Raw genomic sequence first — 54,226 nt, 5'->3', positions numbered from 1 at the left:
GTGGTCGAAGGCTATCTTGCTGATGGCGCGCCTGTCGGCTCGCGCACACTGACACGGGATTTTTCGGAAAAGGTGAGTGCGGCGACGATACGCAACGTCATGCAGGATCTGGAATATCTGGGACTTCTCGACAGCCCGCATATCAGTGCGGGGCGGATCCCTACACAGCAGGGTCTGCGTATGTTTGTCGACGGGTTGCTGGAAATCGGCGACCCGGATGACCACGACCGTGAGCAGATAGATGCAACGATGAGTTCCAACTCCGAGGACGTAAGCGGACTTCTGGACCGGGTGGGGTCCGCGCTTTCGGGGGTGACGCGGGGCGCATCGCTGGTGATGACGCCCAAACGCGAAGCGCCGATCAAACATATCGAATTTGTCTCTCTGTCGCCTGACCGGTCGCTGGTGGTGCTGGTCTTTGCCGACGGGCATGTGGAAAACCGGCTGTTTACCCCGCCTCCGGGTCAGACGCCCAGTTCCATGCGGGAGGCTGCGAATTTCCTCAATGCGCTGATCGAAGGTCGCACGCTGAGCGAGCTTCAGGGGGTGATCGCGGCACAGATTTCCACCCGCCGGCAGGAAATTGATTCGCTGGCGCGTGCGCTGGTGGAAAGCGGGCTGGCGGTCTGGGAAGGCGAGGGCGATCAGATCGAGCGTCTGATTGTGCGCGGGCGGGCCAATCTGCTCAGTGGCGGTGGCGAAGAAGAGGATCTGGCCCGGATCCGGCAGCTTTTCGACGACCTGGAACGCAAGCGTGATATCGCGGAATTTCTCGAACTGGCCGAGGAAGGCGAAGGCGTTCGCATTTTTATCGGCTCAGAAAACAAACTTTTTTCACTTTCGGGTTCCTCTCTGGTGGTTTCCCCATATATGAACTCGGATCGGAAGATCATTGGCGCCGTGGGTGTCATTGGTCCGACGAGACTGAATTACGGACGCATTGTGCCGATTGTGAACTACACGGCGCAACTGGTCGGAAAGCTGATTTCAGACCGAAAGTAGGGGTTGATGATGGCAGAGCCTGAGAAAGAAGAGTTTCTGGATGATATCGATGATGCAGAGGCCGAGGCCTTTGCAGAAGATATGGCCGAGATTGATAATGAAGCCGTGGAGCTGGAAGAGATCAAAGCCGAGCGTGATGAATACCGTGACCGGTTCATGCGCGCGCTCGCGGATGCCGAGAATGCGCGCAAGCGGTCGGACCGTGACCGCCGGGAGGCCGAAAACTACGGTGGCTCCAAACTGTCGCGGGATATTCTGCCTGTCTATGACAATATGAAGCGGGCGATTGAGACAATCACCGACGCGCAGAAGGAAGCCAATTCGGCGCTGATCGAGGGTATTGAGCTGACGATGCGCGAGCTGCTCAGCGTCTTCAAAAAACACGGTATCGAGGTGATTGCGCCCCAGGTCGGTGATCGTTTTGATCCCAGGCATCACCAGGCGATGTTTGAGGCACCGGTGCCGGATACCAAAGCAGGCGATATCATTCAGGTCGCCGCCGAGGGGTTCATGCTGCATGACCGGCTTCTGCGTCCTGCGCAGGTCGGAGTGTCTTCAACACCGGCGAAATAAGGCTGGCAACAGTTTCTGAGGTTTAACGGGAGGCGGTCAGGATCTGGCTGCCTCTTTCAGTTTATAGAGCAGATCGAGCGCCTCACGCGGGGTCAGTTCGTCAGGATGGATGTCTTCCAGCGTCTTCTCCAGCGCGGACGATTTCTGCGCTGCCGGGGGTGGCGGTGGTGTGGCAGCGAAAAGCGGCAGGTCGTCAATCAGCGTCTTCTGCGTGACACCACCTTCACGCTCTCCCTTTTCCAGCGCTTCGAGCACAACGCGCGCCCGGGCGATCACTGCAGGCGGCAGGCCTGCCAGCTGCGCGACCTGAACACCATATGACCGGTCGGCCGCGCCCTTGCGGACCTCATGCAGAAAAATCACTTCGCCTTCCCATTCCTTCACGGCGACGGTGGCATTTTCTACGCCGGCGAGTTTGCCTGCCAGCGCCGTCATTTCGTGATAGTGCGTGGCGAAAAGCGCGCGGCTTTTGTTGACGTCGTGCAGGTGTTCAAGCGTTGCCCAGGCGATGGAGAGCCCGTCATAGGTGGCCGTGCCGCGGCCGATTTCATCGAGGATCACGAGGGCGCGGTCGTCTGCCTGGTTCAGAATTGCGGCGGTTTCCACCATCTCGACCATAAAGGTCGATCTGCCGCGTGCGAGATCATCAGAAGCGCCGACGCGGCTGAAAAGCTGGCTGATCAGACCGATATGCGCCTCAGCCGCAGGCACAAAGCTACCCATCTGCGCCAGTATCGCAATAAGTGCGTTCTGGCGCAGAAAGGTCGATTTACCGGCCATATTGGGACCGGTCAGCAGCCAGATCCGTGCTTCGTCGCCGCCGGCGCTCAGAGCGCAGTCGTTGGCGATGAAGGGTTCGCCCGATTGCTGGCGCAGCGCGTGTTCGACAACCGGATGGCGTCCGCCGGTGATGTCAAAACTGCGGCTGTCGTCCACGCGCGGGCGGACCCAGTTTTCAGCGACGGCCAGTTCAGCGAGGGCCGCGGCAGCATCCGTTTCTGCAAGCGCCGCGGCAGTCCGGGCAACCGGTCCGGCACAGGAGAGAACTGTCTCTCGCAGTTCTTCAAACAGCCGCTTTTCGATCTCCAGCGCGCGGGAGCCCGCGCTGAGAATTTTCGTCTCCATCTCAGACAGTTCCACGGTTGTGAAACGCACCTGATTGGCCGTCGTCTGGCGGTGGATAAACGTTTCTGACAAAGGTGCAGAGAGCATTTTATCCGCATGGGTTGACGGGGTCTCGATGAAATACCCCAGAACGTTGTTATGTTTGATTTTCAGAGAAGAAACGCCTGTGTCAGAGACATATTGTTTCTGCATGCGGGCGATGACACTCCGGCCTTCGTCGCGCAGCTGGCGGGCCTCATCAAGGTCCTCGTCGATTCCGGTGGCGATAAAACCACCGTCCCGCGCAAGGAGGGGGGGCTCAGCGATAAGCGCCGTGTCGAGCCGGTCGATAAGCGCGTCATGACCGTCGAAATCTGCGATCGCTTTCTGCAGCAAAGACGGCAGGTCTTCGGTGTGCAGCTCCTGGCTGAGATGGTGCGCCTGTGTGAGACCGTTGCGCATGGCGGCAAGGTCACGCGGGCCACCCCGGTCAAGCGACAGACGCGAGAGCGCACGGTCGAGATCCGGCACGCGGCGCAGACGATCACGGGTCTTTTGCCGCAGAGCATTGTCGTCGGCAAAATATCCGGCTGCATCGAGGCGCATATGGATCGTTTCCAGATCCCGTGAGGGGCTGGATAGCCGTCGTTCAAGGAGCCGTGCGCCGCCTGCCGTTACTGTGCGGTCGAGCACCGACAGCAGCGATCCCGCACGGCCACCCGACAAAGCCTGGGTCAGCTCAAGATTGCGGCGGGTGGCGGCATCGATCTGAACGGTGCGGGCCTCAGCTTCTTTGCGCGGCGGGCGCAGCAGGGGCAGCCGCCCTTTTTGAGTGATGTCGAGGTATTGCAGAAGAGCACCCATGGCGGATACCTCAGCGCGCGAAAAGCTCCCCCAGGCATCCAGCGTGCTGACCCCGAAAAGCGCGCAGAGGCGCTGCTCACCGCCTGTGCTGTCAAATGCTGAGCGCGCAAGTGTGGTGAGCGCGATATCGAAATCCTCTGCGGTTTCGCGCAGGCCGGCCTCGCTGCTTTCCGAAACAATGAGTTCTGACGGTGCGAGCCGCGCCAGTTCCGGCCCGAGCCGCAGCGGGGTCAGCGGCATGACATGAAATGCGCCTGTCGAAATATCGACCCAGGCGAGCGCCTGTGCATCGCGCACTTCGGCAAAAGCGGCGAGAAAATTGTGCCGCCGCGCTTCAAGCAGGCTTTCTTCGGTCAGCGTACCGGGCGTTACGAGGCGCACCACATCGCGCTTTACCACCGACTTAGAGCCTCTTTTCTTCGCCTCTGCCGGGCTTTCCATCTGTTCACAAACGGCCACGCGGAAGCCTTTGCGGATCAGTGTCAGAAGATAGCCTTCGGCGGAATGCACCGGCACGCCGCACATGGGGATGTCTTCGCCGTCATGCTTTCCGCGCTTGGTCAGCGCAATATCCAACGCCTCGGAGGCGTTCACCGCATCCTCAAAAAACATCTCGTAAAAATCGCCCATCCGGTAGAACAGCAAAGCATCCCGGTACCCGGATTTGATCTCGAGAAATTGCGCCATCATCGGCGTGACGGTCATAGAGCCCCCCGGCGGTTTGCGCCGACCTTACAAATGCCGCAGGCGGACGGAAAGCCTCAAATGGTGCATGCTTGAGGCGTGCGCCTGGCCGGTGTAATGCTTGGCGTTCCGGAAGTTCACATAAGGCACCGCACCATGTCCAAATCCCGCGTCACGCCCGAAGAGGCGCTCGCCTTTCACCTTGAGCCGATGCCGGGCAAGTTCGAAATTCAGGCCACGGTGCCGATGACCACGCAACGTGATCTGAGCCTTGCGTACTCACCCGGCGTGGCGGTGCCCTGCGAGTCGATCGCGCAGAACCCGGAGACAGCCTATGATTACACCAACAAGGGCAACCTTGTGGCGGTAATCTCCAACGGAACGGCGGTGCTGGGTCTGGGTAATCTCGGCGCGCTGGCGTCAAAGCCGGTGATGGAAGGTAAGGCGGTCCTTTTCAAGCGGTTCGCGGATGTAAACAGCATCGATATCGAACTCGATACGGAAGATCCCGATGAGTTCTGCCGGGCGGTCCGGCTCATGGGGCCGACCTTCGGCGGGATAAATCTCGAAGACATCAAGGCGCCTGAGTGTTTCATCATCGAGCAACGCCTGAAAGAAGAGATGGACATCCCGGTCTTTCATGACGACCAGCATGGCACGGCGGTGATCTGTGCGGCCGGGCTGATCAATGCACTGCACCTGTCGGACAAAAAGATCGAAGACGTCCGCATCGTGCTGAATGGCGCAGGCGCGGCAGGAATCGCCTGTCTTGAACTGCTGAAATCCATGGGTGCGCAGCATCAGAACTGCATCATGTGCGATACCAAGGGAGTGATTTATCAGGGCCGGTCCGAAGGTATGAACCAATGGAAATCCGGGCACGCCGTGGCCACGGAACTGCGTACCCTCGAAGAAGCAATGAAGGGCGCGGATGTTTTCCTCGGCGTCTCTGTTAAAGGGGCAGTGACGCAGGCGATGGTCGAAAGCATGGCCGAGAACCCGGTCATTTTCGCCATGGCGAACCCTGATCCTGAGATCACACCGGAAGAAGCGCATGCTGTACGGCCTGATGCGATCGTTGCCACGGGGCGCAGCGATTATCCAAATCAGGTCAATAACGTGCTCGGCTTTCCCTATCTTTTTCGTGGGGCGCTCGACATTAACGCCCGGGCGATTAACGATGAGATGAAGATCGCCTGCGCCCATGCGCTGGCCAATCTCGCCCGCGAGGATGTGCCCGACGAGGTGGGCCTGGCTTATGGCAAAAACCTTACCTTCGGGCGTGACTATATTATTCCGACGCCGTTTGATCCGCGGCTGATCTGGCGGATTCCGCCGGCGGTCGCCCACGCAGGGATGAATACCGGAGCTGCCCGGCGACCAATCATCGATATGGACGCCTATGAGGTGTCGCTCAAAGCACGTACGGATCCGACCGCGAGCATTCTGCGCGGGATCAACGCACGGGCGCGGGCAAATCAGGCGCGGGTGATCTTTGCCGAAGGTGACGACCCGCGGGTGTTGCGCGCGGCGGTGATGTATCAGCGCTCGGGGCTTGGAAAAGCGGTCGTTGTCGGGCGCGATGACGATGTGCGCGAAAAGCTCGATAAGGCGGGCCTCGGCGATGCTGTACGCGAAATCGAAGTGGTGAATGCAGCTAAGACGCAACACCTCGATACCTATAAAAACTTTCTCTACGACAGGCTGAAACGCGGTGGTTTCGATACTCAGGACATTCACCGTCTCGCTGCGCGGGACCGGCATGTGTTTTCGGCGCTGATGCTTGCACACGGGCACGGCGACGCCCTGGTGACCGGTGCGACGCGCAAATCAGCCCATATCATGGATCGCATTAACCACGTTTTTGATGCGAACACTGAAAGCGGGGCGGCAGGGATAACGGCGCTGCTTCATAAAGGGCGGATCGTTTTTATTGCGGACACCCTGGTGCATGAATGGCCCGATGAGGAGGATCTCGCGAATATTGCGGAACGCGCCGCCACCGTCGCACAGAACATGGGGCTTGAGCCGCGGGTGGCTTTTGTGAGCTTTTCGACTTTCGGCTATCCGGTGTCCGAGCGGGCGGAGAAGATGGCTAAGGCGTCTGACGTGCTGGACCGGCGCGGCGTGAGTTTTGAATACGAAGGCGAGATGACGGTCGATGTGGCGCTGAACATGAAATCCCAGGCGGTGTATCCCTTCTCGCGGCTCACGGGGCCTGCGAATATCCTGGTGGTCCCGGCGCGGCATTCGGCGAGCATTTCAGTCAAACTGATGCAGGAAATGGCGGGGGCCACGGTGATCGGGCCGATCCTTGCGGGTGTGGACGGATCAATCCAGATCTGTTCGACGATTTCCACAGCCAGTGACATCCTGAACATGGCGGTTCTGGCCGCCTGCAAGGTCGGCTGATGACGATATACAACCTGGGCTCGATCAATGCAGATAACGTCTATACCGTGCCGCATCTGCCGGGTCCGGGAGAGACGCTGGCGGCGACCGGGCTGCGCCAGGGTCTGGGCGGTAAGGGTGCCAATATGTCGGTGGCCGCAGCCCGCGCGGCGGCGCGCGTTGTGCACATCGGTGCGGTCGGACCTGACGGGCGCTGGGCGGCGGAACGTCTGCTGGAATATGGCGTCGACACCCGCCATATCGTGCAGGTCGCAGAGGTGACCGGACACGCGAATATTTGTGTTGATACCGCCGGAGAGAATGTGATCATCCTCTGCGCCGGTGCCAATCACGCCGTTCCTCAGGCAGAGATCGCAAAAGCTCTCAGCAGCGCAAATGCCGGAGATTTTTTCGTGACCCAGAATGAGACCAACGCCCAGGCAGAGGCGGCCAGGATGGCGCATGATCTCGGGCTCCGGGTTGTCTATGCAGCAGCGCCTTTTTCAGCGGACGCCGTGAGGGCGGTGATGCCGGTGCTTGATCTGCTGGTGCTGAATGCCGTTGAGGCAGAGCAGCTTTGCGCAGAAACAGGCTCTGATACAGGCAATTTGCCGGTGCAGGATATCGTGGTGACCCGTGGTAGTGAGGGATGTATCTGGTATTCCGCCGGCGCTGCGCCGCAGGTTTTTCCGGCCATACCGGTGACGCCGGTCGATACAACCGGGGCTGGCGATACATTCACCGGGTATCTTATTGCGGGCCTTGATCGCGGCATGCCGATGGCTCAGGCGATCGGACTGGCGACCCGTGCCGGGGCACTGATGGTCATGCGTCACGGCACCGCCGACGTTATCCCCGATCTCAAAGAGATCGAGGAATTTGCGTTTCGCTGATCAACTGCCGGCAAAGGGCGCGTCCGCACCCCAGAGCTCCTTCACGCGCTCATCGCGCCCGCAGGCATTCCGGTACGCTTTATAGGCAGAGGACTGACGTTTGGGGCCAAAACGTGTGAGCACCAGCTTGTCACCTTTGTAATAATCCTGATGATAGTCCTCAGCCGGATAAAACGTTCCGGCAGGCAGGACCGGCGTGACGATGGTCTGGCCGAGGGCCTGCCCGGCGGCTGCAATCGCGCGTTCGGCGTCGCGTTCGGCCTCCGGTGTGTCAGCGAAGACAGCGGTCCGGTAGCTGTCGCCACGGTCGCAGAACTGCCCGCCGGCATCGGTTGGATCGACCGAGCGCAGGAAGAGATCGAGAAGTTTTTCGCGTGTGACCACGGCAGGGTCAAACCGGATCTCAACCGCTTCATAGTGGCCGGTGCCGCCACCTGTGACCTCTTTGTACGTCGGGTTTGCGGTCGTGCCGCCGGTGTATCCTGACACCACTTCGCTGACACCGGTGACGCGTTCGAAATCAGCCTCAACGCACCAGAAACAACCACCGGCAACCACCAGTGTCTCCTGTGTCTGCGCGTGTCCGGTTTTCGACTGAGCGAAAATCCCCAGAGCGATCATGCCGGCAAGAGCCACGGACTTTATCGTATAATGTCTGAGCATATCATGTCTCCTTTGGATCGAGACTGCCGTGCGGGGCTGTCTGTGACAACTCACGCCGGCGCGAGGTCACGGCGTGGTGAACGCAGGTGAACGGTAGCCTTGCGCCGACGTGTATTTCGGGGTCAGTCTGAAACAATCATGCCGGGGCAAACACCCTGCCGGACCGGTCACTGAAACAAAAGGAAGCTGAAATGCGCATCGCGATGTGGTCCGGCCCCCGCAATCTGAGCACGGCGATGATGTACAGTTTTGCCGCGCGCGGCGATTTCACCGTTATGGATGAGCCCTTTTACGCGCCCTACCTTGTGGCGTCAGGTGCGGATCATCCGATGCGCGACGAGATCCTGGCCGCGCACGAAAATGATCCGGAAAAAGTGGCGCAGATCTGTGCCGCCCCCGTAACGACCCCGCATCTCTATATGAAACACATGCCACATCATATGCTTACCGGATTTCCGCTGGACTGGGCGCGTGATTGTGTGAACGTGCATCTGATCCGCCATCCCGCACGCGTTATCGCAAGTTATGCGGCCAAACGCGAGCACCCGGACCTCGAAGACATCGGCTATCTTCAGCAAAAGGCGCTTTATGACCGTCTGGGCGGTGTGGTCATCGACGGTACAGATATCCGTGCGGATCCTGAGGGCATGCTGCGTGTACTTTGTGAGGCGATCGGTCTGCCTTTTGATCCGGGTATGCTGCACTGGCAGGCGGGGCCACAGGCGCAGGACGGTGTCTGGGCCAGGCACTGGTACGGGGCTGTGCACCGGAGCACCGGGTTTGCCGGTGCCGAAGCGCCGTTACCGGAACTGACCGGCGAAAACGCGGCGCTTTGTGAGGCGGCTTTGCCCGCTTATCTGGCGATGAAAACGCAGTCTGTAAAATAATCTGAAACTATCCCGGGACCGGTTTCGTGGTTGTTGCATCAACCTCAACAGGAGACCGAGATTATGAGAAATTCAGTTGCCACAATATTTGCCCTTTGCCTGACTGCCGGCGCCGCCGGCGCGGACGGCCATGCGGCCCCGATGGTCGATGCGATGAACCAGGATGTGTCCAACGGAATCGTCAGCGCGGAAAAGGTAATGGCGGGTGAAAACGGCTGGCTCGTCGTGCACCGCACAGATGCCGAAATGAAACCAGGCCCCGTTGTCGGGTATGCACCGCTGCGCGCGGGTGCGAACACAGATGTGGCCGCAATCCTTCAGGATAACGTGGCAAGCGGCGACATGCTGATGCTGATGGTACATTCAGAGGCAGGCGGGACTGCGACAGGCGTGTTTGAATACACGCTCGGCGCAAAAGAAGACGGGCCGATCAAGCCCGACGGCAAACTGGTCATGCAGGTCATCACGGCCGACTGATCGCGTCACAGACGCGGTCAACAGACCCGGGTCGCAGCGATGCGCCCGGGTCTTTCAGGTTCAGGATTTCAGCCGGCGCTCGCGTGCGGCCAGCAGCTTCAGGCGCAGCGCGTTGAGCTGAATAAAGCCTGCCGCGTCCTTCTGGTCATAGGCACCTGCGTCATCTTCAAAGGTAACATGCGCCTCTGAGTAAAGCGACCGGTCCGACCAGCGTCCGACGGTGCGCACGTGACCTTTATAGAGTTTCAGACGCACAGTTCCCTGCACATGGGTCTGACTGGCGTCGATGGCAGCCTGGAGCATTGTGCGCTCCGGGCTGAACCAGAAACCGTTGTAAATGAGTTCAGCATAGCGCGGCATCAGCTCGTCTTTGAGGTGCATAGCACCCCGGTCGAGCGTGATCGATTCAATTGCCCGGTGCGCTTCCAGCAGAAGCGTGCCGCCGGGCGTTTCGTAGATACCGCGTGATTTCATGCCCACAAAACGGCCCTCGACCAGGTCCAGCCGTCCGCAGCCGTGTTTGCCACCCAGTTCGTTGAGTTTTGTTAGGATCGTCGCGGGGCTCATGGCCTCGCCGTTAATGCTGACCGCGTCGCCTTTTTCAAAGCCGATCTCGACGTATTCGGGCGTATCCGGGGCGTCTTCGGGACTGACAGTGCGCTGATAGACGTAATCGGGCGCATCGACGGCAGGGTCTTCCAGCACTTTGCCCTCGGAAGAGGTGTGCAGCAGGTTGGCGTCGACCGAAAACGGTGCCTCGCCACGCTTGTCTTTTGCAATCGGGATCTGGTTTTTCTCTGCGAAATCAATAAGTTTTGTCCGGCTGGTCAGATCCCATTCCCGCCAGGGCGCGATCACTTTGATCTCGGGGTTCAGCGCATACGCGGCAAGCTCGAAACGCACCTGATCGTTGCCTTTACCGGTCGCGCCGTGGGCCACGGCATCCGCGCCGGTTTCGGCGGCAATCTCGACCAGGCGTTTGGAAATCAGCGGGCGGGCAATGGAGGTCCCCAGCAGATAGAGCCCCTCATAAACCGCATTGGCGCGGAACATCGGAAAGACGAAATCGCGTACGAATTCCTCGCGCAGGTCCTCAATGTAGATGGCGCTCGCGCCCATCATCTCAGCCTTGGCGCGGGCGGGTTCGAGTTCTTCGCCCTGACCGAGATCGGCGGTAAAAGTCACGACCTCGCAGCCATATTCCGTCTGGAGCCATTTGAGGATGATTGATGTATCAAGACCGCCGGAGTAGGCGAGCACAACTTTTTTGGGCGCAGACATGGAAATCTTCCTTTTCGGTGTGTGACGCCGCCTACCGGTTTTCGCGGGCAGGGGCAAGATTGAAGCCATCGTTGACCCGGGGCGGGGCAGCACTTATCGACGAGGATGAACAAGGGCGCATCCGGATTGTGAGGACCATATGACAGAGGCTTTTCGCGCGCGCGCGGATGCGGCAACCGAGGCGATGCGCGCGGTATTTCCGGCCACCCCGCTGATGCGCAACGATCTGCTGTCGGCAAAATATGATGCGGACATCTGGCTCAAGCGTGAAGACCTGAGCCCGGTGCGCTCATACAAACTGCGCGGCGCGTTCAATGCCATGCGCAAGGTCATTCCCGACCAGCAGATGTTCGTCTGTGCCAGTGCGGGAAACCACGCGCAGGGCGTTGCCTTCATGTGCCGTCATTTCGCGGTGCGCGGCGTGGTGTTTATGCCGGTGACGACACCAGAGCAAAAAATAATGAAGACGCGTATGTTTGGTGGTGAGTATGTCGAAGTGCGGCTGGTCGGTGATTATTTTGATCAGACCCTCGCCCAGGCCCAGGCATTCTGTACGCAGGAAAAAGCGCATTTTCTGTCGCCCTTTGACGATGAGGACGTGATTGAGGGACAGGCCTCCGTTGCCGCCGAAATCGAAGAACAGCTGGGCCGGTTGCCCGACCGGATCGTGCTGCCCGTGGGCGGTGGCGGTCTGTCAGCGGGCACGCGCAGCTATTTCGGGGACGCGGTGGCGTATACGTTCGTCGAACCGTCGGGCGCCAAAAGCCTTGCGTCCGCTCTCGCAGAAGGCACACCGGTGGATGTCTCGCCGATCAACAGTTTTGTCGACGGTGCGGCGGTTGCCAAACTCGGCGCGCGCACCTTTGAAAAGCTTAGCGATGTTTCAGCATCAGAGGTCATCCACCTGTCCGAAGACCGGATCTGTGGCACCATTGTCGAGATGCTCAATGTCGAGGGCATCGTGCTGGAGCCTGCCGGTGCGCTTGCGATTGAGGCGCTGGGCGAGATTGCTGAACTGATCCGGGGCAAAACCGTGGTTTGTGTGGCCTCGGGCGGTAACTTTGATTTTGAGCGGTTGCCCGAGGTCAAAGAACGGGCGCAGCGCTATGCCGGTCTGAAGAAATATTTTATCCTGCGTTTGCCACAGCGGCCCGGTGCGCTGAAAGATTTTCTGCAGACGCTTGGCCCGCACGACAACATTACCCGGTTTGAATATATGAAGAAATCGGCGCGGAATTTCGGGTCGGTGCTGATCGGTATCGAGACCGATCACTCACGGAATTTCGCCGAGATGTTCCGGCGCATCGAAGAGGCCGGGTTTACCTATACCGACATCACGAACGACGAAACCCTTGCGCAGTTTGTGATCTGACCGATGGAGCCGGGCGGTAAAATCGCGGTGATCACGGGCGGTGCCAGCGGCATTGGCGCGGCCCTTGCTGCGCAGATGATCGCCCGGGGGGCACGGGTGACGATCGCTGACCTGGATGAGAAGGCGGTGAAAGCGCGGGCGGCTGCGCTCGGCTGCGCGGGCCATGTCTGTGACGTGCGCTCTGAGGCGGATATTGTCGCGCTGATCGAGACGGTGCGTGAAGACCAGGGCGAGGTTGATATATTCGTCTCTAACGCGGGCCTTTTTGCGCCTCAGCCAGGACATGCTGCCTCGGCGCCTGATACCGTCTGGCATCAGAACTGGGCAGTTCATGTGATGGCGCATGTATACGCTGCCCGCGCGTTGCTGCCCGGAATGATTGAACGGGGATCGGGGTATTTCGTGAATGTCGCCTCTGCGGCCGGTCTTCTCAATCAGGTAGGAAACGCGGCCTATTCCGCAAGCAAACACGCCGCGGTCAGTTTTGCCGAATCGCTTGCCATAAGCCACGGGGATCAGGGCATCGGTGTTTCGGTGGTATGTCCGCAATATGTGGCGACGCCGCTCATCGGACTAAAAGATGCCGACGCCGGGGTGCATGCATCTCTTTTGACAGCCGCGGAAGTGGCGGAGGTTATTCTCGACGCTGTATCGGCGGAGCGGTTTATGGTGCTTCCCCATGGCGACGTGGCCGCGTTTTTTGCAAAGCGCGCGGCAGACCCTGAGAGATGGATCGCAGGTATGCGGCTTTTCAATGCCCGCGCACAGGCGCTTGAGGCCGACGGCGACCTACCGGCTTATTACAGTTTGCTCTGATCCGAGGTGCGTCCGGCGACTTCGTTCAGAAAATATGCGCGCGACTGCTGATAACAGGCAACAAGGCCTGGCACATCAACAGTGTCCGATGCGGCGACTTTAACCTCCCCGTCCCGGCACAGCTCAGAAAACTTCCGAAAGCCCAGATTGAGCGCGCTGCCTTTGAGAAAATGCAGGCGTTCGGCAAGAGTTTCGCGCGAACTGTCCGGAAGCCCGTCGATTTCGCCGTCGACTTCCTCAAGGAAGATCTCGATCACCTCATCAAAGTCTTCTGCGCCCACCTCGCTTTGCAGCGCGCAGACACGGTCCCAGTCAATCATTCCGCGCTCCTCGTCCGCCGGGGAAGTGTGACTCTAAAATCCTAAAAGAGAGTTAGCGACTGAGCTGCATCACGTTTCCGTAGACCTTCATCCATCCTTAAGGATCGGACGCGTATCAGGGAGGGGTTGCAAAAAACCGAATTGAAATGTCCCTTACGACGACCCGAAACAGCAAAAACTATACGCCGCCGGGCAGTTCAGATGCCCGGCTTGTGCTGGTTGTTGATGACAGCAAACTGCAGCGACGCATTCTGAGCAGTTCGCTGACCCGCTGGGGGTACGAGGTAATGGAAGCAGAAAGCGGGATGCGCGCACTGGAAATTTGTCGCGAAAGGCCGCCTGAGCTGGTACTTAGCGACTGGGTCATGCCTGGCATGACCGGCATCGAATTCTGCCAGAAGTTCCGCGAAATGACCGGAGAGAATTACGGATATTTCATTCTTCTTACGTCCAAGAGTGACAAAAACGAAGTGGCACAGGGACTGGACGCCGGAGCAGATGATTTCCTGACCAAGCCGGTGGATGGCAACGAGCTTCGCGCGCGCATGACCGCCGGAGAACGCATCCTCGAGATGCAACGGGAACTCACGGCGAAAAATCATGTGATCACCGAGACACTGGATGAGCTGCAACGCGTTTACGATTCGCTGGACCGTGACCTGATCGAGGCTAAAAAGCTTCAGCAGTCCCTGGTCAAAGAGAGGCAGAAAATTTTCCCCGGCGCCGAGCTTTCCCTGCTGCTGCGCTCAAGCGGTCATGTCGGCGGCGATCTGGTCGGCTATTATCCGGCAGCGCCGGGGCACCTTGGCCTGTTTGCGATCGATGTCTCGGGGCATGGCATCAGCTCCGCACTGATGACCGCCAGGCTGGCCGGATATCTGTCGGCAAGCGCGCCTGATCAGAATGTGGCCCTGCAAAAACAGAGCGACGGCTCCTACATCTCGCGTCCGCCAGCCGAGGCGATCGAAAAACTCAACGAACTGGTGCTCGATGAGATGGAGACCGAGCATTACTTCACGCTGCTGCTGGCGGATATCGATCTGGTCAGTGGTCATGTCGTGCTGGGCCAGGCCGGGCATCCGCACCCGGTGATACAGCGCGCGGACGGCACAATCTGGCAGGACGGGACCGGCGGATTTCCGGTCGGGCTGATGTCGGGCGTGACCTTTTCGCAGTTTGAGCTTGCGCTGGGCCCCGGCGACCGGTTGCTGATCCTGTCGGACGGGGTCACGGAATGTCCGGGCCGGGGCGACGAAATGCTGGGCGAATGCGGGCTTGCCCGGATACTGCAGGACATGCCGGACGTACGCGGTCCGGAGCTCTTCCGTGTTCTGATTGAAAAGCTGACGGCATTTGCCGGTCATTCAGAATTTCCCGATGATGTGTCCGGGATCCTGATTGAATTCAGCGGCCCGGACGGTAAAAATACCGGCTGACAAACAACCGGTCGCCATCATTGCCCAAAGCCGCAGTCGCCTCGCCGGACGACAGAACAAGCGACACGTGGTCGGGCTCGGAAGGTTCACGCACCTGGTAGACAGGCCGCGCAACATAAACATGGCATATTTTTTCCGCCCAGAGATCATATTCAGGCATATAGGCAAACCGCCGGAACGCACCCAGCCTGCGTGGCGCGGCAATCCGCCAGCCGGTCTCTTCCATTACCTCGCGGTGCAGCGCCTGCGCCGCGCTTTCGCCCGGATCGATCCCGCCGCCTGGAAGCTGAATGTCCGGCGTCTCACCCAGCTGGCAGGTCAGCAAAAGCCGCCCGCCCAGAGGTAAAACCGCATAGGCGCCTGGTCGCATGACATACTTCTGCTCTGCACCAGGCGCATGGCCGATCCGTCTGATCATACTGGCTGACCCTCTTTCCATTCGGCTTGTGACGCTTATATGGACGCGGTATGCCAACTGCCTGGCAATAAGGAAACCCCGATGACACACGGACAGCAGATCGCGTGGGACGACACGGTCCTGCCATTTCAACTTGATTCCAGTGATATCCGTGGCCGTGTTGCACGGCTGGACGGTGCGTTGAACGGTATCCTGAAACAGCATAATTACCCGCCTCAGGTCGAGGCGCTGGTTGCGGAGATGGCGTTGCTGACGGCGCTGATCGGGCAGACCATCAAGCTGCGCTGGAAGCTGCAGTTGCAGGTGCAGTCCAAGGGCGCTGTCCGGATGATCGCGACAGACTACTATGGTCCTGAAAAAGAGGGCAGCCCGGCCCGTATCAGAGCCTACGCAAGCTATGATGGCGATCGTCTGACCGATGCGGCCCCCTTTGATCAGGTGGGCGAGGGATACTTTGCAATCATGATTGATCAGGGCAAGGGCATGACCCCTTATCAGGGGATTACCCCGCTTGCCGGCGGGTCGCTGGCAGCCTGTGCGGAGGCCTATTTTGCGCAGTCTGAACAGCTGCCGACGCGGTTTTCGCTGAGCTACGGCCAATCCACAGAGCCGGGCGTTGCAGAACACTGGCGTGCCGGTGGTGTGATGCTGCAGCATATGCCCAAGGCCTCGCCCTTTGTTGCGCGCGGCGAAGGCAGCGGCGAGGTTCTGACAGCGGACGATATCGTGTACGGCGATGAGGCTGAAAACTGGGGCCGCGTGAACATTCTGCTCGATACCGTCGAAGAAATGGAACTGATCGGCCCGGCGCTGCCGCCAAACGATCTGCTGCTGCGCCTTTTTCATGAGGAACAGCCGCGGGTTTTCGACACGCAGACGGTGCGCTTCGGCTGCACGTGCTCTGAAGATCGCGTGCGTCAGAGTCTTTCGATCTACTCTGCGGCGGATATCGGAACGATGACCACCGACGCAGGGCGCGTAACGGCTGACTGTCAGTTCTGCGGCGCGCACTATGATCTCGATCCGGCCACCGTCGGATTTGACGCGGAAAAGAGCGGCGATGACACCTGAAACGGATGCGATCCGGGCGGCACTTGCCCGTCCGGGCCGCCCATCATCCGATTTTGATCTGAACCCCGGTACGGTGCTGCCAGCGGGCAGGAAACTGCGACCAGCGGGTGTTCTGGCGCCGGTGACGGTCGAAGACGGTCATCTGCGTCTTTTGCTTACCAAACGGTCCTCCGCACTGAAGCATCACCCGGGACAGATCGCCTTTCCCGGCGGTAGCCAGGATCCCGGCGATATCGACGTTACGGCCGCGGCGCTGCGCGAAGCACACGAAGAGATCGGGCTGCCACCGGATCATGTCGAGATTCTCGGTCATCTGCCTCCGCACGAGACGGTAACAGGGTTTCTGGTCACGCCGGTCATTGGAGTGGTGCGCAAAGCATTCGGGATCACGCCCGAACCCGGCGAAGTCGAGGAGGTATTCTCTGTCCCGCTGGCCCACGTGCTGGACGCCCGTAATTTCGTCATCGAAGGGCGCATCTGGCGCGGCACGCGACGGTCATATTATGCGGTACCCTACGGGCCCTATTACATCTGGGGTGCAACTGCGCGTATGTTGCGGGCATGGACCGAGCAGATGAAACCCTGATCCCTCCCGCGACCGCCTGGCTGCACGACCCGGCGACGCGCGCGGTGTGCGACGCCATCACGGCGGAGGGGGCCGCGATTTACTTTGTCGGGGGCGCTGTGCGTGATGCTCTGCTGGGCGTCCCGGGAGCTGATGTTGATCTGTCCACGGATGTGCTGCCGGAGGAGACGGAACGTCTGGCCAAGGCGGCCGGTCTCAGGACCGTACCGACAGGGATCGAGCACGGCACGGTGACCGTCATTTCGCAGGGCCGTGGCTTTGAAGTCACAACATTCCGGCGCGACGTGGAAACCGATGGCAGGCGCGCGGTGGTGTCTTTTTCGCGCGATATTCACGACGATGCAAGGCGACGGGATTTCACGCTGAATGCGCTCTATGCAACACCTGATGGCGGGCTCGTTGACCCGCTGGGCGGACTTGAAGACTGCCTTTCGCGGCGCATTCGTTTCATAGAGGACGCAGAAAAGCGCATTCGCGAGGATTACCTGCGCATCCTGCGATATTTCCGGTTTCACGCCTGGTATTCGGACCCTTCGGAGGGGTTTGACACTGACGCGATGGACGCAATTACGCGCAATATCGACGGATTAGAGACGCTTTCCGCTGAACGGACCGGAACGGAGATGCGACGCCTTCTGGCGGCACCCGATCCAGCACCGGCCATTGCCGCGATGCGTCAGACCGGTGCCTTGCTGCAGGTTCTTCCGGGCGCTGACGACCGGTTTCTGGCCCCGCTCGTGCATCTCGAATTGCTGACCGGCCAGGCGCCCGACGCAATCCGCAGGCTTGCGGCGCTGGAGGGTGAAGACCCTGCAGAGCGCCTGCGTCTCAGCCGGAAAGATACGCGCAAACTTGCGCAGATCAACCGGGCGCTTGCAGGGGGAACACCCCTGACCGAACTGGCCTGGCGAGAAGGCGTGCCGCTGGCCTTTTCGGTCATGCTTCTGCTGCACGCAATGAGCGGGACACCCCCTGATCCGGACATTCTGCCAAAGCTGAAACGCGCGGCGGAGGCTGTCTTTCCGGTGACTGCTGCTGACCTGATGCCCGCGTATAAGGGTCCGGCGCTGGGCGAACGGCTCAAAGCGCTGGAAGCGCGCTGGATCGCCTCTGGTTTCAGGCTCAGCCGTGAAGATTTAATGACAGGGGAATGAACGCCTCGACAAAGCGGCTCAATTATTGCTAGAACGACTGCATCAGAGTGGAGGAATACGAAATGTATCGCGGGATCTGGAACAGCTGAAGCTGTCATAACCCTTCCCGTCAGGCCCGTCGCCGGCGCCTGAACATTTCTTATATTCTGTACCAAGGCTCCTGATATGTTCCGCTATTTTGAACGACTCGTTGACCCCTATGTCGCGTATTCCGAAACCAATGAGCCGCCGCAAAAGCTCTGGCCGTTCATGCGCGACTATGCGCAGCCCTTCCGTCGTGTGTTCATTCTTGCCGCGATCATGTCGGTCGTCGTGGCCGGTATCGAGGTTGGACTGATCTATTACATGGGCCGCGTGGTGGACCTGCTCAGCGGCGATCCGGCGCTGGTCTGGGAGACCTATGGCACCGAGCTCATCCTTGTGGCGCTCTTTATCCTCTTTGTCCGCCCTGTGCTGCAGGCCGCCGATGCGATGCTGCTCAATAACACCATCCTGCCCAATTTCGGCACGCTCATTCGCTGGCGGGCGCACCGGCATGTACTGCGTCAGTCCGTGGGCTGGTTCGAGAACGATTTTGCGGGGCGCATTGCCAACCGGATCATGCAGACACCGCCTGCCGCCGGTGAGGTGGTGTTTCAGGTCTTTGACGCGATCTCTTTTTCGCTTGCCTATATGCTGGGGGCTGCGATCCTGCTCAGCACGGCTGATCCGCGATTGCTGTTGCCGCTGCTGATCTGGTTTGCGCTTTACGGTCTGCTGGTGCACTGGACTGTGCGCCGTGTCAGCCCTGCGTCGCAGGCCTCATCGAATGCCCGCTCAATGGTAACCGGTCGCGTGGTCGACGCCTATACCAATATCCATTCGGTCAAGATGTTCGCACATCATGACCAGGAGGTCGATTACGCCCGCGAAGCCATCGAACACGCGCGCGATACGTTCCAGAAAGAAATGCGCATATATACGATCATGGATGCGACGCTTGTGGCGCTGAACGGGATCCTGATTGTGAGTGTTGTGGGCTGGGCCATCGCGCTCTGGGTGCAGGGCGAAGCGAGTGTTGGTGTCGTGGCCGCGGCTACCGCGCTGACGCTGCGGCTCAATGCGATGACCGGCTGGATCATGTGGGCGCTGACGACGTTTTTCCGTGAACTGGGTGTGGTGGCCGAAGGGATGGAGACCATCGCACAGCCGCTCGCGCTGGTGGATGACGCAAAGGCCAGACCGCTGCAACTGACCAATGGCGAGATCGTTCTGAAAGATCTCAGCCACCATTACGGCCGGGATACCGGCGGGCTTAACGGCGTGAATCTGACCATCCGTCGGGGAGAAAAGATCGGCCTCGTTGGTCGCTCAGGTGCCGGAAAATCGACCCTAGTAAAGCTGCTTTTGCGGTTCTACGATGTGGAACGCGGAGCCATTCTGATCGACGGACAGGACATCAGCAAGGTGACCCAGGACAGTCTGCGCCGCGCCATCGGCATGGTGCAGCAGGACAGTTCGCTCATGCACCGGTCGGTGCGCGACAACCTTCTTTACGGGCGGGATGATGCCACCGAAGAGGAGATGATCGCCGCCGCCCGCCAGGCTCAGGCGCATGAATTCATACTCGATCTGCAGGATCCGCAGGGCCGTCAGGGCTATGACGCGCAGGTGGGAGAGCGTGGCGTGAAGCTCTCCGGCGGACAGCGTCAGCGGGTGACGCTCGCCCGGGTGATCCTGAAAAACGCGCCGGTCCTGCTGCTGGACGAGGCGACAAGCGCGCTCGACAGCGAGGTTGAAGCAGCCATTCAGGATACGCTTTACGGTATGATGGAGGGCAAAACCGTGATTGCCATCGCGCACCGGCTCTCCACGATTGCGCAAATGGACCGTATTCTGGTGCTGGATCAGGGCCGGATCGTCGAAGACGGCACCCATGACGCGCTTTTGGCTGCGGGCGGGCTATATGCAGATTTCTGGACCCGGCAATCGGGTGGATTTCTGAGCACAGAAGGTGACGCGTGAACATCAACGACCGGATCGACGCATTCCGCCCGGCTGAGGGGCCGCCGCCCGAAAGCCTCGGCGCCTTCATGCGCTGGTGTCTGTCGGGCGCCTGGCCTGCGCTCTGGCTGGCTGCGTTCTTTTCGGCGGCCGCGGGTGTGATGGAGGCGGGCACGGCGCTCATCCTCGGTATGGTCATAGATGCCACGGCGGCCAGCGGTCCGGAGGCGTTCTTTTCAGGCTCTAATATGGCGGTTCTGGCAGGAGCGGTGGCGTTTTTCCTGATTGCGCGACCGCTTTTGTTCGGGCTGTCGGCGTCGGCCAACGCGATTGTTGTGCAGCCCAACGTAAACCCGCTGGTGCTGTCTCGCCTGCACCGCTGGACGCTGGGCCAGACCGTCGGGTTTTTCGATGATGATTTCGCCGGTCGCATTGCGCAGAAACAGATGCAGACGGCCCGGGCGGTCACCGAAGTGGTTTCTGAAATGATCAACGTTGTGGCCTTTGCACTGGCCTCGCTCCTGGGCTCGGTCCTTTTGCTGCTGGCTATCGACTGGCGCGTGGCGCTGGGATTCGGTGTCTGGCTGATAGCCTATTTCGCCATGATCCGCTGGTTTTTGCCAAGGATCCGGGCGCGCTCTGCCGGACGTGCCGGCGCGCGGGCGATGGTGTCGGGGCAGGTGGTCGATACGATCACCAATATCAAAACCGTCAAGCTCTTCGCCCATGACGATCACGAGGATCGCGCGGCCCTCGGGGCGATGAAGTCATTCCGCGCGCGGGCGCTGGAGTTCGGATATCTTGCTGCGGGCTTCCGCTTTGCGCTGATGTCGCTGGCAGGGCTTTTGCCGGTCATTCTGCTTGGAGGCACCGTTCTGCTCTGGCAGGGGGGGCAGGCCACCCAGGGCGATATCGTTGCAGCCGGTGCGATCGCGATCCGCATCGCGCAGATGACCGGTTGGGTCAGTTTCACGCTGATGCAGATCTATGCCAATATCGGCGAGATAGAGGATGGTGTGCGCACGCTCACGCCGCGCAACCGGCTTGAAAACGCGCCCGGTGCGCGAGACCTGGAAGTGACCGAGGGCCGCATTTCTCTGCAGAAAATCGGTTTTGCCTACGGGCGGGACAAGGGCGGTGTTCAGGACATCACGATCGACATCCGCCCGGGCGAAAAACTGGGAATCGTCGGGGCGTCGGGTGCCGGTAAATCAACGCTCGTTTCCCTGCTTTTGCGGCTCTATGAGCCCGAAGAGGGTCATATCGAGATCGACGGACAGGATATATCGAAGGTCACGCAGGCGAGCCTGAGGCGTAACATCGGCATGGTGACCCAGGAAACGGCGATGTTTAACCGCTCGGCGCGCGACAACATCGGGTATGGCAATCCGGGTGCGACCGAAGAAGACGTGATGGCGGCTGCGCGCAAGGCCGAAGCGCATGAGTTTATCCCCGATCTGCAGGATCACAAAGGCCGCACCGGCTATGACGCGCATCTGGGCGAGCGCGGGGTGAAGCTTTCGGGCGGACAGCGACAGCGGATCGCTCTTGCCCGTGCCATTCTGAAAGACGCGCCGGTTCTGGTGCTTGATGAGGCCACCAGCGCGCTCGACAGCGAAGTCGAAGCCTCCATCCAGACCGCACTCGAACGGGTGATGGACGGCAAAACTGTGCTGGCCATTGCGCACCGGCTGTCAACGTTGACGGAAATGGACCGGATAATTGTAATGGACGCAGGCCGGATCGTTGAAGACGGCAGCCACAGCGAGCTGATGGCGCGCGGCGGTCTCTATGCACAGTACTGGAATCTTCAGTCCGGCGGGTTTATCCGGACAGAAGCAGCAGAATAGTTTTCCGCAGGACAGAAATATGACCGGGTACAGAATTTCGCGGCTGGGGCTGCAGGGCGATGGCGTGGCCGAGGGGCCGGTCTTCATCCCGCTGACGCTGCCGGGCGAAGAGGTCGAGGCAGAGGTCATCGACGGGCGTGCGCGAGATGTGAAAATCATTACGCCCTCGGACCGGCGGGTCGCGGCACCCTGTCCGCATTTCAGGTCCTGCGGTGGCTGTCAGCTGCAACATGCTGACGATGATTTTGTCGCGGCCTGGAAAACCGATGTGGTGCGCAATGCGCTGAAAGCCCACGGAACAGAGACTGTTCTGCGCCCGGTCGTAACTTCTCCTGCGGGCACGCGACGCCGCGCGGGATTTGCCGCGCGCCGGACGAAAAAGGGTGCCATGGCAGGCTTTCACGGGCGCGCGTCGGATACGATTATCGAAATACCCGGGTGTCTTTTGCTGGAACCGGACGTGCTTGCCGGGCGCGCCGTTGCAGAGGCGCTGGCGCTGGTGGGTGCCAGCCGGAAGACGGCATTGTCAGTGATGGTGACAGGGGCGGAAAACGGCCTCGATGTCGCGGTGAGCCATGGCAAACCGCTCGACGGTCCCCTGCGCCAGCAACTGGCCGCAATCTGTGAGAGCATGAAGCTTGCACGGCTCACATGGGAGGATGAGGTGGTCGCGATGCGCGAACCCCCCGTGCACAGCATCGGTGCGGCACAGGTGTCCCCGCCGCCGGGCGCTTTTCTTCAGGCCACTCTGCACGGACAGCAGGTGCTGACGGATGCTGTGCTGGAAGTCACAGCAGGAGCCCGTCGGGTCATCGATCTTTTTGCCGGCTGCGGGACTTTTTCGCTGCCGCTTGCTGCGCATGCCGAAGTCCATGCTGTCGAGGGCGAGGCTGCCATGCTTGCCTCTCTTGATGCCGGCTGGCGGCATGCAAAGGGGCTGAAAACCATCACAACAGAGGCACGTGATCTCTTTCGCCGCCCGCTGATGCCCGATGAGTTGCGCAAAACCGGAGCGGTTGTGCTTGATCCGCCGCGCGCCGGGGCCGAAGCACAGATTGCCGAGCTGATTAAGTCAGATGTCACAAAAATTGCTTATGTCTCCTGCAACCCGGTGACGTTTGCGCGCGATGCGGCGGTGCTGGTCGGGGCGGGCTGGTCAGCCGACTGGGTGCAGGTCGTCGATCAGTTCCGCTGGTCGAGCCATGTTGAGCTTGTGGGCAGCTTCACGGCCCCCCATATGCAGGGCTGATCTCAGGTAGGGAGACTATGATGAATTTCCGGCAACGACTGGACGACTGGCTGAGCCAGACCTGGGTCACCAATCTCGTCGTTGCGGTCATTCTGATCAATGCCGTGGTGCTGGGAATGGAGACGTCAAAGGCGCTGATGGCCGAGGCCGGGCCGCTGATCCTGGCGCTGGACCAGGCGTGCCTTGCGTTCTTTGTCATAGAAATCGCTTTGAAAATCATTGCCCGTGGGTGGCGGTTTTTCAAAAGCGGCTGGAATGTTTTTGATCTGCTGATCGTGGGGGCGGCTCTGGCACCTGCGTCTCAGGGGCTGTCGGTGCTGCGCGCGCTGCGGATCCTGCGGGTGCTGCGCGTGATTTCAGTGGCCCCGCGGCTGCGCCGGGTGGTCGAGGGTTTTATTACGGCCCTGCCCGGCATGGGGAGCGTTTTTCTGCTCATGGCGATTATTTTCTACATCGGCGCGGTGATGGCTACCAAACTCTTCGGATCAAGTTTTCCCGACTGGTTCGGCTCGCTGCCACAGAGCGGATACACGCTTTTCCAGATCATGACGCTTGAGAGCTGGTCGATGGGCATCGTGCGCCCGGTGATGGAGGTTTACCCCTATGCCTGGGCGTTTTTCGTGCCCTTTATCATGGTCACGACTTTTGCGGTGGTGAACCTGCTGGTCGGTCTGATCGTCAATTCCATGCAGGATGCGCACCACGAAGAAGCGGGGGCGGTCACCGATGCCTATCGCGATGAAGTGCTGCACCGGCTGATCGCGATTGAGGAAAGACTGGAAAAAAACTCCAGGGCTGACGAAAAAGTGAAGTTTGATTAACCGTTTTCTCATGGTATTGGTTAAGAACAAACTATCGAGAGCAGTACGCCGCAAAGGCAAAAAACGGGACAGCAGAAAAATGCGTCGCAGAGATATGTTACTCGGCACCGTAGCGACATTTTCGCTCGGGGCTTGTGCCGACTCGAAATTCCGCCGGTACACAGGACCGGAAGTCACCATGGTTTACGTGAACAAGAGCGCGCGACGGATGCATCTTCTGCATCACGATACCGCGCTCAGCAGTTACGATATCAACCTTGGTTTTGCCCCTCAGGGCCACAAGCAGTTTGAGGGCGACGGCAAAACGCCGGAGGGCACATACCGGATCGACCGGCGCAACCCGAACAGCGATTTCCACCTGTCGCTGGGGATCTCATATCCTAATGTCAAAGACGTGGAAGTTGCCCGCGCAATGAACAAATCACCCGGTGGTGATATCTTCATCCACGGACAGCGGCATCCCCGCAAACCTGACGGAAAAGACTGGACATGGGGCTGCATCGCCGTGACCAATGACGAGATCGAAGAGATCTATGCCATGGTCGCGGATGAAACGCTGATTGTTCTGAGCGCCTGAGATCAGAACGCGTTGCGCGAGACCTGTGGGGCGAAGACATCGGCACCCATGATCAGGGTCCACCAGATTTTACCGTTGGATTCCTGAAACCAGGCAAACCCCATTTTATTGGCGCGCGGCGACAGGATCACCCGGCGTGTGTCTTCCTGATCCATCCAGGCGGCAAGGGTCTCGAGCTCTGTCTCATAAGTCTCTGAGATGGTCTCTCCGACGAGGTCACCGGGAAAGCCCACGCGCCGGATCCGGTCGATCGGAGAGGATCCGTCCGATCCGAAATGCCAGGGCCGGTTCTGATTGGACATGTCGCGTGAATGGGTCGCTGCTGCGGCATTCAGCTGTGCATCAAGCTCTACTGCCGGGCGCGATGACGCGGCCCTCAGCGCATTTACAGCATCGAGGATCCGGAATTGTATCTTGGACGTGTCGGAGTTCTTGATCCGGTAAAGCTGCGGCAATGGTTTGCCGTCTGATCCCAGACGGTTTGGGGTTGGCGCGCCACAGGCGACAAGCAGGGTACTGAGTACCAGTAGAATCGATGTAAGGCGGATCATGGCACACTCCTGCTAAGCCGTTGCAGCACATAGCCTGGCGTGCGTGGTAATTCAAACTCACTTTAGCGTATTGCCGCCTGATGACATCTCTTTGATTTGCGACTGATGCTCTTACGCAATATTGTTGCCTCTGAATGTTATTTTGCCTGGAGGCATCCCATGTCTGATAAAAAGACGTTTCATCAAAGCCGCCGGTCTTTTCTGGCCGGGTCTGCGGCGATGCTTGCAACCCCAGCGATCGCCCAGGATACGGGGTCTGTAAACTCAACGACCACAACAGTTGGCGAGCGTGATCTGACAGAAACCGTGCGCCGCAATGTGTCGAGCTTCAGGACGCTCGACTGGCAGCCGTATTTTTCCAACCTCAACAACGGGGCGATTCTTGTCGATATCGACAGCCGGGCCCTGCATTACTGGGAAGAGGGCGGACTTTATAAGCTTTATCCGTCCAGCGTGCCGCTTTCCGAGGAGCTGACCCGTCGCGGACGCACCAAGGTGACCCGCAAAGTCGAAGGGCCCAGCTGGCGTCCGACGCCCTCCATGCTGGAGCGTAACCCCGAATGGCCGGAATATATCGGCCCCGGTCCGGACAACCCGCTGGGTACGCACGCGCTTTATCTCAGCTGGACCTACTACCGGATCCACGGCACCCACGACACACGCAAAATCGGGCGTCAGTCGTCAAATGGCTGCATCGGTCTGTACAACGAACATATCTCCGAACTTTTCAGCTATGCACGGGTCGGTACACAGGTGTTGCTAATTTGACGACATGGTGCCGATTTTGCGTGATAAAATCCGAATCCGGTTTGCAAACGTGATGCTATGCTGTTTAGAAAAGAAGCACGAGGTAAGTCTTGGGCGCGTGCTATCGCGGTGCGAAGCACGCCTTTTCTGGAGGTTATGATATGAAAAAACTCGTTCTCGCAGCTGCACTGACAGCCGCAGCATCGACAGCTTTTGCAGGTTCGCTTGAAGAGCCCGTCGTTGAAGCACCTGTCGTCGTAGAAGAAGCAAACGGTTCGTCTGTAGGTATCCTGCTGCCGATCATTCTTCTCGCGATCGTTGCTGCTGCGCTGTAATCTTTACAGCGACGCACATTAAAAAGGCGGCGCTGATGTGCCGCCTTTTTTACGTCCGGTGATCAGAAACTGACCAGCCCGGATCGAATCAACCGATCCAGCCTTTCAGATTATCGCTGATCACATTCGACAGTGCCTCGATATGCGCGTCATTGTCGTTCAGGCAGGGAATATAGGTGAAATGCTCACCGCCCGCCTCTTCAAAGCTTTCCTTGATCTCTTCGTTAATCTCTTCAAGCGTTTCGATGCAGTCCGCGGAAAAGGCGGGCGCGCAGACGGCGATGTTCTTTTTGCCGGCTTCTGCGAGGCGCGCAACTTCCTCGACGGTATAGGGCTGCAGCCACTCTTCGGGGCCGAACTTTGACTGGAACGTCGTGGTGATCTCGGTGTCCTCCCAGCCCAGGCGCTCTTTCAGCAGCCGTGTCGTTTTCTGACACTGGCAATGATAGGGATCACCCTCCATCAGATAGCGGATCGGCACACCGTGATAGGAACACACGAGAATATCGGGCTTTTTATCGAGCCCGGCATAGGCGGTTTCAATAGATTGCGCGAGCGCCTCAATATAGTCGGGCCGGTCAAAATAGGGCTCAACGGTTCGCGTCACGGGTTGCCATTTTTCATAGGTCAGCGCGCGGAAAAACTCGTCATTTGCGGTGGCTGACGTGGCACCGGCATAATGAGGATAAAGCGGGAAAAACAAAATCTTACGGCAACCTGCCGCTGTCATCTCTGCCACTTTTGACCGGGTCGAGGGGTTGCCGTAACGCATGCAGAAATCGACCATCACCTCGTCGCCGTACCGCTCTTTCATGGTCTGTGCGACACGGGCTGTTTGTGCCTTGGTGATCGTCATCAGAGGGCTTTCCCCCTCTGCCTCGTTCCAGATCGATTTATATGCGGCACCGCTGGAAAACGGACGTTTGCTGAGGATGATCAGCTGAAGCAGCGGCTGCCAGATCCAGGGGCTGTAATCGATCACCCGGCGGTCCGACAGAAACTCGTTAAGATAGCGGCGCATTGACCAGTAATCGTAATTGTCCGGCGTGCCGAGGTTGGCAAGCAGGATACCCGTTCTTGGCCGGGCGACTTCGGGATGATCTGCCGCCGCGTTTGCAGGGCGCACCATCACCGGTGCTGTGGAGCTGCTGTCCAACATATTAATGACCTCAGTATTCGCGATATCCCGCTGAGATAGACGGTTTTCAGCGAGGGTCAATCAGGCAAACGGGTTTCCGGCACACGCAAGGCATCCGCCAGCCGCTCTTTTGCAGAGCCGGGGCGCAGTGGCTTCTGCTGGCTGTCGTCAGGTGCCCAGCCGGTCAGAAAGACCATCTCAAAGGTCGCGGTAACCTTTGCGGCGGGGGTGGCAAAGTGGTGCCGGTAGAGATCTGCCGTCCGGTCAAAGAGCGCGCGGGGTGCTGTTTTGCGCGGCCGGGCGGCAAGCGCGCTGGTCTCGCCCATAGCCCGCAGATCGTGCATCAGATGCCGGGCGTCGCGGTATTCGGCAGTCAGCGGCAGGCTGTCGGCCACCGGCAGGGCAAGCCCTGCGCGCTGCAGCAGTGCGCCGAGATCGCGGATTTCTCCCATCGGTGCGATTCGCGGCGACAGACCACCGGTCAGCGCAATTTCCGCCTCGCTGAGGCAGCGGCGCAGCTCATCGAGGGTCTGACCGCCCAGTGCCGCTGCTATCAGCATCCCGTCCGGGCGCAAGGCACGGCGGCACTGAATAAGTTGTCCGACCGGGTCATTGGCCCAGTGCAGCGACATCGAATGTATAACCAGATCAAAGGCTTTCTCATCCAAGGGCAGTGTTTCACCGTCGGCGCAGATGGTCGCCTCCGGCAGCCGTTCCCGCCAGATCCCGGCGAAGGGCGTCACCACAGCAATCCTGGTAAACGCCCTGTTAACCATTTCCAGGCGATCCTGAATTTCGTCTGCTGCCTGAACCTGCAAGAACAGATCTCTGGTGCGCGCCCGTGCGCGGTGCATCTGCAACGCTCTGGTGTCAGTCAGTATTTTTGGTGCGGTCATGGCGGAGAGATATAGGGTGGCACAGCTTAGTTTACAAACCGCGGTGCAGACGATTTTCCCGGCTCGCTGTCTGAGCTGCGGCGACCGGGTGGATGGTGAGTTCGGGCTTTGTGGCAGCTGCTGGCGGGACACCGGATTCATTGGTGGTGCGATCTGCGACACCTGCGGCACGCCGCTGCCGGGGGAGGACAGCGAGGACACACTGAAATGTGATGAATGTATGCGCGTGGAGCGCCCGTGGTCGCGTGGTCGTGCAGCGCTGGTCTATCGCGATGTCGGGCGGCGTATCGTGCTGGCGTTAAAACACGGAGACAGGCAGGAGATCGCGGGGCCCGCGGCTCTTTGGATGAGCCGGGCCATCGCTGATCTGCCGAAAGAGAACCTTCTGGTGGCGCCTGTTCCGCTGCACTGGACCCGTCTTCTCAAGCGCCGCTACAACCAGGCCGGCCTTCTGGCACAGGCGCTGTCGCGTCATGCGGGCCTGCCGGTCTGTCCTGATCTGCTCATCCGGCATCAACGTACGGAAAGCATGGGGGACAAGACCCGGGAGCTTCGGTTCAGCTCGGTCAAAGGGGCCATCAAGGTTCATCCACGGCGGCGGCACCGTATCATCGGACGGCCGGTTCTGATCGTCGATGATGTTCTGACCACAGGGGCCACGCTGGCTTCGGCGGCTGATGCCTGTATTGCGGCAGGGTCAGGGCCGGTATACGTGGTGGTACTGGCACGGGTGGCAAAGGATACCTAAGTTCCTGTCCAGCGCCATGCCAAAGGACAGGACATATGAAAACCGTTGAAATCTACACCTCGCCGCTTTGTGGTTTCTGCCACGCCGCCAAACGCCTGCTGAGCCAGAAAGGTATCGACTTTACTGAATTCGATGTGCTGGCCAGTCCGGACCGCAAGCCCGAAATGATAAAGCGTGCAAACGGCAGCCGGACCGTGCCGCAGATCTTTGTGGGCGATGATCACGTGGGCGGCTGTGACGATCTCTATGAACTTGAGCGCTCCGGCAAACTCGACAGCCTTCTGGCTGCGTGATGAAAGCCGCGCTTATTCAGCTGAACGTCTCAGATGACCCGGTGACCAACCTCGGGATCACGCTGGACTATGTGAAAGAGGCTGCGACAGCGGGCGCGACGTTCGTGCTGACGCCCGAGGTTACCAACTGCATCTCCACCAGCCGGTCGCATCAGCGCAATGTGCTGCAGCATGAAGACGACGACATCACGCTCAAAGCACTGCGGGCCGCGGCGAAAGAGCATGAAATCTGGTTGCTGATCGGCTCTCTGGCACTGAAAACCACGGATGACGACGGGCGGTTCGCCAACCGGTCGTTCATGATCAGCCCGGCGGGTGAGATCGTTGCGCGCTATGACAAAATCCACATGTTCGACGTGCAGGTCACGCCCGAAGAGACCTGGCGCGAATCCGAAGGGTATCGCCCGGGCGGACAGGCTGTGGTCGCGCAGACGGATTTCGGCAAAGTAGGAATGACCGTCTGTTATGACGTGCGGTTCCCTTTGCTGCACAACGCACTTGCCCGCCACGGGGCGCAGATCCTGACGGTGCCGGCCGCCTTTTCGCCGGTGACAGGCGACGCGCACTGGCATGCTTTGCTGCGGGCGCGCGCGATTGAAACGGGGTGCTATGTACTGGCCCCTGCCACAACCGGCGAGCATGCGAGTGCTGCCCATAAGACCCGGAAAACCTATGGTCATTCGCTGGTTGTGACCCCCTGGGGCGAGGTTCAGATTGACGCAGGGACTGATCCCGGCGTTTACATAACCGACCTTGATATGGGATTAGTTGAGGAGGCGCGGCGCAAAGTGCCGGCACTGACGAACGCCAGAACATTTAACGGACCGGGATGAACGACGAACGCAACGCTCTGACCATATCACTGTTCAGTGAAATTCTGGCGGCCGATCAGATGGTGCGGGCGCGGCTCAGCAAGGTGTTGCCCAAGGGCATGGAGATCTCGCATTTCTCGGTGCTCAATCATCTTGCCGGACATTCTGAAGAGCGCACACCGGCGCAGCTTGCCGAGACTTTTCATGTCACCCGGGGGGCAATGACCAACACGCTGAGCAAGCTGGAATGGGCGGGTTATGTTCATATTCGCCCCGACTGGGACGATGCGCGCCGCAAGCTGGTCGCGATCAGCACCGCAGGACGACAGGCGCGCGATCAGGCAGTGGGCTCGATCACGCCGGTGATCAACCAGGTCGTGGAAAAACTTGGTGATAAACAGGTGCGCGAAGCCCTCCCGCTGCTGCGCGAATTGCGCCGGCAGCTTGGCGACAGCCCTTAGGCGGGCTTCAGGCTCGCGGTGACATAGTTCACGCTCAGATCACGATCCGACAGTTTCCAGGACCAGGTCACCGGATTGAATACAAACCCCTTGCGGTCCACCGGCTCAAGGCCCGCATCCCGCATCAGGGCATAAAGCTCATCAGGTGTGATGAACTTTGACCACTCATGGGTTCCTTTGGGCAGCCAGCGCATCACGTGCTCGGCACCGATGATTGCCATGACATAAGATTTCGCATTCCGGTTCAGTGTCGAGCACAGGTGCAGCCCGCCCGGTTTCAGCAGCTGCCGGCAGGCGGTCAGGTAATCAACAGGCGAGGCCACGTGTTCGACCACTTCCATGTTCAGCACCACGTCGAACTGCTCACCGGCGTCGGCCATCGCCTCGGCTGTGGTGTGACGGTAATCGATCTCTAATCCGGACTGTTCTGCGTGAATCTGCGCCACGGGGATGTTGCGCTCAGCGGCATCTGCGCCAACCACATCCGCGCCCAGCCGCGCCATCGGTTCTGCCAGCAGCCCGCCCCCGCAGCCGATATCAAGGATGCGCAGACCGGCAAAGGGTTTCGCCGTCTTCAGATCGCGGTCAAATTCGCCGGCGATCTGCTGCGTGATATAGTCCAGACGGCAGGGATTGAGCATGTGAAGCGGTTTGAATTTACCGTTCTCATCCCACCATTCCGCCGCCATCGCCTCAAATTTCGCAATTTCTCCGGCGTCGACGGTCGATTGAGGCGCTTGCATTCCACTCTCCATATGATCATCTGCGATTTGATAGTATATAGGCGGGTAATGGATAAATTCAGCGACCAAAAGCGCGCAGTGCAATATCTGTATCCGCCGATCGACCCGTTCGATCAGCGGATGCTGGATGTGGGTCAGGGTCACCGGATTTATGTGGAGCAGTGCGGCAACCCCGACGGTGTGCCGGTTGTGGTGCTTCATGGCGGGCCCGGCGGTGGCTGCAGCCCGGCGATGCGGCGTTATTTTGATCCTGAAGTTTACCGCGTAATCCTGTTTGATCAGCGTGGCTGTGGCCGGTCGCGGCCCCACGCCAGCGTGACGCATAACACGACCTGGCATCTTGTGGATGATATTGAGCTTATCCGGCGCGAGCTTGAGGTCGACGACTGGATCGTGTTCGGAGGCAGCTGGGGGGCGACGCTGGCGCTGATCTATGCGCAGGCGCATCCCGATCACGTGCGCCAGCTTGTCCTGCGCGGTGTTTTCCTGATGACGCAGCGCGAGCTCGACTGGTTTTACGGGGGCGGTGCCGGCAAATTCTGGCCCGAGGTCTGGGCAAAGTTCACCGGCCTGATCCCCGAAGATGAGCGTGATGATCTGATTGAGGCTTACCGGCGACGGCTGTTTTCCGGCGATATGACGATCGAGACACGGTATGCCCGCGCCTGGTCGGCCTGGGAAAACGCGCTGGCCTCGATCTATTCCTCCGGCAGTACGGGCGAGAGCCCGGGCGAGTATGCGCGCGCTTTTGCGCGGCTGGAGAATCACTACTTCGCCAACGCCGGTTTTCTGGAATTTGACGGTCAGATCCTCGCCCATGTGGGTCGGATTGCGCACATCCCCGGCGTCATTGTGCAGGGCCGTTATGATATGATCTGCCCGCCCGACAGCGCATGGGCGCTCTCTGAGGCCTGGGACAGTTGTGAGCTCAGAATGGTGCGCAATGCCGGTCACGCCTTGTCAGAGCCGGGGATCAGTGCAGAACTGGTCCGCACGATGGACCGGATCGCAGGACGATGACGCGACAGACACATATGGACAGGCGGGCGCTTTTCGCCTCGGGTGCGGCGGCGGCTCTGCTTGCGGCCTCGGGTGTTTCGGCGCAACCCGCGCCACAACGCGGCGGACGGCTGCGGCTGGCCCTGTCGGGGGCCACCCGCAGCGACAGTTTTGATCTGCGGCGCGCGGCGGAGCCCGGGCTGTTTATGCAGGTGGCGACTGCGGGTCTGGTCTTTGATGCGCTGACCGAGGTGGCAGCCGACGGCACGCTGCGGGGCGAGCTTGCCACTGGCTGGCGCAGCAATGCCGAAGGATCCCGCTGGGAATTTGATCTGCGCAGCGACGCGGAATTTCACAACGGATCGGCCTTTACGGCGCAGGATGTTGTGGCCAGCTTTGGCGCGCATCTGTCGACGCATCTGTTTGACGTCACAGGGCTTGAGGCAACCGGCCCGCACAGTCTGGTGATAAAACTGGCGCAGGGCGACCCGGACCTGCCGTTCCGGCTGAGCGCGCCGGAACTGGTGATTCTGCCGCTTGGTCCTGATACCGGATTTGCCGAAGGCGTGGGAACCGGTCTTTACCGGCTGCACAAATTCGATGCCGGGCGGCACCTGGTCGCGCACCGTGTCGGGACCCACTACAAAGACGGCCGCGCGGGCTGGTTCGACAGTGTTGAGCTCGTGTCGCTGACCGCCGACGCGGTGCGGGCGGAAGCCTTGCGCGATCATCTGGTGGACGCCGCTGATCTGACCCATGTGGACGGCCTGGGAGATCTCGAAGGGCTGCGCGTTTTGCCCGAAGAGCACTTTATGACATCAGCGGTTGATGACTGCATCGCGCTGCCGGGACAGATCGGGCGGCGCTGGCCGCTGGACAATCTGCGCGCGGCAGAACGCTGGTGGATGGCCTGAACCGATCAGGGGTTGCAGCGGCTTTACGACGGGTCTATATGAGTGCCAACAGCGGCGCTTCCGGGTCCAAACCGAAAGCACCACCGGAAAGTGTAACGGGCCGCGCGCCCGTTTTTTTGTGCCCGGATAAAACCTGAAAGTACCATGTCAAACGACCTGATCGCCAAAGCAGCTATCGACCGCCGGATGGCCGAGATCATCACCCCCGTCATCGAGGATATGGGGTTTGAGCTGGTGCGCGTGCGGCTGATGTCGGGCAAGAGTACGACGCTGCAGATCATGGCCGACAAACCTGACGGCGGGATTGAGGTCGATGACTGTGCCGAGATCAGCCAGGCCGTCAGTGCCGTGCTGGATGTCGAGGATCCGATCCTCGATGAGTATACGCTTGAAGTATCAAGCCCGGGCATCGACCGTCCGCTCACAAGGATCAAGGACTTCGAAGCCTTTGAAGGCTATGAGGCAAAGATCGAGACCGCCGAGACAATCGATGGCCGCCGCCGCTTTAAGGGTGAGCTGGCCGGTGTCGAGGGGGACGAGGTGCTGATCAATGTGGCTGAGGGCACGATCGGGCTGAAGTTCGACTGGCTCAGTGATGCCAAGCTCGTCCTGACCGATGACCTGATCAGGGAAATGCTGCGCCAGCGCAAAGCGTCGGGTGCAATAGACGAAACCAAATTCGATGAAATCTCTGACGAATCAGAGACCGATACGTCCGCTGAGGGAGACCAGTAAATGGCTATTACATCTGCAAACCAGCTTGAGCTTTTGCAAACCGCCGAGGCAGTGGCGCGCGAAAAAATGATCGACCCCGGGCTGGTCGTCGAAGCGATGGAAGAATCGCTCGCCCGCGCCGCCAAGTCACGTTACGGCGCCGAAATGGACATCCGGGTGCACATCGACCGCAAAACCGGTCGAGCGACATTCACCCGGGTGCGCACCGTGGTCGAGGATGATGAACTCGAGAACTATCAGGCCGAGTTCACCGTCGAACAGGCAAAGCAGTATATGGAAAACCCCGAAGTGGGTCAGGAATTCATTGAAGAGGTACCACCCGTCGAGATGGGCCGGATCGCGGCACAATCCGCCAAGCAGGTGATTCTGCAAAAAGTGCGCGAAGCCGAGCGCGACCGTCAGTACGAGGAATTCAAAGACCGCGCCGGCACCATTATCAACGGTCTGGTTAAGCGCGAGGAATACGGCAACGTCATCGTCGATGTGGGTGCGGGTGAAGCCATTCTGCGCCGCAACGAAAAGATCGGTCGCGAGAGCTATCGCCCCAATGACCGGATCCGCGTCTACATCAAAGACGTGCGCCGAGAGCAGCGCGGGCCGCAGATTTTCCTCAGCCGCACGGCACCTGAGTTCATGGCCGAACTGTTTAAGATGGAAGTACCCGAAATCTATGACGGTATCATCGAGATCAAGGCTGTGGCCCGTGACCCGGGCAGCCGTGCCAAGATCGCGGTGATCTCTTATGACAACTCCATCGATCCCGTCGGGGCCTGCGTTGGTATGCGCGGCAGCCGGGTTCAGGCGGTGGTCAACGAACTGCAGGGTGAGAAAATCGACATCATTCCGTGGAATGAAGATCAGCCTACGTTCCTTGTGAACGCTCTGCAGCCTGCGGAAGTCAGCAAGGTGGTTCTCGATGAGGAGGCCGGCAAGATCGAAGTTGTGGTGCCCGAAGAACAGCTGAGCCTTGCAATTGGCCGTCGGGGTCAGAACGTGCGTCTGGCCAGCCAGCTTACCGGGCTGGATATCGATATCATGACCGAAGAGCAGGAAAGCGCGCGTCGTCAGGCCGAGTTCGAACTGCGCACCAAGCTTTTTGTCGACAATCTGGATCTTGACGAGTTCTTTGCGCAACTTCTTGTTTCTGAAGGCTTCACCAACCTTGAAGAGGTGGCATACGTCGAGCTGGACGAGCTTCTGGTCATTGACGGGGTGGATGAGGACACCGCCAACGAGTTGCAGGCCCGGGCCCGCGACGTACTGGAAGCCCGCAACAAGGCGGCACTGGATAATGCCCGCAGCCTTGGCGTTGAGGACAGCCTGGTTGAATTCGAGGGGCTCACACCCCAGATGATTGAAGCGCTGGCCAAGGACGATGTGAAAACCCTCGAGGATTTCGCAACCTGCGCCGACTGGGAACTGGCCGGTGGCTGGACGACAGAAAACGGCGAGCGCGTGAAAGACGACGGGGTGCTCGAGCCCTTCGACGTATCTCTGGAAGAAGCACAGGACCTGATTATGACAGCACGTGTGATGCTGGGCTGGGTCGACCCGGCCGATCTTGAAGCCGATGCCGCAGAAGATGCGGAAGATGCCGGCGAAGAGACGGAGGAAACCGGGGTCTGATTTCAGACCCCGGAGGTTCCGGATGGGTCGCGGTGGCGCCTCAAAAGACCGCACAGACGGTCCTGACCGCAAGTGCATTGCCACGGGCGAGGTACGGCCGAAATACGGGCTGATCCGCTTTGTGGCAGGGCCGGACGGTCTGCTGGTGCCGGATATACTGGGAAAACTGCCCGGACGCGGGATCTATGTCTCCGCGTCACGCGTTGAGTTGGAGAAGGCCGCGAAAAAGGGGCTTTTTGCGCGTGCCCTCAAGCAGCAGGTCAGCGTGCCGGAGGACCTTGTTAACGAGGTCGAACGGCAACTGGCGCACCGGGTGGTCGAGCTTGTGTCGCTGCAACGCAAGGCCGGTAAGGCGGTCGCGGGATACGAAAAGGTTAAAAGCTGGCTGCAGATGGAAGAAGCCGAAGTGCTGATCCAGGCCAGTGACGGATCCGGACGCGGTAAGTCCAAGCTGAGCACGCCGCATTTCGGATCTTACATCGGCTGGCTGACGGCGGATGAATTGGGTTTGGCATTCGGACGCCAAACTGTGATACATGGGGCGCTCGCCTCTGGTGGACTCACGCAACGTGTTGTAGAGGAAGCCCAAAGACTTAAAGGCGTGCGCGAAAACGAGGGTGGCAAGGGCCATCCGAAAGGATAGACGAGCTTCATGAGCGATACTGACGGCAAGAAAACATTGGGTCTGCGCGGCACCGCGCGTCCGGGCAACGTAAAGCAGAGCTTTAGCCACGGACGGACCAAGAACGTCGTGGTTGAAACCAAACGTAAACGCGTTGTGGTGCCCAAAGCCGGTGCGACCAAATCCACTGGCACATCGGGTGCGGCGGGCGGCGATCCGTCCAGACGCCCCGCGGGAATTACCGATGCGGAAATGGAACGCCGGCTGAAGGCCGTGCAGGCAGCCAAGGCGCGTGAAGCCGGTGAGGCCGCCGAGCGCGAAGCCGAAGAAAAGGCCCGTGCCGAGGAACGTGATCGCCGCCGGGCCGAACAGGAAGAAAAAGAGCGCGAAGAGCGCGAGCGCGAGGAAAGCCTCAAGGCCAAGGCCGAAGAGGACAAGCGCCGTCAGGAAGAAGCCGAAGCCGCTGCCAAAGCTGCTGCCGCCCCTGCCGAAGAGCCCGTCATTCAGCGTCCTGCGCGCGAGAAAGCGGCCCCCGAGGCCGCACCGCGCAAACAGCAGGACCGTGAACGCGACACCAACAAGCGTGGCAAAGGTGGCGACGACAACCGCCGCTCCGGCAAGCTGACCCTTAACCAGGCGCTTTCGGGCGGCGAGGGCGGGCGTCAGCGGTCAATGGCCGCGATGAAGCGCAAGCAGGAGCGGGCGCGGCAGAAAGCCATGGGCGGCCAGGTCGAGCGCGAAAAGGTTGTGCGCGACGTACAGGTGCCTGAGGCGATCGTCGTCTCCGAGCTGGCAAACCGCATGACCGAAAAGGTTGGTGAGGTTGTCAAAGCGCTGATGAACAACGGTATGATGGTCACGCAGAACCAGACGATCGATGCTGATACAGCAGAACTGATTGTCGAAGAGTTTGGCCATAAGGTCGTGCGCGTCTCTGATGCCGACGTCGAAGACGTGATCAAAGAGGTCGAAGACGACGACAAGGATCTGATGCCGCGTCCGCCGGTCATTACCATCATGGGCCATGTTGACCACGGTAAAACGTCGCTGCTTGATGCGATCCGGAACGCCAAGGTTGTTGCCGGCGAAGCAGGCGGGATCACCCAGCACATCGGTGCCTATCAGGTGAAAACCGAAGGCGGTCAGCTGCTGAGCTTCCTTGATACACCGGGCCACGCGGCCTTTACATCGATGCGTTCGCGCGGTGCTCAGGTCACAGATATCGTGGTCCTCGTCGTTGCGGCTGATGACGCCGTGATGCCGCAGACCATTGAGGCCATCAACCACGCCAAAGCGGCCAAGGTGCCGATGATCGTGGCGATAAACAAAATCGACCGTCCGGCGGCCGACCCCAACAAAGTTCGCACCGACCTCCTGCAGCACGAAGTGATTGTGGAGCAGATGTCAGGTGACGTGCAGGATGTGGAAGTCTCTGCCATCACCGGTCAGGGTCTTGACGAACTGCTGGAGGCGATCGCGCTGCAGGCGGAAATCCTTGAGCTCAAGGCTAACCCGAACCGCGCTGCTGTCGGTGCGGTGATCGAAGCGCAGCTGGACGTGGGCCGCGGGCCTGTTGCGACCGTTCTGGTTCAGAATGGCACGCTGCGTCAGGGCGATATTTTTGTCGTCGGTGAGCAGTACGGTAAGGTCCGTGCGCTGATCAATGACAAAGGCGAACGCGTGAAAGAGGCCGGACCATCGGTTCCTGTCGAGGTGCTTGGCCTGAACGGTACACCCGAGGCGGGCGACGTGCTGAACGTCACCGGCACCGAGGCGCAGGCGCGTGAGATCGCAGAATACCGCGCGAATGCTGCCAAGGACAAACGCGCAGCGGCTGGTGCAGCAACCACGCTTGAACAGCTGATGGCGAATGCCAAGGCCGACGAGAACGTTTCCGAGCTGCCCATTCTGGTGAAAGCCGACGTGCAGGGATCTGCCGAGGCGATCAACCAGGCGATGGAGAAGATCGGCAACGACGAGGTGCGCGTGCGCGTGCTGCACTCGGGTGTCGGCGCGATTACCGAGACCGACGTTGGTCTGGCCGAAGCGTCCGGCGCGCCGATTATGGGCTTTAACGTCCGGGCGAATGCCTCTGCGCGCAACACGGCCAACCAGAAGGGCGTCGAAATCCGCTATTATTCGGTGATATATGACCTCGTGGACGATGTGAAAGCGGCGGCCTCCGGCCTGCTGAGTGCAGAGATACGCGAGAACTTCATCGGGTATGCGACCATCAAAGAGGTTTTCAAAGTCACCGGCGTCGGCAAAGTCGCAGGGTGTCTGGTGACCGAAGGTGTGGCGCGCCGCTCTGCCGGTGTGCGTCTGCTGCGCGACAACGTTGTGATCCACGAAGGCACGCTGAAGACGCTGAAGCGTTTCAAGGACGAGGTTGCCGAAGTGCAGTCGGGTCAGGAATGCGGCATGGCCTTTGAAAACTATGACGATATCCGGCCTGATGACGTGATCGAAATCTTCGAGCGCGAAGAGGTGACACGGACACTCACGTGATCCGGGTACACTGATCCGACAAGAAAAAAGGGACCGCCAGAGCGGTCCCTTTTTTAGTGGACTTTCGGTCCGGCCGCTTTGACCGGTCTGCCTGTGAAAGTGTCATCGTCCACTCTCACAACGATCCTCCCGTCCGGCAGTTCACGCACGTAGATGCCCTGAACCGATATTGCGCTTCCCATAATAATGGTGCGAAGCATGTCTATCTCCTCCCCAGGATACTGACACTGTCAGCCTAGGGGGTGTTCACGAAAATGTCATAAACAAAATGCCTGAACAGGAAGCATTTTTTCCGCGTCGGAAATAATCCGCCGATCAGAGCCAGTCGCGCAAGACCGGGATAAGCGGTATATCCGCCGCTGGCATCGGATAATTCTTCATCTCCTGCGGGCGGACCCATTTCAGGGTCTGACCTTCGCGCGACATCGGGGTGCCCTGCCATTTGCGGCAGGCAAACAGCGGCATCAGCAGATGAAAGCTTTCATAGCTGTGACTGGCAAAGGTCAGCGGCGCGAGGCAGGACGCCCAGGTATCGATCCCGAGCTCTTCCTGCAATTCCCGGATCAGCGCGATCTCAGGTGTCTCGCCCTGCTCAACCTTGCCACCCGGAAATTCCCACAACCCGGCCATGGCCTTGCCTTCGGGGCGCTGTGCAATGAGCACCCGCCCGTCGATGTCGATCAGCGCGACGGCCGATACCAGTACGGTTTTCATGCCAGGGTCTCCGGTCGCCCGTCAGGAACGGTAATCGGCGTTGATATCGATGTAGCCATGGGTGAGATCGCAGGTCCAGACGGTTGCCGCCCCGCAGCCCAGCCCGATATCAACCGCGATACGCAGATTTTGGCCCTTCATATGCGCGGCGGCATCGGCTTCCGAATAGCCCGGACTGACCCAGCCTTTTTCAGCGACCAGCACGTCCCCGAACCGGATCGACAGCAGATCTCGGTCCGCCTCAGCGCCGGATTTGCCCACCGCCATGACCACGCGACCCCAGTTCGCGTCCTCTCCCGCGATTGCGGTTTTCACCAGCGGCGAGTTCGCAACAGACAATGCATGGGTTTTTGCGTCGCGGTCGGTTCTGGCCCCGGTTACGGTGATTTCGACAAATTTAGTCGCCCCTTCGCCGTCGCGCACCACCTGGTGTGCGAGATCAATCATCACGCCATGCAGCCCATCAGCAAACCCGTCGTGCCCCGTCACTTCGACGCCCGACGCGCCGGTGGCCGCAACCAGCAGTGTGTCAGATGTGGACGTGTCGCTGTCCACAGTGATGCAGTTGAAGGTCGTTTCATTGCTGGCGGACACCAGGGCCTGCAGATCGCTTCGGGCAATTTTTGCATCCGTAAAGATGTACACCAGCATCGTCGCCATATCCGGCGCGATCATGCCGGAGCCCTTGGCGATGCCTGCAATTCTGACAGTCTTACCGTCAATGCTTACCTCTGCCGCCGCCCCTTTCGGGAAGGTGTCGGTGGTCATAATTGCTTTTGCGGCCTCTGAAATCCCGCCGGCATCAAGCGTTCCGGCCAGAGCATCGAGCTTTGCCGTGATCCTGTCAAAGGGCAGCGGTTCGCCGATAACCCCGGTTGAGGATGTAAACACCCGCGCCTGCGGCACGCCTGTTGCCTGCGCGGTAGCGTCTGCGATTGCCCTCACCGCCTCGACGCCTCCCTTGCCGGTGAAAGCATTGGAATTGCCGGAGTTTACAAGGATTGCGGCACCCGAGCCGGCCCCGTCACCGGAGATCTTTTCCTGACAATCGAGCACCGGAGCCGACCGCGTGGCCGATCGCGTAAATGCGCCGGCCACTGCCGTTCCCGGATCGAGTAGGGCCAGCATCACATCGGTGCGACCCTGATAACGCACACCTGCAGCAATGGTGGAAAACCGGACCCCGTCGATGACCGGAAGGTCCGGAAAAGAGGCGGGCGCGAGCGGGGAGACCGCGAGTGCTTTACCCATGTGCGGTTACTCCAGAAGATCGATGCGCCGCAGCAGCGCGGGGTCAACCGGGTCACCCTCGGGGCGCAGCACTTCGGCCTCCTCGGAGAACCGTTCGATTGCGGCCTCGGCAACGGTGCGCCGGGCCTGGCTTTCAAGCTCGGTGCGCACGTCATCCAGTGTGGGCACATCGGCTTTGCGCACTTCATTCAGACGGATCACGTGCCAGCCAAACTGGGTCTGCACCGGTGATGATACTTCGCCTTCTTCAAGTGCAATGACCGCGGCCTCGAATTCGGGCACCATCGCACCGGAGCCGAACCAGCCCAGCTCTCCGCCGCCCGGACCGGAGGGGCCGGTCGATTTTTCCTTTGCGGTTTCTGCAAAATCCGCGCCTTCGTCGAGGCTGGTGAGCACCTCGAGTGCTGCTTCTTCGGTCTCCACAAGAATGTGTGAGGCGTTATATTCGTCTTCGGCTTCGACGCTGCCGTATTGTTCGTCGTAAAGCGCCTGAACGTCCTCAGAGACATCCGTCCCGGCGAGGATGTTTTCGATGACCTCACCCGCAACCAGGGACCGCTTTTCGTTTTCCAGCGAATAGACCACACGCGGCGGCAGGGTCTCGGTAAACGACTGAGAGAGCGCGCTTTGCTGAATGAGCTGTTGCAGAATGCCGCTGTAGAGCACGTCGTCGGACAGCTGCTGATATTGCTGGGGAAGAGTTGCCGCGGCCGCAATCATATGGCCAAGCGTTATGTCGACACCGTTCACGGTGGCCACGACTGTTGCTGCGGATGCTTCGGTCTGTTCTGTCTGGTCCTGCGCGAAAGCCGGCGCGGAAAGGCTCAGCGCCAGCAGAGCGCCGGACAGAAAACGGATGTGTTTTTGCATGGGTTGGTCCTATGGATGTGTCGCGGCGGGCCGCGACATTGACACGGTTTGGCGGGGCCCTTACATCGCCCTATGGGCGCCACAAAGGCACGGCGTTCGTGTGTATATCTATGGGCTGCGCCGCGGACGAGCAAGCAGATCAGCGCATGACACTATCACTTCGGCTGGAGAACGCATGCTGGGTTTCGGAACGATCACAAAAAAAGTCTTTGGCACGCCCAATGACCGGAAAATAAAAGCGACCCGACCCCTGATCGAACAGATCAACGGGCTTGAGCCAGAATTCGAGAAGCTGACAGATGCAGGCATCCTCGAAAAGACCGAAGAGCTGCGCGCGCGGGCGCTCAAAGGTGAGAGCCTCGATGACCTGTTGCCCGAAGCCTTCGCCAACTGCCGCGAGGCGGCACGCCGGGCACTGGGTCTGCGGGCCTTTGACACCCAGCTGATGGGGGCGGTTTTTCTGCACGAGGGCAATATCGCCGAGCAGAAAACCGGTGAAGGCAAAACGCTGACCGCAACCTTTGCGGCCTATCTCAATGCCCTCACCGGCGACGGCGTTCATATTGTGACGGTGAACGAATATCTCGCCAAACGCGATGCCTCCTGGATGGGTAAGGTGTTCGGTGCGCTGGGTCTGAGCACTGGAGTGGCCTGGTCCGGGATGCCGGAAGAGGATAAACGCGAGGCTTATGACAGCGACGTAACCTATGCGACGAACAATGAGCTCGGGTTTGACTATCTGCGCGATAACATGCGTTCCGAGCTGAGCCAGATTTTCCAGAAGAAACACAATTTCGCAATTGTGGACGAGGTCGACAGTATTCTGATCGATGAAGCGCGCACGCCGCTGATCATTTCCGGCCCGTCCCAGGACCGCTCCGGGATGTATCAGACCATCGATGCACTCATCCCTTCGCTGAACGACACGCACTTCGAGCTCGATGAGAAAACCCGCAACGTGACCTTCACAGATGAGGGCAACGAGTTTCTTGAGCAGGTGCTCCGCGACAATGATCTGCTGGAAGAGGGTCAGACACTTTATGATCCCGAAAGCACCACCATCGTGCATCACATCAACCAGGGTCTGCGCGCGCATAAGCTTTTTCAGCGCGACAAAGACTATATCGTGCGTGATGACAGCGTCGTTCTGATTGATGAATTCACCGGGCGGATGATGGCGGGTCGGCGGCTTTCCGACGGGTTGCACCAGGCGATCGAGGCCAAGGAAGGGGTGGAAATCCGCCCTGAAAACATCACGCTGGCCTCTGTGACGTTCCAGAACTATTTCCGGCTTTATAACAAGCTGGCGGGCATGACCGGTACTGCGCTGACCGAAGCAGAAGAATTCAATGAAATCTATGGTCTGGGCGTTGTCGAGGTGCCGACCAACAGGCCGGTGGCCCGTGTTGATGAAGACGATCAGGTGTTCCGCACCGCAGTCGAGAAGTATCGCGCGATGCTGGAGCAGATCAAAGAGAGCCACGAAAAGGGCCAGCCTGTTCTGGTGGGTACGACCTCCATCGAGAAATCCGAGATGCTCAGCAAAATGCTGACCGACGCGGGGCTGAAACATAACGTTCTGAACGCACGCCAGCACGAGCAGGAAGCGCAGATTGTGGCCGATGCGGGCAAATTCGGCGCGATTACAATTGCGACCAACATGGCCGGTCGCGGCACTGACATTCAGCTCGGCGGCAACGTCGATCTGCAGATCATAGAAGCGCTGGCCGCTGATCCCGAGGCTGATCCTGAAGCGCTGCGTCGCGACATCGAAGCGAGCCACGCCGGCGAAAAGGCCAAAGTCATCGATGCAGGCGGGCTGTATGTTCTGGCCTCCGAGCGGCATGAGAGCCGGCGCATCGACAACCAGCTGCGCGGCCGATCGGGACGTCAGGGTGACCCCGGGCGCTCGTCCTTCTTTCTGAGCCTCGAGGATGACCTGATGCGCATCTTCGGCTCCGAGCGGCTGGAGAAAGTGCTGAAAACCCTCGGTCTGAAAGAAGACGAGGCGATTGTGCACCCCTGGGTTAACAAATCGCTCGAGCGTGCGCAGGCCAAGGTCGAAGGGCGCAACTTTGACATCCGTAAGCAGCTGTTGAAATTCGACGATGTGATGAATGAGCAGCGTAAGGTCGTATTTGGCCAGCGCCGCGAGATCATGGAAGCCGAAGATCTGTCTGAGATCACGACCGATATGCGCCATCAGGTTATTGATGATCTGATCGATCAGTATCTGCCGCCGAATACCTATGCGGATCAGTGGGATGCAGAGGGCCTGAACGAGGCCGTGCGCGAACAGCTCGGGATGGATCTGCCGGTCGCGGACTGGACGGCGGAAGAGGGTGTCGATGACGATGTGATGCGTGAGCGCCTGATCGAGGCGACGGATGCCTTTATGAAAGATAAAGCCGCGCAGTTCGGTCCTGAAAACATGCGCAATATCGAAAAGCAGCTCTTGTTGCAGTCAATTGACGGAAAGTGGCGCGAACATCTGCTGACACTGGAGCACCTGCGGTCGGTTGTCGGTTTCCGCGGATATGCACAGCGTGATCCGCTGAATGAATATAAAAACGAGTCCTTCCAGCTTTTCGAGGGTATGCTCGACAGTCTGCGCGAGGATGTGACCCAGAAGCTGGCGCAGATCCGCCCGCTCACCGAGGAAGAGCAAAAACAGATGGTCGAGCAGATGCGTGCCCAGCAGGCAGCGGCTCAGGCCGCAGGCGAACAGGCGGCAGCGCTTTCTGCTGAGCCGGAAGCGGGTGACAGCGATGCAGTTGCGGGATTTGTCGAAGACGACCCGTCAACCTGGGGAAATCCGGGCAGAAACGAGACCTGTCCTTGTGGATCCGGCAAGAAATTCAAGCACTGTCACGGTCGCCTGGTCTGACCTGAGGCGGGGATTGTTTCGCATCCTTGCCTTTTTGTTGCCTGAATGACTCCCAATACACGTCATAAGTGAGCCCTGTTTACGATCCATTAACCATTCTTAACAGGTGAAGAAGGATCGTTAACACATGTCTCACAAGACAGAAATTATTACCGCTGCCAGTACCCTTGTATGCGCGCTGGCGATAGGTTTTGTGATGCAGAGCGGCGAAGTCGCCGAGCAGCGTTACGGAGAGACAAATGTGGCCGGGCTGGGCAATGTGCCGGTAGTCGGCACGCCGGTGCCGCCGGTCAGCGTGAACCCTGTGGCCCGCATTTCGGAGGATGATCCGCGTCTGCGCGTGAACGGCATTGCCCTCACGTCTGCCGGGATCAGATCCACCGAGGACACAGAAACAGTCAGCGTATCTCTTCTGGAGCGGCCTGAAAAAGAGCCGGCCAAAGTGGAATACACGGTTCGGACCAGTTGCCCGGTAGTGGCCGAGGCGGAAACCCGGGCCAGCGCTATGCTGGCGATGCGCGTCGAAGCACCCTGCTATGCGGGCGAAACCGTGTCACTGTCGCACAAAGGGGTAACATTCAGCGATGTCCTCGATGCCAGTGGCCGGATGAGCGTCGATATTCCGGCGCTTGAACAGGACGCCAGAGTTGTCGTGACATTTGAAAACGGTCGTAATGCAACAGCTGCCAGTACCGTGACGACCATCGCGCTTTATAACCGCGTGATTGTTCAGACCAAAGCCGGCACCGGTGTTCAGATCCACGCCCGGGAGTTCGGTGCCGATTATGGTCAGGAAGGCCATGTCTGGTCTGGCTCACCGCGCGATCCGGAATCGGTTGGCACAGGCGTTGGCGGATTTTTGTCCACGCTGGGCAATCCGGGCACCGAAGGCGAGGATGTCGCTCAGATTTATACCTATCCCGTGACGCTGTCAGGGGCGAGCAGCACTGTCGATCTGACCGTGGAAACACAGGTGACCGAGCTCAATTGTGGCCGGACCATCACCGCTTCTACCATGCGGGTCATCAAGGGTGGCGATGCGACTGTTAAGAACCTGAGCGTTGACGTGCCGGGATGCGAGACCGTGGGCGACTATCTGGTGTTGATTAACCCGCTGGAAGACCTGAAACTCGCCGGAAAGTAACCCCAGCGAGGCTCTGTCACATGAGACTGAGACGTGCGGCGGTTTTCGCCGCACTTTTTATTTGTTGCACCCTGCGTTTCGCCGTAGCGCAGGACGTCACGCTGACCTCACAGGATGGCGGAATTGTGCTTTCCGGGGACCTGCTGGGCTTTGACGGAGAGTTTTATCGCGTCGATACGATCTATGGCGAACTGACAATCGACAGCGCCGGTGTAACCTGCACCGGCAGTGCCTGCCCCGATCTGCAGGCGTTTGTCGCGGATATTTCCATCTCAGGCTCTGCGCTGATGGGGGCTGTGATGATGCCCGCGCTCGTTGAGGCCTACGCCCGTCAAAGCAGCCTGGACGCCACCCGCGAAAATCTCGATGCATCGCATTACACCTATACGCTCAGTGATCCCGAAACAGGGCGACCTGCGGGTATTTTCCGGTTTCGCGTTACCACAACAGATGAAGGATTTGCCGATCTGCTGGCGAATGAAGCGGATATCGTCATGGCGCAACGCGGGGTCCGGCCTGACGAAGTGGCGCGCGCCCTCGAGGCCGGCATGGGCGATCTGACGTCGGAAAAACAATCAAAGGTTCTGGCGCTGGATGCGGTGGTTCCGGTCGTGGCACCGGGAAATCCGGTAATGGTGCTGACGCCCGGAGATCTTGCGCAGCTATTTGCGGGTACGAAGACGCACTGGCAGGTTCCGTACGGAGCTGGCGGGCGTGTCGTGCTCTACGCTGCTTCACCCGGGTCCGGTGTGGGGCAGGCACTGGCTGACGAGGTCATGGGATCTGAGGGTCTCGAGTTATCAGCCGATATCAGGACTTTCGCGAGTAACAGCGATATGGTCGCCGCAGTGGCCGAGGATCCGCACGGCCTTGGCCTGGCGGCTTTCTCCGGGACGGGAGACACGAAACTACTGCGCCTGGCCGCCGGGTGTATCCGCCCGATACAGGCGACACGGCGGGCGATAAAAACCGGCGATTACCCCTATACTGCTCCGATGTTTCTGTATCAGCCGGCCCGCCGCCTGCCGAAGCTTGCGCGTGGGTTTTTATCCTTCGTGAACGAACCTGCGGCGCAGCTGGTGATACGCCGGTCCGGGTTTGTCGATCAGACGCCGGAGGAGATTTCGCCGGATGACCAGGGCAGCCGTTTTGCAAATGCGATAACGTCTGCCGGTAAGCGGATCTCACTCGCGGATTTGCAGCGCATGGTGCAGGTTCTTGCGCCGATGAACCGTCTGACCACTACGTTCCGCACCGAGCCCGGTACATCCGATCTCACCGCCCGGTCGCGCGGAGCGGTTCTGCACCTCGTGCAGGCTCTGAAAAGCGGTCGGTTTGACGGGCGGGAGTTGCTTTTTGCCGGGTTTAGTGACGCATCCGGCGCAACGCTTGCCGGCCAGTCAGCATCACTGCGCGCGGCGGAAAGACTAAGCGAGATGGTGCTGGAGCAGCTTCCGGCGACGGCGCTTGCGCGCTTTACCGTCCGGGTTGACGGCTTTGGCGAAGCTATGCCGATGGGCTGTGACGGCAGCCCGGCCGCGCGGAAGGCCAATCAAAGGCTTGAGGTCTGGATACGCTGAGACATCACAAAAAAACCGGACGCAGGGTCCGGCCTTTTCAGATTGTTCTGTATCAGGTTACCGTCAAATGCGCGGTTCAGCCCTTCATCGAGTCCCAGAAGCTTTTGACGGATGAGAAAAAGCTGCTCGACTCCGGATTATTGTTTTCCGAAAGATCTTCGAACTCCTGGAGAAGCTCTTTCTGCCGGCCCGTCAGGTTCACAGGTGTCTCAACCGCAAGCTCTATGAACATGTCCCCGGTACCGCCCCCTCTGAGCGCTGGCATGCCTTTGCCGCGCAAGCGCATCTGGCGGCCGGACTGGCTGCCGGCAGGGATCTGGACGCGCCCGCGCCCGCCATCAATGGTCGGAACCTCGATGGAGCCGCCCAGAGCTGCCTTGGACATTGAGACCGGCACGCGGCAGTAAAGATTTGTGCTCTCACGCTGGAAAAGCCCGTGTTCGGTGACTTCGATAAAGATATAGAGGTCGCCCGATGGCCCGCCGCGCATGCCCGCTTCGCCCTCACCGGCAAGCCGGATCCGTGTGCCGGTTTCGACACCCGCTGGTATATTGACGTTAAGCGCGCGTTCTTTTTCCTGGCGCCCTGCACCTTTACAGGTCTTGCAGGGGTTCTGGATGTGCTGTCCGAGCCCGGCACAGGTCGGACAGGTTCGCTCAACAGTGAAAAAGCCTTGCTGAGCGCGCACTTTGCCCATGCCTGAACAGGTCGGACAGGTCACCGGCTCGGCACCGCCCTCGGCACCGGACCCGTTACAGCTGTCACAGGCCACGGAGCCCGGCACATTGATGGTCTTCTGCAGACCGGCAAAGGCATCTTCCAGAGAGATCCGCAAATTGTAGCGCAGATCAGATCCGCGCGCCGCGCGCCGGCCACCGCCGCCGCGCTGTCCACCCATGAAATCTCCGAAAAGATCGTCGAACACGTCGGAAAAGGCCGATGAAAAATCGCCCTGACCACCGCCGCCAAAGCCGCCGCCGGGACGACCGCCTCCGCCCATGCCACCTTCAAAGGCTGCATGTCCGAAACGGTCATAGGCCGCTTTTTTTTCGGCGTCTTTCAGGACCTCATAGGCCTCATTGGCCTCTTTGAACTGCGATTCAGCCTGCGGGTCGTCTTTATTGCGGTCAGGGTGAAGCTCTTTTGCTTTGGAGCGATAGCCTTTTTTGATTTCGTCAGCGGAGGCACCTTTGGCAACGCCAAGCACCTCGTAATAGTCACGTTTTGCCATGGATGGGTCCCCCTTGTCGGAACGTGACGGGCCGACCCGGAGGCCGGCCCGATCAGAGGTTCCGGGTTACATGGCGCTTACGCGCGCTTGTCGTCGTCCAGATCTTCGAACTCGGCGTCCACGATGTCGTCTTCACCAGCCTGCGCTTCGTCAGCGGCTTCAGGGGTGTCGTCACCTTCTTCCTGAGCGGACTTATAGATCGCTTCGCCCAGTTTCATCGCGGCCTCTGTGACGTTCTGAATACCAGCCCGGATTTTGTCCGGGTTGTCGGTTTCCAGCTCGTCTTTGAGGGCGGCAATCGCAAGCTCGATCGCTTCGACGGTTGTCGGATCAACCTTGTCGGAGTGCTCCTCAACAGATTTCTCTGTCGAGTGGATGAGGCTCTCCGCCTGGTTTTTCGCCTCGATAAGTTCACGACGTGCCTTATCGGCTTCCGCGTTCTCTTCGGCGTCCTTGACCATTTTCTCGATATCATCATCCGAGAGACCACCGGAGGCCTGGATGGTGATTTTCTGCTCTTTGCCGGTGCCTTTATCCATCGCACCCACGGACACGATGCCGTTTGCGTCAATATCAAAGGTGACTTCGATCTGCGGCATGCCACGCGGCGCCGGTGGAATGTTTTCGAGATTGAAAGCACCAAGGATCTTGTTGTCGGATGCCATCTCGCGTTCACCCTGGAAAACCCGGATCGTCACAGCGTTCTGGTTGTCTTCGGCCGTGGAAAAGATCTGAGATTTCTTCGTCGGGATCGTGGTGTTGCGGTCAATGAGACGGGTGAAAACGCCACCCAGCGTCTCAATGCCAAGGCTCAGCGGTGTCACATCGAGCAGCACCACGTCTTTGACGTCGCCCTGCAGAACACCGGCCTGAATGGCGGCACCCATGGCAACGACCTCATCCGGGTTCACACCCTTGTGCGGCTCTTTGCCAAAGAACTTGGTGACTTCCTCAACAACTTTCGGCATCCGCGTCATACCACCGACGAGAACAACCTCATCGATATCGCCTGCGGTCAGACCGGCGTCTTTAAGAGCCGCCTGGCAGGGTTTCAGTGATGCTTTGATCAGATCCCCGACCAGCGATTCCAGTTTGGAGCGGGTCAGCTTCATGACCATGTGCAGCGGCTGGCCGTTTGCGCCCATCGAGATGAACGGCTGGTTGATCTCTGTCTGGCTGGAGCTCGACAGTTCGATCTTGGCTTTCTCGGCCGCTTCTTTCAGACGCTGGAGCGCCATCTTGTCTTTGGTCAGGTCGACCTGGTGCTCTTTTTTGAACTCGTCCGCGAGGTAGTTGACGATGCGCATGTCAAAGTCTTCACCGCCGAGGAAGGTATCGCCGTTGGTGGATTTCACTTCGAAAAGGCCGTCGTCGATCTCAAGGATGGTCACGTCGAATGTACCGCCGCCAAGGTCATAGACAGCGATTGTCTGGGTGTTCTCTTTGTCCAGGCCGTAAGCCAGGGCTGCCGCTGTCGGCTCATTGATGATCCGCAGCACTTCGAGACCCGCAATTTTGCCGGCGTCTTTGGTCGCCTGACGCTGGGCGTCGTTGAAATACGCAGGCACGGTGATGACCGCCTGGGTGACTTCCTCGCCCAGATAGCTTTCTGCGGTTTCTTTCATTTTCCCGAGGATGAACGCGGAGATCTGAGAGGGAGAATATTTCTCACCTTTCGCTTCGACCCATGCGTCGCCGTTCCCGCCGTCGATCACGGCAAAGGGCAGGTTCTTTTTGTCTTTGGCGAGATCCGGGTCGTCATTGCGACGGCCAATCAGACGTTTAACGCCGAAAATGGTGTTGTCAGGGTTGGTAACGGCCTGGCGTTTAGCCGGCTGTCCCACCAGGCGCTCTTCATCTGTGAAGGCGACGATTGAAGGCGTTGTACGCGCACCTTCGGCGTTTTCGATCACGCGTGGCTGCGATCCGTCCATGATTGCGATGCAGCTGTTCGTGGTTCCAAGGTCGATACCAATCACTTTGGCCATTTTGAGATCCCTCTTGATATTAAAGGCGATGACACGGAGCACCGGCCCGTTATGGCGCCTTTGCCCCGATGATGTTCACACGAAAAGCAGGTCGCTTCGTGCGGTTCGGAGGGTATATAAGGAGGGGTCTGCAGCCCTGCAACCTTTCTGACGGGCTGCAGGTGGGAATCTTTCCCGAATTTTTTCTGTTTTCCCGGGATACCGCGCAGATGACACAGCTGAAAGTCGCAGGATTTGACGTGCACAAGGGCTTCCTGGATATCTATGCGCAGCGCGAAGTGCTGTCTGCGGTGCGCGAGGTCGTAGCAGCGGCGCCGCTCTTCACGCCTGTAACCCCGCGCGGCAAGGCGATGTCGGTGCGGATGACGGCAGCGGGTGATTTCGGCTGGATTTCGGACCGGCGCGGCTATCGCTACAGCCCGGTGCACCCTGACGGGCAAAGCTGGCCGCCGGTGCCGGACTGCATCCTCGGTATCTGGCGGGATCTGACCGGAGCCGCGCGTGCGCCGGAGTGCTGTCTTGTGAACTTTTACGGAGAAGGTGCGCGCATGGGGCTGCATCAGGACAGGGACGAGGCTGATTTCAGCTGGCCGGTTCTGTCGGTGTCACTGGGTGATGATGGTCTTTTTCGCATGGGCGGCACCGAACGGAGCGGCAGGACGCACTCGGTCTGGTTGCAGTCGGGGGATGTGGTTGTGATGGGCGGTGACGCGCGACGCGCATACCACGGGGTGGACCGGATCCGCTTTGGCTCATCAGGCCTGCTGGAGAAGGGCGGCCGGCTTAATCTGACGCTGAGGGTCGTCACCTGAGTACGCATCAGCCACGGCATCCCGGTATGTCTGTACTGTAAGGGTGCAGTTTTGTAGGGTCCGTGCAAAGGCAGGGCGGTGACATTCTCCGAATACCGCGTGCTGTCAGCCCGCAGTGCCCCGGAAATGGTTAAAGTATGAATCTGAAAAGAAGCCCGCGCGAGGTGCGGAAGACCGGCGACGACAGTGCTGCGGGATCGCTTCTCACATATGTCTGGCGGATGAGCGAATGGCACCAGCCGGCGACCTGTCTGCTGGCGGTGTTTGTGGCTTTGCTCAACCTTGTCCCGATTGAGCTCCAGCGGCGCATCGTCAACGAAGTCGTGGAAACGCGCGATATTCCGGTTCTGGTCAAGTTCGGCATTGCCTATGTCGGGGTGACCCTTGCGCACCAGCTGGTAAAATACGTCCTTTGGATTTACCAGTCCTGGCTGACCGAAAGTGCCACACTCTACACCCGCCGCCACCTTTTGCATATCTACGAAGAGCGCCGCAACGGGGCTGAGGAAGAAGTAAACGACCGGTCCGGTCGCACGGTGTCGATCGTCGGAGCAGAGGTGGAAAAACTCGGCGGCTTTGTCGGTGAGGCGATCTCGGGGGCCTGTGCCAATCTTGCAATGCTGCTCGGTGTGGTCGTCTATATGTTTGTGGTAGAGCCTCAGATCGCCGTTTTCGCACTCGCTTTTCTGGTGCCGCAGATCATCCTCACGCCGTTTCTGCAGCGGCGGCTGAACGACCTGGTGGAAGAGCGCGTTTCCATGCTGCGCGATCTGGGGGATGCGATATCGGATTCGGAAAAGGACACACGCGACCGCGGTCCCGGACTGATCAAAGATATTTACACCAACCGGATGCGGTATTTTATCCTGAAATTCATTCTTAAATCCTCTCTGAACCTGCTGAATTCACTTGGCCCGATCACTGTGTTGCTTTTTGGCGGATACCTGGTGATGCAGGGAGAGGTACAGGTAGGTGTGATTGTGGCATTTCTCTCGGGGTTTGATCGTATTTCATCCCCGCTGCGCGAGCTGATCGGGTTTTACCGGATTGCGGCGCAGGCCAGTGTGCAGCATTCGATGATCGCAAAATGGATGTCGCGTTCAGCCTGATCGACACTTAACGAACAAACCGGGGGGTGCGTCAGCGTCGCGCGCTCCAGCTCGCCGAGGCGTGGCGGCGGGTATAGAACTCACCCATCAGCCCGATCATGATCAGCACAACCGCCACCCATAGCGCATAGCTCCAGTCGGTAAAACGCGGCACGTAATTTATGAAAATGAAGCCACGGGCCTGGTCGATAGTGTGAAAAAGCGGGTTCCAGTCAAACATGGCGAGCATATAGGCGGGCATCATATTGGCCACGAACATCTTGCCCGACGCGATCATATTGGCGCGCTGGTAGATCGTGTTGAAAATCGTCACGAACTGCGGTGCCCAGGGTTTGATCGCCAGCAAAACGATCCCGATCGCCACGCCGGTGAGCCAGGACAGCATCAGCATGCAAAATGCACCGCCGGGATTTTCGATGTAAACCGGCATCCAGGCGACATGATAGATGAACAGGATGAAGGCCATGGACAGCACCTGGATATAGAGCGAACCCAGAGCGGCGGCGGCAATCGCCACAATGGTGTTCATCGGTGCGTGTTGCATCATCGGGCTCGCCGGACCTTCAGAGCCGACGACGGCACCCATCGCTTTGGTGTGGGTCATGAAAAGAAATACGCCGGACATGATATAAAGCAGGAAATCGCCGCGGACGGCGGCACCGCGCAGGCCCAGCAGGCTGAACATCACGTAAAAGGCGAGTACGAAAATAACCGCCTGCAGCAGGTTCACCCCAATGGCCAGAAAGGCATTGGCATGCGTTTTGCGCACCGACCGCACCGCCGAGTGGTAGATCAGCGTCAGGATGGTCAGCGCGGAGGTGAAGCCGCTGTGACGTCTGTGGGTCGTGTCAGTCATGTCTGCCGCGCCTCGATATCTGCACAGAGTTTCACGGAATTCTTGATGTTCCGTTATCCGCGCAGCATAAAGTCCGGAGCCGGCCAGATCAACAACCGCCGCGGGAGACACCTCTTTTATGGATTACAGTGCCTTATCGGTCGCAATGCGCAGATTATCGCTGCTGGCCGGAGCGAAAATAATGGAGGTCTATGCGGCGGACGATTTCGACGTGAAGGTCAAATCAGACGCCAGTCCCGTCACCGAGGCAGACGAGGCGGCGGATGCGATCATCTCGGCCGGTCTGCGCGAAGCCTTTCCCGACATCCTCCTGGTGACCGAAGAGCAGGCGGCAACCCACACCAGCAAGGCCGGCACGTTTCTCATCGTTGATCCGCTCGACGGGACAAAGGAGTTCATCAACCGGCGGGGCGATTTCACGGTGAACATCGCGCTTGTGGAAAACGGTGTGCCCACGCGCGGCGTGGTTTATGCGCCGGCGAAGGGGCGGATGTTTTACACCCGTGCTGACGGTCAGGCAGTTGAGGAAACCGGTGATCTGGCTTTGGACAGCGTAGGGGAGACCCGCGCAATAACAGTCTCTGATGCGGATAATTCGGCTCTGATGGTGGTTGCATCGAAGTCTCACAGAGATCAGGCGACAGACGACTATATCAACCGCTATGCCGTGCGCGACATGACCAGTGCCGGCAGCTCTCTGAAGTTCTGTCTGGTGGCCACGGGCGAGGCGGATCTTTATCCGCGGCTCGGGCGCACGATGGAATGGGACACGGCTGCAGGAGATGCCGTGCTGCGTGGCGCCGGCGGGTCAGTCGTGCGTTTTGATGACCACAGCCCGCTGGTTTACGGCAAGGAGGGTTATGCCAACCCGTTCTTCATCGCATATGCGCCTGGTGTCGATCTGGTGGCCGGCTGATGTCAGTTCTGATCGTTATTCCTGCCCGCTATGCTTCGACCCGCTATCCTGGCAAACCGCTTGCCGAACTGCGGGGCGCCTCAGGCGTCGCGCGCAGCCTGATTGAGCGCAGCTGGCAGGCGGCGATGTCCGTTGCAGGTGTCGATCGTGTGGTGGTCGCCACGGATGATGCGCGCATCCGCAGCGCCGCTGAAGGGTTCGGTGCCGATGTAGTGATGACCGCCGATACTTTGGTGAATGGAACGGAGCGTTGTGCCGAAGCATATGA

At 59.5% G+C, this 54,226-nt stretch carries 51 protein-coding genes and 1 pseudogene; 36 read left to right on the top strand and 16 right to left on the bottom strand.

Annotated features, from left to right (window positions below; genetic code table 11):
* Nucleotides 1–1,002 (top strand): heat-inducible transcriptional repressor HrcA (gene hrcA, locus Q0M35_RS01320; RefSeq protein WP_295311412.1); only part of this gene is annotated, 1,002 nt, incomplete at its 5' end.
* A gap of 9 nt (nt 1,003–1,011) precedes the next feature.
* On the top strand, nt 1,012–1,575 hold the full coding sequence (locus Q0M35_RS01315) for a nucleotide exchange factor GrpE (RefSeq protein ID WP_295311410.1): 564 nt from the start codon (nt 1,012–1,014) through the stop codon (nt 1,573–1,575).
* 36 nt (nt 1,576–1,611) lie between these two features.
* Here the strand turns inward: Q0M35_RS01315 and mutS are convergent, their stop codons facing one another.
* Nucleotides 1,612–4,248, bottom strand: a complete 2,637-nt coding sequence (gene mutS, locus Q0M35_RS01310) for a DNA mismatch repair protein MutS (RefSeq protein WP_295311408.1) — start codon at nt 4,246–4,248, stop codon at nt 1,612–1,614.
* A gap of 135 nt (nt 4,249–4,383) precedes the next feature.
* On the opposite strand from mutS, the gene Q0M35_RS01305 reads away from it, so the two are divergent.
* Complete coding sequence (locus tag Q0M35_RS01305) at nt 4,384–6,639, top strand: NADP-dependent malic enzyme (RefSeq protein WP_295311406.1); 2,256 nt, start codon at nt 4,384–4,386, stop codon at nt 6,637–6,639.
* Nucleotides 6,639–7,511, top strand: a complete 873-nt coding sequence (locus Q0M35_RS01300) for a ribokinase (RefSeq protein WP_295311404.1) — start codon at nt 6,639–6,641, stop codon at nt 7,509–7,511. Before Q0M35_RS01305 ends, Q0M35_RS01300 begins: the two co-directional genes overlap by 1 nt.
* On the opposite strand, the gene msrA is transcribed toward Q0M35_RS01300, so the two are convergent.
* On the bottom strand, nt 7,512–8,174 hold the full coding sequence (msrA, locus tag Q0M35_RS01295; RefSeq protein ID WP_295311402.1) for a peptide-methionine (S)-S-oxide reductase MsrA: 663 nt from the start codon (nt 8,172–8,174) through the stop codon (nt 7,512–7,514).
* A gap of 191 nt (nt 8,175–8,365) precedes the next feature.
* On the opposite strand from msrA, the gene Q0M35_RS01290 reads away from it, so the two are divergent.
* Nucleotides 8,366–9,061, top strand: coding sequence for an HAD family hydrolase (locus Q0M35_RS01290; protein ID WP_295311400.1), 696 nt, complete (start codon nt 8,366–8,368; stop codon nt 9,059–9,061).
* Nucleotides 9,062–9,124: 63 nt separating this feature from the next.
* Nucleotides 9,125–9,538: a hypothetical protein gene (locus tag Q0M35_RS01285; RefSeq protein WP_295311398.1), complete on the top strand. Its 414-nt coding sequence runs from the start codon at nt 9,125–9,127 to the stop codon at nt 9,536–9,538.
* 60 nt (nt 9,539–9,598) lie between these two features.
* On the opposite strand, the gene Q0M35_RS01280 is transcribed toward Q0M35_RS01285, so the two are convergent.
* Complete coding sequence (locus Q0M35_RS01280) at nt 9,599–10,819, bottom strand: argininosuccinate synthase (RefSeq protein ID WP_295311396.1); 1,221 nt, start codon at nt 10,817–10,819, stop codon at nt 9,599–9,601.
* A gap of 139 nt (nt 10,820–10,958) precedes the next feature.
* On the opposite strand from Q0M35_RS01280, the gene ilvA reads away from it, so the two are divergent.
* Together ilvA and Q0M35_RS01270 are read left to right on the top strand one after the other, a co-directional pair.
* Nucleotides 10,959–12,191: a threonine ammonia-lyase IlvA gene (ilvA, locus tag Q0M35_RS01275; protein WP_295311394.1), complete on the top strand. Its 1,233-nt coding sequence runs from the start codon at nt 10,959–10,961 to the stop codon at nt 12,189–12,191.
* A 3-nt stretch (nt 12,192–12,194) separates the two neighbouring features.
* Complete coding sequence (locus Q0M35_RS01270) at nt 12,195–13,007, top strand: SDR family NAD(P)-dependent oxidoreductase (protein WP_295311392.1); 813 nt, start codon at nt 12,195–12,197, stop codon at nt 13,005–13,007.
* Here Q0M35_RS01270 and Q0M35_RS01265 read toward each other — a convergent pair.
* On the bottom strand, nt 12,992–13,327 hold the full coding sequence (locus Q0M35_RS01265; RefSeq protein ID WP_295311390.1) for an Hpt domain-containing protein: 336 nt from the start codon (nt 13,325–13,327) through the stop codon (nt 12,992–12,994). The two genes, Q0M35_RS01270 and Q0M35_RS01265, sit on opposite strands and share 16 nt — an antisense overlap.
* 146 nt (nt 13,328–13,473) lie before the next feature.
* Here Q0M35_RS01265 and Q0M35_RS01260 point away from each other — a divergent pair, with 146 nt between their 5' ends.
* Complete coding sequence (locus Q0M35_RS01260; protein WP_295311387.1) at nt 13,474–14,763, top strand: SpoIIE family protein phosphatase; 1,290 nt, start codon at nt 13,474–13,476, stop codon at nt 14,761–14,763.
* Here the strand turns inward: Q0M35_RS01260 and Q0M35_RS01255 are convergent.
* Nucleotides 14,732–15,181, bottom strand: coding sequence for an NUDIX hydrolase (locus tag Q0M35_RS01255; RefSeq protein ID WP_295311385.1), 450 nt, complete (start codon nt 15,179–15,181; stop codon nt 14,732–14,734). The genes Q0M35_RS01260 and Q0M35_RS01255 overlap by 32 nt on opposite strands.
* 81 nt (nt 15,182–15,262) lie before the next feature.
* Between Q0M35_RS01255 and Q0M35_RS01250 the strand changes: the two genes are divergently transcribed.
* The 8 genes from Q0M35_RS01250 (at nt 15,263) to Q0M35_RS01215 (ending at nt 24,472) form a co-directional block, all read left to right on the top strand.
* On the top strand, nt 15,263–16,252 hold the full coding sequence (locus Q0M35_RS01250) for an Hsp33 family molecular chaperone HslO (protein ID WP_295311383.1): 990 nt from the start codon (nt 15,263–15,265) through the stop codon (nt 16,250–16,252).
* Nucleotides 16,242–16,838 (top strand): CoA pyrophosphatase, encoded by a 597-nt coding sequence (locus tag Q0M35_RS01245; RefSeq protein WP_295311381.1) that lies wholly within the window; start codon nt 16,242–16,244, stop codon nt 16,836–16,838. The genes Q0M35_RS01250 and Q0M35_RS01245 overlap by 11 nt, the downstream gene beginning before the upstream one ends.
* Nucleotides 16,814–17,992, top strand: a complete 1,179-nt coding sequence (locus tag Q0M35_RS01240) for a CCA tRNA nucleotidyltransferase (protein ID WP_295311379.1) — start codon at nt 16,814–16,816, stop codon at nt 17,990–17,992. The genes Q0M35_RS01245 and Q0M35_RS01240 overlap by 25 nt, the downstream gene beginning before the upstream one ends.
* Nucleotides 17,993–18,157: 165 nt before the next feature.
* A complete protein-coding gene (locus Q0M35_RS01235; RefSeq protein WP_295311377.1) occupies nt 18,158–19,996 on the top strand; it encodes an ABC transporter ATP-binding protein in 1,839 nt (612 codons plus the stop codon).
* The gene (locus tag Q0M35_RS01230) at nt 19,993–21,825 is read left to right on the top strand and encodes an ABC transporter ATP-binding protein (RefSeq protein WP_295311375.1); all 1,833 of its coding nucleotides are present in this window, start codon (nt 19,993–19,995) and stop codon (nt 21,823–21,825) included. The genes Q0M35_RS01235 and Q0M35_RS01230 overlap by 4 nt, the downstream gene beginning before the upstream one ends.
* Before the next feature lie 19 nt (nt 21,826–21,844).
* A complete protein-coding gene (locus Q0M35_RS01225) occupies nt 21,845–23,074 on the top strand; it encodes a class I SAM-dependent RNA methyltransferase (protein ID WP_295311373.1) in 1,230 nt (409 codons plus the stop codon).
* A 20-nt stretch (nt 23,075–23,094) separates the two neighbouring features.
* Nucleotides 23,095–23,895 carry an ion transporter gene (locus Q0M35_RS01220; RefSeq protein ID WP_295311414.1) on the top strand — a complete coding sequence of 267 codons (801 nt, stop codon included), beginning with the start codon at nt 23,095–23,097 and terminating at the stop codon, nt 23,893–23,895.
* A 79-nt stretch (nt 23,896–23,974) separates the two neighbouring features.
* Nucleotides 23,975–24,472, top strand: coding sequence for a L,D-transpeptidase family protein (locus tag Q0M35_RS01215; RefSeq protein ID WP_295311371.1), 498 nt, complete (start codon nt 23,975–23,977; stop codon nt 24,470–24,472).
* 2 nt (nt 24,473–24,474) lie between these two features.
* Here the strand turns inward: Q0M35_RS01215 and Q0M35_RS01210 are convergent, their stop codons facing one another.
* Complete coding sequence (locus tag Q0M35_RS01210; RefSeq protein ID WP_295311369.1) at nt 24,475–25,023, bottom strand: CAP domain-containing protein; 549 nt, start codon at nt 25,021–25,023, stop codon at nt 24,475–24,477.
* A gap of 159 nt (nt 25,024–25,182) precedes the next feature.
* Here Q0M35_RS01210 and Q0M35_RS01205 point away from each other — a divergent pair, with 159 nt between their 5' ends.
* Both Q0M35_RS01205 and Q0M35_RS01200 read left to right on the top strand, forming a co-directional pair.
* Entirely contained in the window at nt 25,183–25,791 is a 609-nt protein-coding gene (locus Q0M35_RS01205) for a L,D-transpeptidase (protein ID WP_295311367.1), read from the top strand.
* A 140-nt stretch (nt 25,792–25,931) separates the two neighbouring features.
* The gene (locus tag Q0M35_RS01200; protein WP_169638982.1) at nt 25,932–26,105 is read left to right on the top strand and encodes a hypothetical protein; all 174 of its coding nucleotides are present in this window, start codon (nt 25,932–25,934) and stop codon (nt 26,103–26,105) included.
* 88 nt (nt 26,106–26,193) lie between these two features.
* Here the strand turns inward: Q0M35_RS01200 and hemH are convergent, their stop codons facing one another.
* Both hemH and Q0M35_RS01190 read right to left on the bottom strand, forming a co-directional pair.
* The gene (gene hemH / locus Q0M35_RS01195) at nt 26,194–27,264 is read right to left on the bottom strand and encodes a ferrochelatase (protein WP_295311364.1); all 1,071 of its coding nucleotides are present in this window, start codon (nt 27,262–27,264) and stop codon (nt 26,194–26,196) included.
* Nucleotides 27,265–27,320: 56 nt separating this feature from the next.
* On the bottom strand, nt 27,321–28,139 hold the full coding sequence (locus Q0M35_RS01190) for a methyltransferase domain-containing protein (protein ID WP_295311362.1): 819 nt from the start codon (nt 28,137–28,139) through the stop codon (nt 27,321–27,323).
* Between Q0M35_RS01190 and Q0M35_RS01185 the strand changes: the two genes are divergently transcribed.
* From Q0M35_RS01185 to Q0M35_RS01170, 4 genes are read left to right on the top strand one after another with little or no spacing between them, the layout of a single operon-like run.
* A complete protein-coding gene (locus tag Q0M35_RS01185) occupies nt 28,138–28,887 on the top strand; it encodes a ComF family protein (RefSeq protein WP_295311360.1) in 750 nt (249 codons plus the stop codon). The genes Q0M35_RS01190 and Q0M35_RS01185 overlap by 2 nt on opposite strands.
* 35 nt (nt 28,888–28,922) lie before the next feature.
* The gene (gene grxC / locus Q0M35_RS01180) at nt 28,923–29,180 is read left to right on the top strand and encodes a glutaredoxin 3 (RefSeq protein ID WP_295311358.1); all 258 of its coding nucleotides are present in this window, start codon (nt 28,923–28,925) and stop codon (nt 29,178–29,180) included.
* Nucleotides 29,180–30,013, top strand: coding sequence for a carbon-nitrogen hydrolase family protein (locus Q0M35_RS01175; RefSeq protein WP_295311356.1), 834 nt, complete (start codon nt 29,180–29,182; stop codon nt 30,011–30,013). Before grxC ends, Q0M35_RS01175 begins: the two co-directional genes overlap by 1 nt.
* Nucleotides 30,010–30,453: a MarR family winged helix-turn-helix transcriptional regulator gene (locus tag Q0M35_RS01170; protein ID WP_295311354.1), complete on the top strand. Its 444-nt coding sequence runs from the start codon at nt 30,010–30,012 to the stop codon at nt 30,451–30,453. The genes Q0M35_RS01175 and Q0M35_RS01170 overlap by 4 nt, the downstream gene beginning before the upstream one ends.
* On the opposite strand, the gene ubiG is transcribed toward Q0M35_RS01170, so the two are convergent.
* Complete coding sequence (gene ubiG, locus Q0M35_RS01165; RefSeq protein ID WP_295311353.1) at nt 30,450–31,196, bottom strand: bifunctional 2-polyprenyl-6-hydroxyphenol methylase/3-demethylubiquinol 3-O-methyltransferase UbiG; 747 nt, start codon at nt 31,194–31,196, stop codon at nt 30,450–30,452. The two genes, Q0M35_RS01170 and ubiG, sit on opposite strands and share 4 nt — an antisense overlap.
* Before the next feature lie 48 nt (nt 31,197–31,244).
* On the opposite strand from ubiG, the gene pip reads away from it, so the two are divergent.
* The 6 genes from pip (at nt 31,245) to infB (ending at nt 38,600) form a co-directional block, all read left to right on the top strand.
* Nucleotides 31,245–32,216 carry a prolyl aminopeptidase gene (gene pip / locus Q0M35_RS01160; protein ID WP_295311351.1) on the top strand — a complete coding sequence of 324 codons (972 nt, stop codon included), beginning with the start codon at nt 31,245–31,247 and terminating at the stop codon, nt 32,214–32,216.
* On the top strand, nt 32,213–33,109 hold the full coding sequence (locus Q0M35_RS01155; protein WP_295311349.1) for an ABC transporter substrate-binding protein: 897 nt from the start codon (nt 32,213–32,215) through the stop codon (nt 33,107–33,109). The genes pip and Q0M35_RS01155 overlap by 4 nt, the downstream gene beginning before the upstream one ends.
* A 144-nt stretch (nt 33,110–33,253) precedes the next feature.
* Nucleotides 33,254–33,844: a ribosome maturation factor RimP gene (rimP, locus tag Q0M35_RS01150; RefSeq protein ID WP_295311347.1), complete on the top strand. Its 591-nt coding sequence runs from the start codon at nt 33,254–33,256 to the stop codon at nt 33,842–33,844.
* Nucleotides 33,845–35,470 (top strand): transcription termination factor NusA, encoded by a 1,626-nt coding sequence (nusA, locus tag Q0M35_RS01145; RefSeq protein WP_295311345.1) that lies wholly within the window; start codon nt 33,845–33,847, stop codon nt 35,468–35,470. It begins immediately after the preceding gene.
* A gap of 22 nt (nt 35,471–35,492) precedes the next feature.
* Nucleotides 35,493–36,113, top strand: coding sequence for an RNA-binding protein (locus Q0M35_RS01140; protein ID WP_295311343.1), 621 nt, complete (start codon nt 35,493–35,495; stop codon nt 36,111–36,113).
* 9 nt (nt 36,114–36,122) lie between these two features.
* The gene (infB, locus tag Q0M35_RS01135; protein WP_295311341.1) at nt 36,123–38,600 is read left to right on the top strand and encodes a translation initiation factor IF-2; all 2,478 of its coding nucleotides are present in this window, start codon (nt 36,123–36,125) and stop codon (nt 38,598–38,600) included.
* Between the two features lie 53 nt (nt 38,601–38,653).
* Here infB and Q0M35_RS01130 read toward each other — a convergent pair whose 3' ends face one another.
* The 4 genes from Q0M35_RS01130 to Q0M35_RS01115 form a co-directional block, all read right to left on the bottom strand.
* Nucleotides 38,654–38,800: a hypothetical protein gene (locus Q0M35_RS01130; protein WP_295311339.1), complete on the bottom strand. Its 147-nt coding sequence runs from the start codon at nt 38,798–38,800 to the stop codon at nt 38,654–38,656.
* Between the two features lie 115 nt (nt 38,801–38,915).
* Nucleotides 38,916–39,314 carry a (deoxy)nucleoside triphosphate pyrophosphohydrolase gene (locus tag Q0M35_RS01125; protein WP_295311337.1) on the bottom strand — a complete coding sequence of 133 codons (399 nt, stop codon included), beginning with the start codon at nt 39,312–39,314 and terminating at the stop codon, nt 38,916–38,918.
* Between the two features lie 21 nt (nt 39,315–39,335).
* The gene (gene argJ / locus Q0M35_RS01120; RefSeq protein WP_295311335.1) at nt 39,336–40,565 is read right to left on the bottom strand and encodes a bifunctional glutamate N-acetyltransferase/amino-acid acetyltransferase ArgJ; all 1,230 of its coding nucleotides are present in this window, start codon (nt 40,563–40,565) and stop codon (nt 39,336–39,338) included.
* Between the two features lie 6 nt (nt 40,566–40,571).
* Nucleotides 40,572–41,435, bottom strand: a complete 864-nt coding sequence (locus Q0M35_RS01115) for a peptidylprolyl isomerase (RefSeq protein ID WP_295311333.1) — start codon at nt 41,433–41,435, stop codon at nt 40,572–40,574.
* Nucleotides 41,436–41,610: 175 nt separating this feature from the next.
* Between Q0M35_RS01115 and secA the strand changes: the two genes are divergently transcribed.
* The 3 genes from secA (at nt 41,611) to Q0M35_RS01100 (ending at nt 47,046) form a co-directional block, all read left to right on the top strand.
* On the top strand, nt 41,611–44,322 hold the full coding sequence (secA, locus tag Q0M35_RS01110; RefSeq protein ID WP_295311332.1) for a preprotein translocase subunit SecA: 2,712 nt from the start codon (nt 41,611–41,613) through the stop codon (nt 44,320–44,322).
* Between the two features lie 127 nt (nt 44,323–44,449).
* A complete protein-coding gene (locus Q0M35_RS01105) occupies nt 44,450–45,466 on the top strand; it encodes a hypothetical protein (protein WP_295311330.1) in 1,017 nt (338 codons plus the stop codon).
* Nucleotides 45,467–45,486: 20 nt separating this feature from the next.
* Complete coding sequence (locus Q0M35_RS01100; protein ID WP_295311328.1) at nt 45,487–47,046, top strand: substrate-binding domain-containing protein; 1,560 nt, start codon at nt 45,487–45,489, stop codon at nt 47,044–47,046.
* Between the two features lie 76 nt (nt 47,047–47,122).
* Here Q0M35_RS01100 and dnaJ read toward each other — a convergent pair whose 3' ends face one another.
* Both dnaJ and dnaK read right to left on the bottom strand, forming a co-directional pair.
* Complete coding sequence (dnaJ, locus tag Q0M35_RS01095) at nt 47,123–48,277, bottom strand: molecular chaperone DnaJ (protein ID WP_295311326.1); 1,155 nt, start codon at nt 48,275–48,277, stop codon at nt 47,123–47,125.
* 77 nt (nt 48,278–48,354) lie between these two features.
* Entirely contained in the window at nt 48,355–50,265 is a 1,911-nt protein-coding gene (gene dnaK / locus Q0M35_RS01090; protein ID WP_295311323.1) for a molecular chaperone DnaK, read from the bottom strand.
* A 209-nt stretch (nt 50,266–50,474) separates the two neighbouring features.
* On the opposite strand from dnaK, the gene Q0M35_RS01085 reads away from it, so the two are divergent.
* On the top strand, nt 50,475–51,077 hold the full coding sequence (locus Q0M35_RS01085; RefSeq protein WP_295311321.1) for an alpha-ketoglutarate-dependent dioxygenase AlkB: 603 nt from the start codon (nt 50,475–50,477) through the stop codon (nt 51,075–51,077).
* A 137-nt stretch (nt 51,078–51,214) separates the two neighbouring features.
* Nucleotides 51,215–52,186, top strand: coding sequence for an ABC transporter ATP-binding protein (locus Q0M35_RS01080; RefSeq protein ID WP_295311319.1), 972 nt, complete (start codon nt 51,215–51,217; stop codon nt 52,184–52,186).
* Nucleotides 52,187–52,217: 31 nt separating this feature from the next.
* On the opposite strand, the gene Q0M35_RS01075 is transcribed toward Q0M35_RS01080, so the two are convergent.
* The gene (locus Q0M35_RS01075; protein WP_295311317.1) at nt 52,218–53,042 is read right to left on the bottom strand and encodes an ABC transporter permease; all 825 of its coding nucleotides are present in this window, start codon (nt 53,040–53,042) and stop codon (nt 52,218–52,220) included.
* A 118-nt stretch (nt 53,043–53,160) separates the two neighbouring features.
* Between Q0M35_RS01075 and cysQ the strand changes: the two genes are divergently transcribed.
* Complete coding sequence (cysQ, locus tag Q0M35_RS01070) at nt 53,161–53,958, top strand: 3'(2'),5'-bisphosphate nucleotidase CysQ (RefSeq protein ID WP_295311315.1); 798 nt, start codon at nt 53,161–53,163, stop codon at nt 53,956–53,958.
* A pseudogene (locus tag Q0M35_RS01065) lies at nt 53,958–54,226 on the top strand (3-deoxy-manno-octulosonate cytidylyltransferase); the annotation flags it as partial. The gene cysQ and the pseudogene Q0M35_RS01065, both read left to right, overlap by 1 nt.

It is taken from the genome of Roseobacter sp. (genome assembly GCF_024639605.1).
Classification (GTDB): Bacteria; Pseudomonadota; Alphaproteobacteria; order Rhodobacterales; family Rhodobacteraceae; genus Roseobacter.
Note: the sequence above shows the minus strand (reverse complement) of the source record. Positions and strands in the feature narration are given on the sequence as shown.

Bases quoted from the DNA above. Each gene is read 5' to 3' on its own strand.
- Q0M35_RS01315 (WP_295311410.1), top strand. From the start codon at position 1,012: ATGGCAGAGCCTGAGAAAGAAGAGTTTCTGGATGATATCGATGATGCA.
- mutS (WP_295311408.1), bottom strand. From the start codon at position 4,248: ATGACCGTCACGCCGATGATGGCGCAATTTCTCGAGATCAAATCCGGG.
- Q0M35_RS01305 (WP_295311406.1), top strand. From the start codon at position 4,384: ATGTCCAAATCCCGCGTCACGCCCGAAGAGGCGCTCGCCTTTCACCTT.
- Q0M35_RS01300 (WP_295311404.1), top strand. From the start codon at position 6,639: ATGACGATATACAACCTGGGCTCGATCAATGCAGATAACGTCTATACC.
- msrA (WP_295311402.1), bottom strand. From the start codon at position 8,174: ATGCTCAGACATTATACGATAAAGTCCGTGGCTCTTGCCGGCATGATC.
- Q0M35_RS01290 (WP_295311400.1), top strand. From the start codon at position 8,366: ATGCGCATCGCGATGTGGTCCGGCCCCCGCAATCTGAGCACGGCGATG.
- Q0M35_RS01285 (WP_295311398.1), top strand. From the start codon at position 9,125: ATGAGAAATTCAGTTGCCACAATATTTGCCCTTTGCCTGACTGCCGGC.
- Q0M35_RS01280 (WP_295311396.1), bottom strand. From the start codon at position 10,819: ATGTCTGCGCCCAAAAAAGTTGTGCTCGCCTACTCCGGCGGTCTTGAT.
- ilvA (WP_295311394.1), top strand. From the start codon at position 10,959: ATGACAGAGGCTTTTCGCGCGCGCGCGGATGCGGCAACCGAGGCGATG.
- Q0M35_RS01270 (WP_295311392.1), top strand. From the start codon at position 12,195: ATGGAGCCGGGCGGTAAAATCGCGGTGATCACGGGCGGTGCCAGCGGC.
- Q0M35_RS01265 (WP_295311390.1), bottom strand. From the start codon at position 13,327: ATGATTGACTGGGACCGTGTCTGCGCGCTGCAAAGCGAGGTGGGCGCA.
- Q0M35_RS01260 (WP_295311387.1), top strand. From the start codon at position 13,474: ATGTCCCTTACGACGACCCGAAACAGCAAAAACTATACGCCGCCGGGC.
- Q0M35_RS01255 (WP_295311385.1), bottom strand. From the start codon at position 15,181: ATGATCAGACGGATCGGCCATGCGCCTGGTGCAGAGCAGAAGTATGTC.
- Q0M35_RS01250 (WP_295311383.1), top strand. From the start codon at position 15,263: ATGACACACGGACAGCAGATCGCGTGGGACGACACGGTCCTGCCATTT.
- Q0M35_RS01245 (WP_295311381.1), top strand. From the start codon at position 16,242: ATGACACCTGAAACGGATGCGATCCGGGCGGCACTTGCCCGTCCGGGC.
- Q0M35_RS01240 (WP_295311379.1), top strand. From the start codon at position 16,814: ATGGACCGAGCAGATGAAACCCTGATCCCTCCCGCGACCGCCTGGCTG.
- Q0M35_RS01235 (WP_295311377.1), top strand. From the start codon at position 18,158: ATGTTCCGCTATTTTGAACGACTCGTTGACCCCTATGTCGCGTATTCC.
- Q0M35_RS01225 (WP_295311373.1), top strand. From the start codon at position 21,845: ATGACCGGGTACAGAATTTCGCGGCTGGGGCTGCAGGGCGATGGCGTG.
- Q0M35_RS01220 (WP_295311414.1), top strand. From the start codon at position 23,095: ATGAATTTCCGGCAACGACTGGACGACTGGCTGAGCCAGACCTGGGTC.
- Q0M35_RS01215 (WP_295311371.1), top strand. From the start codon at position 23,975: ATGCGTCGCAGAGATATGTTACTCGGCACCGTAGCGACATTTTCGCTC.
- Q0M35_RS01210 (WP_295311369.1), bottom strand. From the start codon at position 25,023: ATGATCCGCCTTACATCGATTCTACTGGTACTCAGTACCCTGCTTGTC.
- Q0M35_RS01205 (WP_295311367.1), top strand. From the start codon at position 25,183: ATGTCTGATAAAAAGACGTTTCATCAAAGCCGCCGGTCTTTTCTGGCC.
- Q0M35_RS01200 (WP_169638982.1), top strand. From the start codon at position 25,932: ATGAAAAAACTCGTTCTCGCAGCTGCACTGACAGCCGCAGCATCGACA.
- hemH (WP_295311364.1), bottom strand. From the start codon at position 27,264: ATGTTGGACAGCAGCTCCACAGCACCGGTGATGGTGCGCCCTGCAAAC.
- Q0M35_RS01185 (WP_295311360.1), top strand. From the start codon at position 28,138: ATGGCGGAGAGATATAGGGTGGCACAGCTTAGTTTACAAACCGCGGTG.
- Q0M35_RS01190 (WP_295311362.1), bottom strand. From the start codon at position 28,139: ATGACCGCACCAAAAATACTGACTGACACCAGAGCGTTGCAGATGCAC.
- grxC (WP_295311358.1), top strand. From the start codon at position 28,923: ATGAAAACCGTTGAAATCTACACCTCGCCGCTTTGTGGTTTCTGCCAC.
- Q0M35_RS01175 (WP_295311356.1), top strand. From the start codon at position 29,180: ATGAAAGCCGCGCTTATTCAGCTGAACGTCTCAGATGACCCGGTGACC.
- Q0M35_RS01170 (WP_295311354.1), top strand. From the start codon at position 30,010: ATGAACGACGAACGCAACGCTCTGACCATATCACTGTTCAGTGAAATT.
- ubiG (WP_295311353.1), bottom strand. From the start codon at position 31,196: ATGCAAGCGCCTCAATCGACCGTCGACGCCGGAGAAATTGCGAAATTT.
- pip (WP_295311351.1), top strand. From the start codon at position 31,245: ATGGATAAATTCAGCGACCAAAAGCGCGCAGTGCAATATCTGTATCCG.
- Q0M35_RS01155 (WP_295311349.1), top strand. From the start codon at position 32,213: ATGACGCGACAGACACATATGGACAGGCGGGCGCTTTTCGCCTCGGGT.
- rimP (WP_295311347.1), top strand. From the start codon at position 33,254: ATGTCAAACGACCTGATCGCCAAAGCAGCTATCGACCGCCGGATGGCC.
- nusA (WP_295311345.1), top strand. From the start codon at position 33,845: ATGGCTATTACATCTGCAAACCAGCTTGAGCTTTTGCAAACCGCCGAG.
- Q0M35_RS01140 (WP_295311343.1), top strand. From the start codon at position 35,493: ATGGGTCGCGGTGGCGCCTCAAAAGACCGCACAGACGGTCCTGACCGC.
- infB (WP_295311341.1), top strand. From the start codon at position 36,123: ATGAGCGATACTGACGGCAAGAAAACATTGGGTCTGCGCGGCACCGCG.
- Q0M35_RS01130 (WP_295311339.1), bottom strand. From the start codon at position 38,800: ATGCTTCGCACCATTATTATGGGAAGCGCAATATCGGTTCAGGGCATC.
- Q0M35_RS01125 (WP_295311337.1), bottom strand. From the start codon at position 39,314: ATGAAAACCGTACTGGTATCGGCCGTCGCGCTGATCGACATCGACGGG.
- argJ (WP_295311335.1), bottom strand. From the start codon at position 40,565: ATGGGTAAAGCACTCGCGGTCTCCCCGCTCGCGCCCGCCTCTTTTCCG.
- Q0M35_RS01115 (WP_295311333.1), bottom strand. From the start codon at position 41,435: ATGCAAAAACACATCCGTTTTCTGTCCGGCGCTCTGCTGGCGCTGAGC.
- secA (WP_295311332.1), top strand. From the start codon at position 41,611: ATGCTGGGTTTCGGAACGATCACAAAAAAAGTCTTTGGCACGCCCAAT.
- Q0M35_RS01105 (WP_295311330.1), top strand. From the start codon at position 44,450: ATGTCTCACAAGACAGAAATTATTACCGCTGCCAGTACCCTTGTATGC.
- Q0M35_RS01100 (WP_295311328.1), top strand. From the start codon at position 45,487: ATGAGACTGAGACGTGCGGCGGTTTTCGCCGCACTTTTTATTTGTTGC.
- dnaJ (WP_295311326.1), bottom strand. From the start codon at position 48,277: ATGGCAAAACGTGACTATTACGAGGTGCTTGGCGTTGCCAAAGGTGCC.
- dnaK (WP_295311323.1), bottom strand. From the start codon at position 50,265: ATGGCCAAAGTGATTGGTATCGACCTTGGAACCACGAACAGCTGCATC.
- Q0M35_RS01085 (WP_295311321.1), top strand. From the start codon at position 50,475: ATGACACAGCTGAAAGTCGCAGGATTTGACGTGCACAAGGGCTTCCTG.
- Q0M35_RS01080 (WP_295311319.1), top strand. From the start codon at position 51,215: ATGAATCTGAAAAGAAGCCCGCGCGAGGTGCGGAAGACCGGCGACGAC.
- Q0M35_RS01075 (WP_295311317.1), bottom strand. From the start codon at position 53,042: ATGACTGACACGACCCACAGACGTCACAGCGGCTTCACCTCCGCGCTG.
- cysQ (WP_295311315.1), top strand. From the start codon at position 53,161: ATGGATTACAGTGCCTTATCGGTCGCAATGCGCAGATTATCGCTGCTG.